Below are 57,671 nucleotides of genomic sequence, written 5' to 3' on the forward strand. Positions count from 1 at the left end.
AGGCTACGTCTGCCAGTCCGACATGGGCCGCGTGCTGTGCTCCATCACCGCCGACAGCCTGGGCTGGCACGACACCTGGTGCGGCGTGAGCGACGCGGCCATGGTGCAAGCCCGTTTTGGCGAGAAGCACTACCAGCAGCACCGCAACGCCATGCACCGCAACGGGCGCGACAACCTGCTCATCGAGCTGGCCAAGTGGGGCCTGGGCGTGCGCGATCTGGTGCCCTGCATCAACTTCTTCAGCAAAGTGGTGACCGATGACGCCGGTGCGCTGCGCCACGTGCCCGGCCACAGTGCGGCGGGCAGCACGGTGGACCTGCGTTTTGAGATGGACACCTTGGTCGTGCTGAGCAGCGCGCCGCACCCGCTGGACGCCAACCCGGTCTATGCCCCGGCCGACGTGCGCTTAAGCGCCTACCGCGCCCCCCCCGTGGCCGCAGACGACGCCTGCCGCACCCGCTGCGCGCAGAACGGCCGCGCCTTCACCAACACCGAACGTTATTGCGGAGTCGCAGCATGAGCGCCTTGCTGAAAAGCCCCCTCGACCCGGCACACGCCGTGCTGGACCAGACCTGCCTGGCCGGTGACCCGTGGATGGGCACCGTGCGTGCGGGCCAAACCTTCCGCATCCTCGACCTCGAAGGCAACCAGGCCGTAGACACTTTGTTTTACAGCGCCGCGGACGGCCAGGAGCGCTACAGCGCGGCCGACACCCTGGCCCGCAACGGCCAGCTCTACCTCGGGCTGGGCTCCAAGCTGTATTCCAACGCAGGTCGGGTCATGCTCACCATTACCGCCGACACCTGCGGCCGCCACGACACCCTGGGCGGCGCCTGCTCCAGCGAAAGCAACACCGTGCGCTACGCCTTGGACAAGCGGCCCATGCACAGCTGCCGCGACAGCTTCATGTTCGCCTTGTGTCACCACCGCGAGGCGGGCTTGCTGGGCCTGGGCAAACGCGACATTGCGCCCAACATCAACTTCTTCATGAACGTGCCAGTCACCCCCGAAGGCCACCTGAGCTTTGCCGATGGCATCTCGGGTGCGGGCAAGTATGTGGAGATGAAGGCCGAGATGGATGTGGTGGTGCTCATCTCCAACTGCCCGCAGCTCAACAACCCCTGCAACGGCTACAACCCCACGCCCATCCGCCTGCTGGTCTGGAACTGATTGCTATTGAATTCATAGCTGTTTGCGCATATTAAACGAGGGCTGGAAGGCGATTTCATGCCTAAGTCCCACCTGCCACGGGACGACTCGTGGTGTGTACACCAACCGGCGGGACGGCCCGCCACCGGGGAACTTCCTCATGTTTGATACCGTTTTGATTGCCAACCGCGGCGCCATCGCCTGCCGTGTGATCCGCAGCCTCCGGGCGCTGGGCTTGCGCTCGGTGGCGGTGTATTCCGAAGCCGATGCCGACTCCCTGCACGTGGCCCAGGCCGACGAGGCCGTGTGCATCGGTCCCGCACCGGCGGCCCAGAGCTACCTGAATATGCAGCGCATTTTGGAGGTCGCCCGCGCTACCGGGGCAGGGGCCATCCACCCCGGCTACGGCTTCTTGTCCGAAAACCCTGATTTTGCCCAGGCCTGCGAAGACGCAGGCATTGCCTTCATCGGCCCCACCCCGGCGCAGATGCGGGCCTTCGGCCTCAAGCACACCGCCCGTGCCTTGGCCGAGGCCCAGGGCGTGCCGCTTTTGCCCGGCAGCGGCTTGCTGGCCGATGTGGCACAAGCGCTGGCCGAGGCCGCACGCATCGGCTACCCCGTCATGCTCAAAAGCACGGCGGGCGGCGGCGGTATCGGCATGCGCCTGATCCGCAGCGAGGCCGAGATGGGCCCTGCGTTTGAAGCGGTACAACGCCTGGCGACGGCCAACTTCAAAGACGCAGGCTTGTTTTTAGAGAAGTTTGTCGAGCGCGCCCGCCATATCGAGGTGCAGCTCTTCGGCGACGGCCAAGGCACGGTGGTGGCGCTGGGGGAGCGCGATTGCTCGGCCCAGCGGCGCAACCAGAAAGTGGTGGAAGAAACCCCCGCCCCCGGCCTGAGCGACGCCACCCGCCAAGCCCTGCAAGCCACCGCCGTTCGCTTGGCCCGTGCGGTTAACTACCGCTCTGCCGGTACGGTGGAATACGTGCTGGACGCCGACACCGGCGCCTTCTACTTTCTGGAGGTCAACACCCGCCTGCAGGTGGAGCACGGGGTCACCGAGCAGGTGTTTGGTGTCGACCTCGTGGGCTGGATGTTGCGCCTGGCGCGGGGCGACCAGTTCGCGCTGGACGTGCCAGCGCCGCAAGGCGCGTCTATCCAGGTCCGCCTCTATGCCGAAGACCCGGCCCGTAACTTCCAGCCCTGCGCGGGCGGCTTGACGGAGGTCGTGTTTCCTGACGACGCTAGAGTTGAAACTTGGGTCGCCACCGGCAGCGACGTGCCGCCCAACTACGACCCCATGATCGCCAAGCTCATCGTCACCGGCACCGACCGGGCCGACGCGGTGGCCAAGCTGCAGGCCGCGCTGGCTGCCACCCGCCTCGGCGGTATTGAAACCAACCTGCGCTACCTGCGCGCAGTGGCTGCCGACCCGGTGTTTGTGGAAGGCCGTATGGTCACCCGCAGCCTGGGCGAGCTGCACTACCAGCCGCAAGCGCTGGAAGTGCTGGAGCCCGGCGTGCAAACCACCCTGCAAGACCACCCCGGACGCACCGGTTACTGGGCGGTAGGTGTGCCGCCCAGCGGCCCCATGGACGATTTGGCCATGGGCTTGGCCAACCGGCTGGTGGGCAACGCGCCCGGCACGGCCGCGCTGGAGTGCACGCTCAGCGGCCCGCGCCTGCGCTTTCATGCCGACACGGTGGTGGCAGTGTGTGGCGCGCCCATGGCCTTGGCGGTGGACGGCCTGCCTTTGCCGCTCTGGCAGACCCACACCATCCGCGCAGGCAGTGTGCTCAGCCTGGGCGCCGTGCAGGGCGCGGGCGCCCGCAGCTACTTGGCCGTGCGTGGTGGCTTTGATGTGCCGCTGTACCTGGGCAGCCGCTCCACCTTCACGCTGGGCCAATTCGGTGGTCATGCGGGGCGCACCCTGCGCGCGGGCGACATGCTGCACGTTGGCGCAGACGTTGTCGCAGACGCACTGACCAGTCTGCCGCCCGAGGTGGTGCCCGCCTATGGCGCGCAGTGGGACATTGCGGTGCTCTACGGCCCGCACGGCGCGCCCGACTTCTTCACCGATGGCGATGTAGACATGTTCTTCGCCACCGACTGGGAGGTGCACTACAACTCCAGCCGCACCGGCGTGCGCCTGATCGGCCCCAAGCCCCAATGGGCGCGCCGCGATGGCGGCGAGGCGGGTTTGCACCCCTCCAACATTCACGACAACGCCTATGCCATAGGCGCCATCGACTTCACCGGCGATATGCCCGTCATCCTCGGGCCCGACGGCCCCAGCCTCGGGGGCTTTGTGTGCCCTGCGGTGCTGCTGGCCAGCGAGCGCTGGAAGATGGGGCAGCTGCGCCCCGGCGACACGGTGCGCTTTCGCTGTGTGACGGCGGACGAGGCAGCCACCCTGCACGCGGCCCACGTCGCCCGGGTGCAGCAGCTCGCTTACGCCCCACCGGCGCTGCCCCTGCGCACTGCGGCGGTCGGCTCACCCGTGCTGGCCCAGCGCGCAGCCCAAGGCGACCGCCCGGCGCTTGTGCTGCGCCAGGCGGGCGACCGCTATGTGCTGGTGGAGCTGGGTGACGCGGTGCTGGACATTGCCCTGCGCATGCGGGTGCACGCGCTCATGCAAGCCCTGCAAAGCCAGAACCTGCCGGGCATCGTGGACCTGACGCCGGGCATCCGCTCGCTTCAAGTGCATTTTGAGCCTCTAGCCCTCGAATTACCTGCGCTGATAGCTGCAATTTTTATAGCAGACGACGCCTTGGGCGACACCGCCGACATCGCGGTGCCCTCGCGTACGGTGTACCTGCCGCTCTCCTGGGACGACAGCGCCACCCGCCTGGCCATCGAGAAGTACATGCAGTCGGTGCGGCCGGACGCACCCTGGTGCCCGAGCAACATCGAGTTCATCCGCCGCATCAACGGGCTGCAAAGCATTGAAGAGGTGCAGCGCATCGTGTTCGAGGCGCGCTATCTCGTCATGGGGCTGGGCGATGTGTATCTGGGCGCGCCGGTGGCCACGCCGCTGGACCCGCGGCACCGCTTGGTCACCACCAAATACAACCCCGCCCGCACCTGGACGCCGGAAAATGCCGTGGGCATAGGCGGCGCCTACATGTGTGTCTACGGTATGGAAGGCCCCGGAGGCTATCAGTTTGTGGGCCGCACCCTGCAAATGTGGAACCGCTGGCGCGACGCCACCAGCGGCGCCCCCGCCTTTGAGGCGGGCAAGCCCTGGCTGCTGCGCTTTTTCGACCAGATTCGCTTCTACCCCGTGGGCGAGGAGGAGCTGCTGCGCATCCGCCGCGACTTTCCCGCCGGGCGCTACCCGTTGCGGGTGGAGGAGGGCACCTTCCGCCTGCGCGACTACCAGCACTTTCTGGACACGCATGCCACCGACATTGCCAACTTCCGCCAGGTGCAAGGCCAGGCGTTTGAAGAAGAGCGCGAACGCTGGCGCGAAGCGGGCCAGGCCGAATACGTGGGCGAGCCCGAAGCCGCCGACACCACCGGCAGCGCCGAGGCCCTGCCTGCGGGCGCACGGGCGGCCACCACGGCGGTGCCCGGCAGCGTCTGGAAGCTGCTGGTGGCCGAGGGTGCCACGGTGAGCGAGGGCGAGCCCCTGCTGATCGTGGAGTCTATGAAGATGGAATTTGCCGTGTCGGCCCCCTGTGCCGGGCGGGTGCTCCAGCTGCTGTGCCGCGAAGGGCAGGCCGTGGGCGCCGGACAAAACGTTGTTGTGATTCAAGGAGAAACCGCATGAAAGCCACCCCCCTGTCCCTGAGCATTGCGAGCCTGCAGCAGGCCTACCGCGACGGCATGCTCACCCCCTTGCAAGTGGTGGAGCAGGTAGTGGCTGCCATTGCTGACGACAGCCACCACGCCTGGATCCACCGCATCGACATCGACACACTGCGCGCGCGCGCCAGCGCATTGATGGCGCGCGGCCCCGAGGGGCTGCCGCTCTGGGGCATTCCCTTTGCCATCAAGGACAACATCGACCTGGCCGGCGTGCCCACCACCGCCGGCTGCCCCGACTACGCCTACACCCCGGAGCAGAGTGCCACCGTGGTGCAGCGGCTGCTGGATGCGGGGGCCATTGCCATCGGCAAGACCAATCTGGACCAATTTGCCACCGGCCTGAACGGCACCCGCTCGCCCTATGGCGCGTGCCGGAACTCCTACAACCCCGATTTCGTGTCCGGCGGCTCCAGCGCAGGCTCGGCGGTGTCGGTCGCTCTGGGGCAGGTGAGCTTTTCGCTGGGCACGGATACCGCAGGCTCCGGCCGGGTGCCCGCGGGCTTTAACCATTTGGTGGGGCTCAAGCCCAGTCTGGGGCTGCTGTCCACCCATGGTGTAGTGCCGGCCTGCCGCACGCTGGATGTGGTGTCCATCTTCGCGCTCACGGCAGATGACGCGCAGCAAGTGTTCGCCGTGGCCCATGCCCCGGACCCGCAAGACGCCTACTCTCGCGCCACACCTGCTCATGGATTTGACTTCGGGCGTGCAGCCCGCTGGCGCGTGGGAGTGCCCCGCGCCGACCAATTGCAGTTCTTTGGCGACGCTGGCTACGCCCAGGTGTTTGAAGAGGCCCGTGCCCGCGCCCTGTCGCTAGGTGCCGAGCTCGTGGAAATCGACTTTGCCCCGTTTCAAGAAACCGCCCGTTTGCTCTACGAAGGCCCGTGGGTCGCCGAGCGTTACCAAGCCATTCGCGCGTTTATCGATGCGAAGCCGGAGGCGGTGTTTCCGGTCACCCGCGAAATCACTTTGGGCGGTGCCAAGCCGCTGGCGGCCGACGCGTTCGCGGCGCAGTACCGCTTGCGTGCGCTGGCCCAGCGCTGCCACGCGGTGTGGAGTGGCATCGACTGCATGCTGCTGCCCACGTCCCCGACCATCCACACCATCGAGACCATGCTGGCCGAGCCCATCGCCCGCAATAGCGACTTCGGTTATTACACCAACTTCGTCAATCTGTTGGACTACTCCGCTATTGCGGTGCCCATGGGCTTCCGGCCCGACGGCATGCCGTGTGGCGTGACCTTTGTGGCCCCGGCCTTTCAGGACCAGCCGCTGCTGCACCTCGCACAACGCTGGCAACACGCCTTGCAGGGCAAGGCGGCAACCCTGGGGGCTACCGGCCACACCGCCGTCCCCATGGCACCTGTGCAGGCTGTGCCCAGCGGGCAGGTGCAGGTGGCGGTGTGCGGCGCACATCTGGAAGGGCAGCCCCTGAACAGCCAGCTCACCAGCCGCGGCGCCCGCTTGGTGCAGCGCACCACCACCAGCCCGGACTACCGCCTGGTCGCGTTGCCGGACGGCAAACGCCCCGGTTTGGCCCGTGTGCCCCAAAGCGGCGTGGCGATTGAGGTCGAGGTATGGGAGATGCCAGTACGCGAATTCGGCAGTTTTGTGGCCGGCATTCCGGCGCCTTTAGGGATTGGCCGCACCGTGCTGGCCGATGGCAGCCAGGTGCCGGGCTTTATCTGCGAGCCAGCAGGGCTGGAGGGCGCGCAGGACATCAGCCACTTTGGGAGCTGGCGCGCCTACCTGCAATCCAAGGTACGTTAATCGCGCGGTGTGGCGTAGAGTGGCAGGACAAGGCAGGCAAGGGAATTCCTGTCTTGGTTCTGCCACGGCAGGCCGGTAGACTCGTCCGACCTCTCAAGTCCGACAACTTTACAGATGCTTTGCACAGCAGTCGGAATTGACATAGTCAATTTACGTTGGCGCGGCCTATCATCAAAAATGAGAGCCGAACGCATGCGTTTGTGATGCCCGTCCTGCCCCTTTTTGCCACCTGTCCTTGCCCCGCCCATGAACCTTTATCGTGCCAAAGTCGCGCTGGCTTGCTCAGCCTTGCCCTTATTCATCCTGGGTTGCTCCGGCAAGACGGACACCGCACCGGCGGCCGCCGCATCGGGCGCTGCCAGCCCGGCGGCCACACCGGCCAGCGGTGCAGCCAGCGCCCCGGCTGGCGGGCCCGCCTCGGTGAGCACGGTGAAGGCGCAAAAGAAAGACCTCAACGTCACCCTCAAGGCGAGCGGTACGGTGGTGCCGCTCAACGTGGTGGATGTCCGAACCCAAATGAACAGCACCATCAAAAGCGTGCATTTCAAAGAAGGCCAGTTCGTCAAAGCCGGGCAACTGCTCTTCACCCTGGATGCGCGCACCGATGAGGCCAATGTGGCCAAAGCAGCGGCGCAACTGGCCAAAGACAATGTGTCGCTGGTGGATGCCAAGCGCCAGTTTGAGCGTGCAAAGCAGCTGTTTGCGCAAAATTTCATCTCGCAGGGCTCCGTGGATACTGCGCAGGCCCTGGTCGACAGCGTGAATGCGACGGTCGTCGCTGACCAGGCGGCGCTCGATGCCGCCAAGGTGGCCTTGTCGTATTCCCGCATCGTCGCACCGGCGTCCGGTCGGGCGGGCGCGGTCAATGTGTTTGTCGGTAGCGCGGTGCAGGTCAATGTGACAAGCTTGGTCACCATCACCCAGCTGGACCCGGTGGGCATTCAGTTCAGCATTCCGCAGCGCAACCTTGGCGACGCTTTGTCGGCCTTGAAAGAAGGTGCATCGGTGAAAGCCACCCTGGCTGACGGCGGCGGCAGCTACAAGGGCAAATTGCAGTTTGTGGACAGTGCGGTCGATGCGAGTTCGGGCGCGGTGAGGGCTAAAGCTGTGTTTGCCAATCCGGACAACAAGCTCTGGCCGGGTGCCTTTGCTGAAGTGCAGCAGACCATTGCCAGCCTTCCCGATGCGGTGGTGATTCCTGTGGCCTCCATCGTGCAAGGTGCGCGCGGCACCATCGTGTATGTGGTCGAAGACGGCAAAGCGGTGCTCAAACCCGTCAAGCTGGTGTATTCCGAAGCGGGAGAGGCGGCTGTAACGGGCATCAAAGCCGGAGACTCTGTGGTGCTGGACGGCAAACAAAACCTGCGGCCTAACGTGCCGGTGGTGGAGCGTGCCAAAGAAAGCCCAGAGGGCAAAGGCAAGCAGAAAGACGGGGACGCTAAACCCTCAGAATCCAAGGCCTCGGATAACAAGCCCGCCGCCAGTGACGCAGCCAAGCCCGCCACACCATGAACATCTCTGAACATTTCATCCGCCGTCCGGTGATGACGGTGCTGCTCAACCTTGCCATCGTCATGGCGGGGGTGATTGGGTTTCGCAGCATTCCGGTGGCCGCATTGCCGAGTTATGACACGCCGGTGATCAACGTCTCCGCCTCGCTGGCTGGTGCCAGCCCGGAGACCATGGCCACCGCAGTGGCGCTGCCGCTCGAAAAGCAGTTCCAGACTGTGCCGGGACTGAAAACGATCAGCTCCACCAGCACACTCGGCAGCACCTCGCTGACCCTGGAGTTTGAGGAGTCCCGCAACATCGACGCCGCTGCGGTAGACGTGCAGGCCGCCTTGCTGCGCGCCCAGCGCGCATTGCCCAGCGACATGACCAACCCGCCGTCGTATCGCAAGGTGAACCCTGCGGACGCACCGGTGTTGCTGGTGGCGCTGCAATCCCCCTCTTTGTCGCCGGCGGAGCTGCAAGACTATGCAGAGCACCTGATCGTGCCCACGCTCTCGACCGTGAACGGGGTGGCGCAGGTCAACGTGTTCGGGTCCAAGCGCTACGCGGTGCGGGTGCGGGTGCAGCCACAGGCGCTGGTCGCCCGCAACATCGGGCTGGACGAAATCAGTGCCGCCCTGCGAGCCGCCAACGTGAACACGCCTGTGGGCACCTTGGAGGGACCCAAGCAAACCTTGGTGCTGCAGGCCAACAAGCAACTGCGCTCGGCAGAAGAGTTTGCAGCCTTGATTGTCAGCACAAAAGGCGGCAACCCGGTGCGTCTGCGCGATGTCGCTGTCGTGGAAGACAGTCTGGAAACGCTCAAAAGCTGGGCCACCCTGAACGGCGAACCTTCCATCACCTTGGCGGTGCAACGCCAGCCGGGTGCCAATACGGTGCAAGTGGTCGACTCTATCCGCGCTGCCCTGCCGGCCTTGCAGTCCCAGATGCCGGCCTCCGTCAAGCTCACGCCGGTGAACGACCGCTCCTTGTCCGTGCGCGAGGCTTTGCACGATGTGACCCTGACTCTGGCTGGGACTATTGTTCTGGTCGTGCTGGTCATCTTCTTGTTTTTGCGCCGCTTTGTGGCCACCGTGATTCCTGCACTTTCATTGCCGGTGTCCCTCATGGGGGCAGTGGCCTTGCTGTGGGGCCTGAACTACAGCCTCGACAACATCTCACTGCTCGGGCTGACCTTGGCGGTGGGGCTGGTAGTGGACGACGCCATCGTGGTGCTGGAGAACATCATCCGCCACGTGGAAAAAGGCGAGAACGCGTTTCAGGCCGCCTTGCGCGGTGCGCGTGAAGTCGGCTTCACCATCATCTCGATTTCGGTGTCGTTGATTGCGGTGTTCATTCCCATCTTCTTCATGCCCGGCGTGATCGGCCTGTTGTTCCACGAGTTTGCCGTGGTGGTGGGCTTATCGATTGTGGTGTCTGCATTTGTGTCGCTGACCCTGGTGCCCATGCTGGCCAGCCGCTTCTTGAAAGACGAAGCGCACATGAAGCGCCCCGGTGTGGTGGTGCGCAGTTTCGAGCGCGCCTTCAACGCCACCTTGGCCGGCTACACCCGCATGCTGGATCTGGCGCTCGCGCACCGCTGGGTGATTTTGGCGATTGCGCTCTCTACCTTTGTGGCTACCGCGTGGCTACTGCAAGTGATTCCCAAGGGCTTCTTCCCGGAAGAAGACATCGGCCAGATCCAGGTCACGACCGAGGCCGCAGAAGACACCTCATTCACCGCCATGGTGGCCTTGCAAGAGCGTGCCGCTGAAATCATCCGCAAAGACCCGAACGTGGCCATGGTGAGCTCGTTCAATGGCGGCAATGGCGCGCAGAACACCGGCCGCATGTTTGTGACACTCAAGCCCCAGTCCGAACGCGAGCCCATGAAAAAAGTGGTGGAAGGCCTGCGAAAGAAGTTGCGTGGCGTGGCCGGCATCAACGTGTTCATGCGCCCCACCCAGAACTTGCAGCTGGGCGGCCGCCAGAGCAAGGCGCAGTACCAGTACATCCTGCAAAGTATCCGGGCCGACGAGCTCAGCACCTGGGCCCAAAAGCTGCAGGAAAAGCTGCGCACGGACCCGGTGTTCCGCGACGTGACCAGCGACTCCCAGCTGCGTGGTTTGCAGGCGCAACTCAAGATCGACCGTGACCGTGCCAACTCTCTGGGCGTGTCGGTGGACAGCATCCGCACCGCCCTGTTCAGTGCCTTCGGCGAGCGCCAGGTCTCCACCATTTACCTGCCGACCGATAGCTACCAGGTCATCATGGAGGTGGCCCCCGAGGCCAAGCAGGACGAGTCTGCCATTAACGGCATTTATGTCCGCTCCAGCACTGGTGCTCTGGTGCCCCTGAGCAGCTTCACCACGGTGGAGCGTTCGGTAGGCCCGACCTCCATCAACCACGTGGGCCAATTGCAAGCGGTCACGGTGTCGTTCAACCTGGCGCCCGGGGCTGCCTTGGGAGACGCCACCGCGCGGATCGATGCTGCCCGCGAGGCCATCCAGATGCCAAGCTCCATCATCAGCAGCTACGGTGGCGATGCTGCCGTCTTCAAAAACTCGCAAGGCAGCCAGGCGATCCTGATCGTTGCGGCGCTGCTGGTGATTTATGTGTTGCTGGGGGTGCTGTACGAGAGCTATATCCACCCCATCACCATCCTGGCCGGTCTGCCATCGGCCGCCACCGGTGCACTGGCCACGCTCATGTTTTTCGGACAGGACCTGACGCTGATCGCCACCATCGGCCTGGTGCTGCTCATCGGTATCGTGAAGAAGAACGCGATCATGATGATTGACTTCGCCCTCGATGCGCAGCGCCATATGGGCATGACACCGGCCGAGGCGATCCGCGAGGCGTGTATCTTGCGTTTCCGCCCCATCATGATGACCACGCTGGCCGCACTCATGGGCGCCCTGCCGATTGCGCTGGGTATCGGCGCCGGTGCAGAGCTGCGTCAGCCCCTGGGATTGGCCGTGGTGGGCGGGCTGATCTTCTCGCAGGCCATCACCCTGTTCATCACGCCGGTGCTCTACCTGATGCTGGAGCGGTTTAGCGGCACGGGCCCTATCGTCACGCCCGAGGCTGCGCAGGTCGAGGTGTAAGCCACACCATGCCGCGCTTTGCTGCCAACCTCTCGCTGCTCTACAACGAGCACGCCTTTCTGGACCGCTTTGCCGCAGCGGCACAAGACGGGTTCACCGCAGTCGAGTTTCTGTTTCCGTATGACTACGCTGCGGCCGATATAGCGAGCCGGTTGCAGGCGCATGGCTTGCAGCAGGTCTTGATGAACGCACCCCCCGGTGACTGGGCTTGTGGCGAGCGCGGCATTGCCGCGCTGCCCGGGCGGGAGGCCGAGTTCCGCGAGGGCTTTGCCCGCGCGCTGGACTATGCCCACGCACTCGACTGCCCCCGCATTCATGTGCTGGCCGGTGTGTTGCCGCCCGGTGCAGACGCCGCAGCATGCCAAGCGGTCTACGAGTCCAACCTCGCTTGGGCTGCCCGGCAGGCGGCAGTGGTGGGGTGCACGGTGCTGATCGAGCCCATCAACACCCGCGACTTTCCGGGCTACCTGTTGCAAACCCAGGCGCAGGCCCATGCGCTTGTGCAGGCGGTGGGCGCGCCCAACCTGCAAGTGCAGTTTGACCTGTACCACTGTCAGGTCATGGAGGGCGATGTCGCCACCAAGCTCCGCGCGTATCTGCCCACCGGCCGGGTCGGCCATATTCAGATTGCGGGCGTCCCCGGCCGGCATGAGCCCGACGTGGGGGAGCTGAACTACGCCTACCTGTTTGGCGTGATTGACGAAGTCTCCGCGCAGTGCGGCTGGGATGGCTGGGTGGGCTGCGAGTACCGGCCGCAGCGTGGCACGGTTGCCGGCGCCACCCGCGAGGGCTTGGGCTGGCTGCCACGTCGATCAGGGTAAGTCCCTAAAATCGATGGATGACTGAAACCTCCTCCACCGTAATCGCCACCCACAGTGGCACCTTCCACGCCGACGATGTATTTGGCGTGGGCATTTTGATGGGCGTGTTCCCTGCCCACACCCTGGTGCGCACCCGCAAGCAAGAGTTGATTGAGGCCGCTGACTTTGCGGTCGATGTCGGTGGCGTGTGGGATGCCGCGCGCGGCCGGTTCGACCACCATCAGCGCGGCTTCGACGGTGCCCGCCCGGCTACCGAGGTGGATGGTGCCACCGTGCCCGGCGTGGGCTATGCCAGCGCCGGCCTGGTGTGGTCTGCCCACGGCACCGCGTATGTGCAGGCATGGGCCGCGGCCGGTGGCCACGCGCTCGACGCCGCTGCGGTGGAGCAAATCGTGCGCTCCATCGACCACTCGCTGGTGCAGTACCTCGACATTGTGGACACCGGGCAGGGCGATGTGTCGCCCGGCATCTTCGGGCTCTCCAGCCTGATCGCCCAGCTCAACACCCACTGGCTCGAAGAAAAAGGCTTGGACCACGCGGCCAAGGCCCAGTTGCTGGAAACCCGCTTCCGCGAGGCGATTGCCATTACCCGCAAGTTTCTGGACCACGCCATCGGCAAAAAAGTGGCGCAAATCCGCGCCATGAATACCGTGCGCCAGGCGCCGCGCCTGCTGGAGGGGCGTGTGCTTCATTTACAAGAGGGCGGCATGCCCTGGACGCATGTGGTCGTGAATGAAATGCCCGAGGTCATGTTTGTGATTTACCCCGACTCGGACGGCGACCAGTACCAAATCAAGACCGTGCCGGTCGAAGCCGGTTCGTTCACCGCCCGTCTGGACTTGCCGGCAACTTGGGCTGGCCTGCGCGATGGTGAGTTGGCCGCGGTGAACGGCGTGGTTGACAGCGTTTTTTGCCACCTGAACCTGTTTATCGGTGGAGCCCGCAGCTTTGACGGCGCGGTGAAGATGGCTGAGTTGGCGCTGGCGGACGCTGCTGCCGCATGACGGCTCTGCAGCCACCTTCCGCACTGCAACAAGTCCGCGCAGCTATCCGCGCCAATGCGCTGCCCGGCGTGTTGCTCTGGTGCGGGCTGGCCGTGCTGCTGCTGGCCTACGCCACCGCGCCGGCGTTCCAGCAGGGTCTGGCCCGTTGGGGCGATGTCAAAGAGGCGTGGGGCCTCGCGTTTGCGTTTGTGTCTTACGTGGTGTTTGCCGTGCTGGTGCCCGAGGGCTTGAGCGTGGCGCTGGGCCGCCAGACCTGGACCCGCAAGACCACCCGCGATGTGCTCTACGCCGGGCTGGTGTTCGGCAGCATTGGCCTCACGGTGGATGTGCTGTACGGCGTGCAGGTGCATCTGTTTGGCGAGCAGAGCGATGCACTCACCCTGGTCAAAAAGATGCTGTTTGACCAGTTTGTGTATTCGCCGGTGTCTAACTTTGTGATCGTTGCCCTGTTTGCCTGGCGCGAGGGCGGTTTCACCCGCAAGACACTGCGGCATTTGTTTTCTGCCGATTTTCTGGCGCACCAGTACCTGCCGGTGCTGATTGCCATGTGGTGCGTCTGGATACCCGGTGTGATGGTGATTTACTTCATGCCCACCGAGTTGCAGTTCCCGGTGGCTTCGCTCATTCTGGTGTTCTGGATTCTGATTTTCAAGTTCGTTCGCAAAGGCTGATTGCTATAAAAAATATAGCTGCTTGCTCATATTCCACGTGGGCTAGTTGCCGATTTGGCACTAAATGCAGATGCGCTAGGCCTTTAGCGCCACTTCGATCTGCTGCAGCATGGGGGCCGCGTCGAGGTAGTCCAGGGCAATCGGGTAAACGCCCCGGGCTGTTTGCAGCACCAGGCTGGGAAAGCCCTGGATCGGCAAGCGCCGCACGGCAGCAAGCTCCGCGTGCAGTGCCTCATCCAGCGCCGGGCTGGAGAGCGCGGCGTCGAACGCGGCAGCGTCCAAGCCCAGCGACTCGGCCAGCGCCACCAGCGTGCTGGTGTCCGACGGGTTGCGGGCCTGCAGGTAATACGCCTCCTGAATCGCCTGCACCATCGCCTCCTCCGTGTCGGGATTCATCTGCCGCGCTAGTAGCACGGCACGGCAGGCGGGGTAGGTGGAGCGGCGCGGTGTGCACCGGGTCCAGAAGTCGTGGTTGAACCGCGTGCCCGGTACCCGGAGTTCAATGCTCCGCCAGATCGCCTGCAATTTGGCCTGCATGGCCGGCTCCATGGGAAGGTCGCTGTCAGGCGCCAGCCCGCCCACCCTGCGCTGCACCGTTAGCGTTGCCGGGAGCTGAGCCCGCAACTGTGCCCAGACGAGGCGGAACGCCCAGCACCAACTGCACATAGGGTCGTGGACATGGATGAGCCGGGGCAGGGGGTCGGGGGAATGGGTCATGGTGCCCATTGGATCACGGCCACGGCCACGGCCAGAGCCACAGGTGCCGGGCTAGCGTCCGGACCACGCCTGTTGCTGCGCCACAAAGCCGTCAAACGCGGCTAGCAGGGGTTGCCAGCGCGCTGCGTTGCCTTCGAGCTGCGCCAAGGCGGCGCAGGTCGCCTCCAGGGTGGAGAGCTGCCCCGGCGCGTGGGCCTTGCGGATGGCGTAGCGGCCCTCGGGCACCGTGTTGAGCACCAGCCGGGGCAGCGCTTGCAGGGCCGGGCTTTGGTGCAGCATCTTGCGGCTTTTGCGCCAGGTAGCGTCCAGCACCACCAGCCGCACGCCGGCCGGGTTGCCCAAGCGGCCGGCATCCAGCGGGGCAGGTGCTGCGTGGTCGGGGTAATCGGTCGGGGGGTAGAGCAACACGGTGTAGGCTGGCCCGGGCCACAGGCTCTGCAAGGTGGCGTGGTCAAACACCTCGCCCACGACCAACTGGCTACCGGGCAGGCTCAAGTGCAGCAGGCGCGCACTGTTTTTGGCGTGGTGCTGTTCCAGCGGGTGCTGCAGTATCAGCACCTCGCACGCAGCCGGCGTGGGCGTGACCCAGCCGCAAATACAGGTGATTTGCGGGCGCAAACACACCGCGCACACCGGGCGCGAGCCGTGGGTGGAAGAAATACTATTGCGGCGCTGCGGGAGCAGCGCGGTCAAAGTCGCTGGCGTCGTGGCGCTCGCGCAGTTGTTCTGACGGCTCACCGGTAACCCGGTTAACCATGCGACCGCGCTTCACGGCGGGGCGGGCGTAGAGTTGGTCTGCCCAGCGTTGCACATGCTTGTACTCGTGCACGCTCAAGAACTCGGCAGCACCATAGTTCCAGCCTTTGACCAAGCCGCCGTACCAGGGGAACACCGCCATGTCGGCAATGGTGTACTCGCTGCCCGCCAGGTATTCGTGGTCGGCCAGGCGGCGGTCCAGCACGTCGAGCTCGCGTTTGACTTCCATGGCAAAGCGGTCAATGGCGTATTCGATCTTGGTAGGGGCATAGGCATAAAAATGCCCGAAGCCGCCGCCCAAATAGGGCGCGCTGCCCATTTGCCAGAACAACCAGTTCAGCGTCTCGGTGCGGCCTGCAAGGTCTTTGGGCAAAAACGCCCCGAACTTTTCAGCTAAGTACAGCAGGATGGAGCCCGACTCAAACACGCGCAAGGGCTCCGCTCCACTGCGGTCCAGCAAGGCGGGGATTTTGGAGTTGGGGTTGATGTCCACAAAGCCGGAGCCGAACTGATCGCCATCACGGATGTTGATCAGCCACGCGTCGTACTCGGCGCCCGTGTGGCCCAGCGCCAGCAGCTCTTCGAGCAGGATGGTCACTTTCACGCCATTGGGCGTGCCCAGCGAATAGAGCTGCAGTGGGTGCTTGCCTACGGGCAATTCTTTGTCGTGCGTGGGGCCGGCAATCGGGCGGTTGATGTTGGCGAACGCGCCGCCGTTGTCTTTGTCCCAAGTCCAGACTTGGGGGGGTACATATTGGGTGGTGTCGCTCATGGGGGGTGCTCCGGAATGATGGGCGGTTTGCTGATTCCATGATATTCGTGAAACAGAAAGCGGCTCGGGCTGCAGGCATTCGGGGGTATAAAGGTTTCCACCATGGCAACAACCAACAAAGTCAACGATCCCGCTATGAGCGCGCCGGCAATGCAAGACGAGCACGCTCGCCTGAAAGCGCTGCCCAAGGCGGAGGTGCACCTGCACCTGGAAGGCTGCTTTGAAGCCGCGCTGATTGCGCAGTGGGCCACAACAGAAGGCGTGGCCCTGCCCCGCCCGCAGGAAGACTTGTTCAAGTTCTCGGGCCTAGCGGACTTTTTGGGTTTTCTGGATCTGGCTTGCGGCCTGGCCCGCACGCAAGACCGGCTGGTGGAGCTGGCCTACGGCCTCAGCCAGCGGCTGGCCGCCAACGGTACCGGCTATGCGGATGTCATTTTCAATCCCACCCACTGGCACGCATGGCACGGCCGCCTGGGCCCCATGCTCGACGCCATCGACGCGGGCTTTACGGCAGCGGAGCAAGACGGCTTGCCCGGCGTGGGCCTGTGCGTCAGCCTGCTGCGCACCCAGTCGGCCAACGAGGCTATCGAATTGGTGAACACCCTCACCACCCTGCGCCACCCGCGCGTGGTGGCCCTGTCGGTAGACGGCAACGAGGCCACCGCCGGCCGCACCGGCCCCCGGTTTGCGGAGGCCTTCCGCCAAGCGGGCCGTGCCGGCCTGCGCCGCACCGTGCACGCGGGCGAATCCAGCGGGCCAGAAGGCGTGTGGGATGCCGTGGAGCTACTGGGCGCTGACCGCATCGACCACGGCGTGCGCGCCATCGAAGACCCGGCGCTGGTGCGCATGCTGGCGGACCGGCAGATTCCACTTGGCGTGTGTCCCACGTCCAACCTCGTGTTGGGGGTTTATCCGTCGATTGAAGAACACCCCATTGAGCGGTTGCGGCTAGCCGGTGTGCGTGTATCCCTCAACACGGATGACCCGGCATTGCTGGGTGCGAGTCTGGTGGGGGAGTACGCGCTGTGCCGGCAGGCGTTTGGGTGGACTGATGAAGTGACGCTGGAAGTGGCGCGGACTTCGATTGAGGCTAGTTTTGCGAGTGAGGAGGTGAAGGTGGGGTTACTTAAGAGGCTGGCGGCTCGGCAGCCCGGCGGACTGGCTGATGAAGAAGCTTTGTTCTAGACCGGCTTCTTGCGTGATTTCGTAGGTATTGGTGGCACCCAGCCTATTCCTGACCGAGTCAGCATTCTGAGGTTCAGGCGTCTGCTCGTAGAGCACGACCTGAGTCTGAAGCTTCTGAAGGTCATCGACGCCAAACACACAGCCCACGGCCTGTTGCTCAAGATCGGCGAACACGACCCCGAGATGCATAAGACCAAGAAGGTCAACCAGTGGCACTTTGGAATGAAGGCGCATATTGGCACGGATGCTGATTCCGGCTTGGTGCACACCGTCATTGGCACCGCAGCCAACGCCAATAATGTCACAACGGTCACGCACTGCTGCGGAGAGGAGCAGGTTGTCTTCGCTGATGCTGGTTATCAAGGCGCGTCCAAGCGAGATGAGGCCAGTGGCGTGGACTGGCAGATTGCCATTCGGCTAGGCAAGCGAAAACAGCAAAGGCTCACGCCCTGGGGTGCACTCACGGAACAGGCTGAAAAACTCAAGGCAGGTGTGCAAGTCAAACTGGAGCACCCATTTCGGGTGATCAAACGCCAGTGCGGTCATGGCAAGGCCCGCTGTCGCGGGCTGGCTTAGAACACGGCTCAACCCATTACCTTGTTTGCGTTGTCCAACATCTGGATAGCCAGGAAGGTGCTTTTGCAGAGGGCGCAGGCATGAGTGCGCTTGCAAGCGTCCACACGGCCACAATTTAGACACAGTCTTGGCTTGCATCACTAGTCTAATAACGCATGTAAGATTTTCTTGATTTCACATTCGGAGCACAACGTGGAACTACTTAATAGTATTCAGGGCGACAACGTATTGGTTATCCAGGTGCAGGGAGACAATCTCGACGCTAGCAACGTGCGCGACTTTCGCGACGGCATGCAAAAGCTAATCAAAGAACAGACGCGCGTGGTGTTGGATATGTCCCACCTCAAGTTCGTCGACAGCTCGGGCCTGGGTGCGCTGATCTCATGCCTGCGTGATACCAACAGCCGCAAGGGCGATTTCCGCCTGAGTAATATATCGCGCTCGGTAATGGCCCTGTTCGAGTTGATGCGCATGCACCGCGTCTTCAGCATCCACGAGAACGCCGAAGGCGCTGTGGGGTCCTTCAGCTAGAGTCCACGCGGGCCAGCCGATAGCCAAAGCCATAAACCGGCACCATCTTCCAGCCCATTGAACCGTCGAGCTTGAGCTTCTTGCGGATGCGGCTGATATGGGTGTCTACGGTTCGTGAATTCACCTCGCTGCTAATGCCCCAGATGCTGTCTAACAAATGGTCGCGTGACATGAGCTTGGCTGGGTTCTGAAATAGGTACACCGCCAAATCAAATTCCTTTTGCGTTAGGGTGACTGCCTTGCCATTCAAAAGTAGGCTGTGCCTGGGTACATCAATCTCATAGGTGCCCATGCGCATTACCGGCAGGCCACCGGGTCTAGCTCTGCGCGCAGCTGAATGCAGGCGAGCATTGAGCTCTTGCTGCTTGGCCGGCTTGACCACAAAGTCATCGGCACCGGCCTGCAGGGCTTCTACCACGGTTTGCTCGTCATCGCGAGAGGTTAGCACCACGATGGCAAGCTTCCAGCCTTGGCTTTGGCGTACCCACCGTATCACCTCTCCGCCATCGCCATCTGGCAGCATCCAATCCAGCAGCAGCGCATCGAAGCTGCCGCCCTTGAGGGCTGCTAGCATTTCGGTCACCGTACCAAATATTTTCACGCTGTGTTGCGCGCTGCGCAGCCACAGCTCTACCAGCGCTTGCTGATCCGTGTCGTCCTCCAGTACCCCGATGTGCATTGCTTTGTTTCCTTTTTGGAGGGAATCGCCAACGCCCGCCAAGTTCACACTTACATCACAATTCATTGTGGGGGCTTGATTATTCTCCATCTATTGCATCACAGTTTTGAATCGACGCGTACATCATGTCACCCTCGGCACTGCTCTCCCAGGTCACCAATCCCACTCAAATCCGTGCCTATTTTGACTGGCACCTGGAGCAGGGCGTTTACCTGATGCTCATGATTGCCTCCAGCGATGCTCACACAATGGCGCGCATGACAGGGTTTGAGGCCGCCGATGGCAGCCTGCAAGTGGTGTGCACCGGTGTGCGCGATGTGACGGTGCGATCGGACACACCCTATGCCATGATAGGCCGCACCCCCAGCGGGGCCAACTTCCTGGCCTCCGGCACCATGCGCGCGCGCGCTGGCACCAGCGACTGTTTCTCGCTGAGCTTTCCCGCCTGGATCGACGTTTCCCAGGCGCGTGATAGTTACCGCAGCCCAGCACCGGCGGGGCATTTTCTGCACTTCAGTTCGCCGGACCCACACCTCAATGATATCGTCTGCCGGGTGCAGAACGTCAGCCTCGGTGGTCTAGCAGTCGAGTGGGACCTGCGTTACAGAAACGACTTGCCGGCACTGAACAAAATTTCCGAAGACTCCATTCTGCAATCCGGCAATAACCGGATTTCTCTGGGCAAGTTGCGGGTGGCGCACATCACTAAAAGTGGGCACCAAATCCAGCTTGGACTGACTTTCGATCGCGATGCACCACGCGAGTTCGGATCTCTGGTGCTAGATGCGCAGCGCTCACACTACCTCGCCTGAATCGGCAACTAACCCAAATGACAATCGAGAAGATGACATCGCAAAAGGGATGATTTTGGCGGCGGGACAGGGCACCCGAGCGCCCCCTGACACGTGATTTGCCAAAGCCCATGGTGCCGATACTGGGCAAGCCGGTGAGGGAGTACCTGATTGATCACCTGGCGAGCCACGGCATAAACGAGATCATGATCAACGTGGCCTACCACCACCAGCGCATTGAAGAATACTTTGACGACGGCAGTAGCTGGGGGGTGGAGATAGGCTACTCCTATGAAGGAGTGCGAGACCACGGCGACATTCTGCCCATGCCAATGGGCTCGACAGGCGGCATGCGCAGGATCCAAGACTTCAGCGGCTTCTTTGACGAGACCACGCTGGTGTTGTGCGGCGATGCCCTGATCGATTTGGATATCACGGCTGCCATCAAGGAATACAAGGCCAATTGCGCGCTGGCCAGCATCGGCATCTACATCTTCGAGTCAGAGGTGCTGTCCCTTGTACCGCAGCGCAAGGTATGTGACATCGGTGCGGAACTGTTCCGCAGCTGGTGGTACAGGACTTGCCATTTTTTGTGCAAAACCGGTCCTTCCATTGGATTGACATCGGCAAAGTCAGCGACTATTGGTCGGTGCTGCAGCGTGTTATCAAGGGGGAGATTACCGACATGAGAATGCCGGGCAAGGAGGTGCGGCAAGGCGTCTGGGTCGGCCTCAACACCTCGATTCCCTAGGACCAGGTCAAGATCGAGAGGCTGGTGTATTTTGGCTCCAGCGTTCGTGTGGAGCCTGGCGCGACCATTGTCGGCCCAGCCTGGATGGGCCACAGTAGCGTCATCCGCTCAGGCGCCAAGGTCACGCGCAGCGTGATTTTTGAATACACCTGCATTCCGGCCGATACCTATTTCAACGAGATGATTATGTCGCGGCAGTACTGCGTGGGCCGCTATGGCGAAACCCTTTACAGCGACGACGACCCCACCCAATTGCGCTGGGGTGATGCCCGCGCTTGAAAACACTCTTCCTCCACTCCCATCCAAACACCATACAAATCCAACCTCTCGTGCTCTGCGGCGGCTCCGGTTCTAGGCTCTGGCCCCTCTCCCGCGAAAAATACCCCAGCAGTTGCTGCAACTGACTGGCTCCGATTCTCTGTTCCAGGCCACTCTGCAGCGTGTCAGCGGCTTGGCGGAACACACCCTGGTGCCACTGATTGTGTGCAATGAAGAGTACCGCTTTGCTATCGCCGAGCAAGTGCGTTGCATCGGACAGAGCGGCACGCTGATTCTGGAACCCAGTGGAAAAAATACAGTACCTGCGCTCTCCGTAGGAGCACTCGAAGCTATGCGCAACGGGGCAGATCCGGTGCTGCTGGTCATGCCAGCCGACCATGTCATCGTGGACGGCGCGGCCTTCCAGGCCAGTGTGCCCAGCAGGGCGCCGTGGTGTCCTTTGGCATCACCCCGACCCGACCGGAGACCGGATACGGCTACATTCAGTGCAGCTCAGCCGCAGCCCAGGGCGAAGCGCGCACCATCCAGCGTTGTGTTGAAAAGCCCCAACGCGAAACGGCACAGGGCGATATCGCAGACGTTAATTTTCTGTGGAATGCTGGCATCTTCATGCTGCGCGCCTCGGTCTGGCTGGCTACCATGCGGATCTGCTGCCCCGATACTTTGGCGGCTTACGAAAACGCTTGGCGCTCCGGAAAAAATGATGGTGAATTCGCTCGTGTGGATGGAGCGGCATTTAATCTCTGCCCGTCCGACTCGATCGACTACGCCGTGATGGAGCGCATCACACAGCAACCTGTGGTGCCGCAATTTCCGCAGGCGCTGGTGCTGCCTCTGTCGGTCGGCTGGTCGGATGTGGGCGCCTGGGACGCTCTCTGGGACGTGCTGGCGAAGGACGCTCACGGCAATGTCGCACGCGGGGACGTGATACTAGAAGACGGCCACAACACTTTGGCATTTTCGCAAGGCCGCCTGTTGGCCTGCGTTGGTGTGGACAACATAGTGGTAGTCGAAACGCCGGACGCCATCCTCGTGGCGCACAAGGACCGCACGCAGGATGTCAAAAAGATCGTCACCCACCTGCAGCGCGAAGGTCGTGCCGAGGAACAGAACCACCGCAAGCTCTACCGTCACTGGGGTTGGTATGACAGCGTAGACATGGGCGCGCGCTTTTAGGTCAAGCGTATAGTGGTCTCACCCGGTGCCAGCCTTTCGCCGCGAATGCACCACCACCGCGCCGAGCACTGGATTGTGGTCAGCGGAACGGCCTGTGTCACCAAAGGCGATGAAACGCTGCTCCTCTCGGAGAACCAGTCCACCTATATCCCCCTGGGTACCGTGCATCGCTTGAAAAGCCCGGGTCGTGTGGAACTGGAAATGATTGAAGTGCAGTCTGGCAGCTGCTTAGGCAAAGAAGATATCGTGCGCTTTGACGACGTGTACGGTCGCGTGCCGGCATGACAGCGACACCCGGCGTGCTGCGCCTACACCACTCCGCCATCATTCGCTCGGACTATGCCGTGACGCGCCGTTTCTATACCGAGGTGCTTGGCCTGGCGGTGCTGGCCGAGAACTACCGCGTCGCACTCGACTCCTAGAGACTTGACCTGCAACTGCCCGACGGCGGCCAGGTCGAGCTATTTTCCATGCCCCAAGTCCGAGTACGCCCGTCTTACACGGAAGCCTGCGGCCTGCGCCACCTAGCCTTTACCGTGGGTGACCTCAAGGCTTGGGTGACTCACCCGGGATCACTGAGAATTGCACTGGAGTCGGTGCGCCTGGATGAGCACACGGGCAAACGCTTTATGTTCCTCCAGGACCCGGACCAATTGCCGCTTGAAATCTACGGGATCAAGGTCTTGCCGGTGGAACGGCCTGTGAGTGTTAGTCGGGCTGGACCAGCTCCGCCACCGCAGCGGCTAGGCGCTGAAGCACCGCCTGCAGGCGTTCAGGCGCAGCGCATTCGACCTCCATGGCCTCGCGCGCCAGCAGGCTGAGTTCGCCGAAGCCATAACTGCCGGCCGCACCGGCCAAGCGGTGTAGTGCCATATGGCGCGCTTGGGCATCGAGGGCGTGTTGAATGTCGTGCAGGCGCTGCGCCAGACCGGCCACAAAGGTTTGCTGGATTTTGCGAAACTGCGCGGCAAACGCCGGGTCCACGCTCTCAACCTTGGGTGTCACGCCCATGGTCCCAGTAGATACGGATGATCCCTGGCAGGGCCACCGGGTCAAAGGGCTTGACGATCACGCCCGTGGCCCCGTGCTCCAGCAGCGCCTCCACCTCGTCCTGCATGGCCTTGGCGGTCAGAAATACAATCGGTACACCCTGCATCTGCGGCAGCGCACGCAGCTGCACCAGGGTCTCGGGCCCGCTCATATCCGGCATCATCACATCCAGCAGCAACAATTGGGGCCGGAAGTCCTGCACCCGCTGAAGCGCCTGCTCCCCGCCTTCGCATAGGCACAGTGTCAATCCACCCAGGCGGGCCAGGCTGAAATCCAGAATCAGGCGGATGTCGGGGTCGTCTTCCACGCACATCACGCGTTCAAATGCTTCCCCTTGTTCCATCAGCCCACTCCTTTGCCGGTTTGCGCCAGAATCGCGGCCACGCTGGCCTGCATGTCCTGGCGCTTCACGCCGCTTGCTGCTAGCCAGCCCATACCATAGCGCGCGGCAAAGCCAGCGTTCAGAGCATCGCTGACCAGCAGCACGCGCGCCGGCGTCAGTTGTCGCTGCAGACACGCGCAAAAATCATCCGCTGGGCCCTGGGCCTGCGGGTTGGCTAGCAGCACCGCAGGCAGTCCTCGCTGGCGGATAAGGGTCTCGGCACCGGCTAGGTTGGCAGCCACATCCACTGGAGCCAGATCGCCTAGCCAGTCGGCCAGGCGCTCCTGCTGCTGGTGGTCGTGGGCCAGGCACAAAATCCAAGGCCCGTCGGGCGTGCGCTGCAGGCAGGGCAGGCTGACACGGAAGGTGGAGCCGCCAATGTCGCCCGCATCCGCGCTCACCGTTCCTCCCATTTTCTCCACCAGAATGCGACTGATATACAGGCCCAGGCCGGTGCCGCCCACCGGGCGCCGGTCCGAGGCGTCGGCCTGCGAAAACTTCTCGAACAGCCTTTTGCGAAAGGCCGGGTCAATGCCCGGGCCCTCGTCTACCACCGCAACCTGCACCGTTTGCCAGTCCCGCGTCAGCAGCACGCGCACCGTCTTGCCCGCAGGCGAGTGCTTGATGGCGTTTGATAACAGGTTGGCCATGACCTGTAGAAAGCGGTCCGGATCCATCTGTACGAGGCAATCGGGCGCTGCATCGTCAAACACTAGGCTGACATCTGTGCGTTGCGCATAGCTGGTGTTAGCGCTCAGGGACTCGCGGATCAGCGGCGCCAATTCCACCGGACGCAGATTGAGCGGCATGTGGTTACCCTCTAGCTTGGTCAGGTCCAGCACATCGTCAATAAGCTGGTTCAGGCGGTCGCCATTGCGCTTAGCCACCTGCAGCAGCACGAGCGCCGCTTCCGGCAGGCTGCCGCCCGAGCCCACCGCCAGCAGGCCCAAAGCGCCCAGGATGGAGGTCAGCGGCGTGCGCAATTCGTGGCTCACCATGGCCAGAAACTCGTCCTTCATGCGCTCAATACGACGTGTTTCGCGCAAGTCGTGCAGAGCGATGGTGCGGAATGTCTGCGACCCAATGCTCCAGCGCTCGTGCGACACCGAAAACGGCGTGCGCACCTGCTCATTAGCTCCCAGCGCTACCTCGGGTCGGTCCAGCAGCTCGGCCACATCCAGTCCGGTCAGAGTTTGCAGCGCCATGCCGGCTGGGTCCTGATCCGAGGCAATCGCAAATAGTGCGCGCGCCGCGCGGTTGAGCTCGCAGACCAAGCCATGCTCATCAATCGTGATGATGGCGTCGGTAATATGTTCATTGATGGCCTGCTGACGCTTCGCCATCATGGCCACGCGGCTCTGCAAGTTCAGCACCCGCTGATACTGGCGCAGCTTGGCCCGCATAATGACTGGGCTTACCGGCTTGACCAGAAAATCCGCTGCGCCACTGGCCAGCGCCCGGGCAAAGTGCTCGTCCCCCTTTAGCGCAGACAACACAATTACTGGCAGCCATTTGCCGGTGATCTGCTGGCGCACCGCGCGCGCCACCGCAAAGCCGTCCATGTCGGGCATCAACAGGTCCAGCAGCAGCACATCCGGCGGATTGCGTTCGATCAGATACAAGGCCTCCGCGCCGCTGGCGGCCTCTAGGGCCACATGGCCCAGCTCGCGCACCACCTGAATCAGCTGCTGGCGGCTGGGCCCGATGTCGTCGGCCACCATTACCGTGAGCGAATCTTCAGTGGGGGTGGGAGGGTACATGGGCTGTCGGCGGGCGCGTTCCGGAATTCACAATCCGGTCACAAGTTGGCAGCGGTGCTGGTCTGTAATGCACATATAGTGTTTACTGTAACCGTAACGCGAGCCGCCCACACCATGAAAAAAGCCAAACTCCCACATATGCCGAGCCAGCGCACCAACCAGTTTCGGGCAGCCTGGAAACGCGTCGTATGGCGCATCAAGGTCAACACCCTTAATGCAGTCAAGCGCACGGTGGATATTTGGGTGGTGCTGCCTGCCCTGCTGCTGCTTGCCCCCCTGTTCTTGGTGGTGGCCCTGTGCATACGCCTATACGACGGAGGGCCGGTGCTATATTGGCAAAAGCGCGTGGGTCGGCGTGGCCAGGAATTCGCCTTTCCGAAGTTCCGCTCCATGTGCGTGGATTCTGACGCCATGCGTGCCAAGATTGCCGCTCAGAACCAGCACGGAGCCGCCGGTGTCACCTTTAAGATGAAGCGAGACCCTCGCATCACCCCTATCGGCCGCTTCATCCGCCGCTTCAGCATCGACGAGCTGCCCCAACTCTGGTGCGTTCTGACCGGCAAGATGACCCTGGTCGGTCCGCGCCCGCCTATGCCAGCCGAGGTGGCCAAGTACACCCTGCGCGACCGCGAACGCCTGAGCGTAGTGCCCGGCCTGACTTGTTTCTGGCAGGTCAATGGCCGCTCGGAAATCCCGTTTGACCAGCAGGTGGAAATGGACCTCGACTACATTCACCAGCGCTCGCTGTGGATCGACATCAAGGTGCTGTTCAAGACCATTCCCGCAGTCCTGTTCGGCCGCGGCGCCTATTGATCCCTACCCCTCGCTCTCTCCATCCCATACACGATGCAAGACATCCGCCCTTCCAGCCCGCGCCCCATCAGGGTGGTGCTGTTCATGACCCAAGAGTGTGCAGCCGATGTGCCTGGCGACGAGCACATGCTCGCGTGCCTGCTACCGCTGGGCAGCGCCAGCTTTGCCGAGCGTGTGATGGACAGTTGCGCGCTGGCCGGCGTGCGCCAGATCGATGTGGTGGTCAGCGAACACCCTGAAGCCCTGCGCGCCACCCTTCAGGACGGCGCGCCCTGGGGCATCCAACTTAATTGGCAACATGCCAAAGAATCGGCTACCCCTTACACCGTGCTGCGCGGTATGGGCCTGGCGCCGCATGAGCAGGTGCTAATAGGCCACGCCCACCAGTGGGTGGCCAGCCGCATCATCGGTGAACTGTTGCAGGGCAGTGGTGTGGCCCTTCAGGTGGCCGCAGATGTGCTGTGGACCGGCTGGTTCAGCGCCAGCGCCGAAGAGCTGGCCGCACTCGGCCCGCATGCCGACTACAGCGAGCTTTCCGCGCGCGCGCGCGGTATGCTGGGGTCCCGCTGCATGTTTGCCACCGGCCCCGAATTTGCCCAAAACCTGAACGCCGCCGACTTGCTGGCGGCGCAACAGCACGCACTCGACGGCATGCAAGAAGCGGCCATTCCGGCCTCCTGGCTGCGCATGCCCTGGGGCGCAATCAGTCCGGACGCAGTGATCCATGCCGAAGCCCAGATCCACGGTCCGGTGTTGGTGGGAGCTGGCTGCGTGGTCGAAGCCGGAGCCGAACTGGGCCCGTACAGCGTGCTGGCGCACGACGTCTTCGTGGCCGGCGGCGCTCGAGTGCGCCACTCGCTAGTCATGGGCAACACCTACGTGGGCGGCCAGATAGCGCTGGAAAACGCCGTGGCCCAGGGCAACTCCATTCAAAGCCTTAAGTGGGACGTGCGCACTGTGCTAAGCGCGCAGGACGCCATGATGACGCCGCTGCGCAGCCGTGTAACGGCCGCCACGCCCTGGAGCTCGCGCCTGCTGGCCGCGCTGGTGGCGCTGGCCCTGCTGCCACTGCTTCCCTTGGCGCTGCTGCTGCAACGCCTGCTCAGCGGCCGCAGCTTGTGGCGCCGGGTGCAAGTGGTGCAGTCGCGCCTGGCCGGGCAGGACGCCCTGCTGCACCAAACAGTGCGCCTTGCGCACAGCGCGCAGGCGCCGGACAGCCTGGTGGCGCACTACGGCGCGCTGCTTGACATCGTGCAGGGCCGGCGCAGTTGGTTCGGGCTGCGCCCGCGCCGGGAGGCCGAGTGGTATGCCCTAGGGCGTGACTGGCAGGAACTCTTCAGCTGCACCGCCATCGGCATGTTCCACGCACCGGCATGGAGCGAAGACAGCGCCGACCTAGACAGTGAGGCCTATGCGGCCGCTGATGCCTTCATGGCCGTGCAATCCGGCATGTCTGGGCGTTTCAAAATTCTCTACGCCCAGTTGCGGCGCAGCCGCTGAGTCAGGCCGTAACCCGATCACATCACCCAGGAAGCCAAGCCTGCATGTCGGAACTCTCGCTATTGCTCCGGCGCAACCGGTTTGCGCTAGAGATTATGGTTATCTTGTTCCTGTGCGAATTCAGCCTCATGCTGGCGTTGAACTATATGATGCTCAACATCAGTGCTCTGCATACCGATCTGCTGGATGCATTCATCCTTTTATTGATCAGTGCACCCCTGATACTCTGGCGCAGCCGCGCCGTGCACGGGCGCGAGTCACAAAACCTTTCCCGTGCGGTTCAATCTTCCAGCCACGCCGTGGTACTGCTTGATACGCGGGGCCGCATCTACTGGGTCAACGAGGGCTTTACTCGGATTTCGGGCTACACCATGGAGGAAGTGCTAGGCGCCGATGCCTCGGCCCTGCTTAGTAGCGGCATGAGTGAGCCTTCTGCCTTGGCCCAAATGCACGCCGCAAAGAGCGGATCGCAGGCATGCCGAGTAGAGGTGTGCAATCGGCGCAAGGACGGCAGCCTGTACTGGGGTGACCTCGACGTCCGGCCCGATTTCGATGCGCGTGGCAAGCTGGTCGGCTTTATTGAAATCTGCACAGACATCACCGAGCTCAAGGAATCCAGGAGTCGCCTCAAGGCCAGTCTCCTTGAGGCCGAGGCCCTGCGCCAGACGGTGGACACCCATGCCATCGTATCGGTGGCCGACCGCGACGGCCGGATAACTGACGCAAATGTCGCCTTTTGCAACATCAGCGGCTACAGCCGCGAGCAGTTGATTGGCAGCAACCACCGGCTGCTTAACTCGGGCAACCACGACGCCGCCTTCTGGAGCGCCATGTGGGACGACATCGCCAGCGGCCGCCCCTGGCGTGGCGAAATCTGTAACCGCAACTGTCGGGGCCAGCTCTACTGGGTGGACAGCATGATTGCGCCCTTCAAGGGGGTAGACGGGCTGGTGGATAAATATGTCTCGGTTCGCGTGGACATCACCGCGCGCAAGCGCCTTGAGCAGGAGCGCGAACAGCAAACCTTGCTGCTACAGGACGCGCAGGAGCGAGTGCGTATGGCCACCGAAAGTGCTGGCATCGGCATCTGGTCGTTCAATCTGATTACCGGCGCACAAAAATGGGACGCGCAGCAATACCGCTTGTTCGGGCTGTCGTACGACCCGAACTGTCGTGTGCCTATTTACGATCTGTGGCATTCGCATCTGCATCCCGAGGATGCTGAGCAGGCTGTAGCTGCATTCAGTCAAACCATTGCGAGCGGAGTTCCATTTGTTAACCAGTTCCGCATTATCCGGCCGGATGGCGCGGTACGCCTCATCAAGGCCCTAGGCAGCCCGCGCTTGGACACCCAGGGACGGGTGGAATACATAGTGGGCACCAATATGGATGTCACCGATGCCGCGCTGCTGTCCCGGTCCATGGACGAGGCACGCCAGCGTGCCGAGGAGGCCAGTCGCGTCAAGACCCAGTTCATGGCCAATATGAGCCACGAAATCCGCACCCCTTTGAACGGCGTGTTGGGCCTGCTGCGGCTCCTAGAATACACCCCATTGGACACGCGCCAGCGCGATTACGTTCAACAGGCCGAACGGGTCTCGGGCCTGATGCTGCGCATGGTTGACAGTATTCTGGACTACACCAGCCTTGAAGTGCAGCGGATGGTGCTGCACTGCTACCCTTTCGCCGTGGACAACTGGCTGGAAGAGGTGGCTGTGGTGATCGCAGCGAGCGTGGGCGAGAGTGAGATCAATGTGCTGTTTGATGTGCCGCAGTCCCTGCCCCTCAGCCTAGTGGGCGACGGCAAGCGGCTGCAACAGGTGCTGTTCTGCCTGCTGGACAATGCCATAAAGTTTACCGCCGCCGGCGTTGTGGTGTGCCAGATCGAGTTACAGCAGCAGACCCCGAGCCACTGCCGCCTGGCTTTTTGTGTGCGCGACACTGGTATCGGCATCGCTGCGCAATCGCTGGAAGCGATATTTGGCGAATTTGTGCAACTGGAGTCCGGAGACACCCGAGCCTATGGCGGGGTCGGGCTGGGTCTCCCGGTGGCACAGCGCTTAGTGCACCTGATGGGGGGCAGCCTTGCTGTGCAGAGCCAGCTTGGGCAGGGCAGCAGCTTTTCTTTCACCCTGGAGCTGGCCCTGCCCGAGTTAGACGCACAGGTCCCGGCAGCGTCTCAACGTGCGTTATTGCTGCCCAAAGCGGAGGCGGCTGCACTGGTGGTGGACGCCTGCCCTAGCGCTCGCCAACTGCTAGCAAGGCTGGCCGAATCGCAGGTCGGGCCCGCATCCACGGCAGATAGTTGCACGCAGGCGCTGGCGCTGGTCCGCAGCCGACTGGAGGGTGACGGTCTGCCTTTCACCCTGATCCTGCTGGACTGGCATATGCCTGATGCTGACAGCTGGCAGACCCTCCAGGAACTGCGAGCGCTTTACGCCCAGCACAGCGACGTACAGCCGCAGATCGTCATGCTCAGCAACAACGCCAACGTGGCGCGGCACCAGCTGATGGTGGCGCGCGACAAACTGGCCGACGGATTTCTGGCCAAGCCCTTTACCGCCGGCATGTTACGCCGCCTGCTGCAGCGCTCGCCTGACGCGCCACGCGAGCCGGTGGCCGCAGTGTCACGCACCCCCCGCTTGCCAAATATGCGCGTGCTGTTGGTGGAAGACAACCCGATCAACCAGCGGGTCATGCAACAGATGTTGTTGGCGGAGGGCGCACGCGTCACCCTTGCGGAAAACGGCCAGCAGGGAGTGGACGTCGTGCGCGCCTCCCTGGACGTCGAAGCCTTCGACGTGGTGCTGATGGACCTGCAGATGCCGGTGTTGGACGGCTACCAGGCCGCCCGTGCCATTCGCACTGATCTGGCGCAAAACCGACTGCCCATTATTGCCGTGAGCGCCAATCTGGCGGCCGTAGACCGCGCGCAAAGCCAGTCCGCCGGCATGAACGCGCACATCGGCAAGCCCTTTGTTCTGGAAGAACTGGTGGCCGAGATGCGGCGCTTGACGGGCCTGGAGCTGCCGGATGAGCAGGCTCCGCCCGAGGGCGCCTTGCTGCACGCCTACTGGATAGGCGGCCAGGCCGCAGCCCCCGATGCCGCAGCCCTGCTGCAACAGGGCGTGCTGCTGCATCTGCTGGACGCGGAGGAGCTGGCGGCCGTGCAGGCCCCCGAGGGCCATGCCGCGTTGCTGCTGGCCGACCTGGCGACAGCCACTGGCGCGCGCCTGCGCGATTGGGCCGGCCACCACTCGGCCGGCACCCGGGCCCTGGTGGTGCTGGCCGAGAGCGTCACAGAAGAGCAGATGCAGGCCTGCATAGACGCCGGCGCGGTGGACCTGGTGCCCACCGCATACGCCAGTGCGCAGCTGGGCGTGATTGCCAGAAAGCACCTAGATGCACAGGGCGCCCTGCGCACCGACCCGCACAACAAAGTGCCGGGGATTGACGCGCACGGAGCCATGGCGCGCACCCAGACCGACCTGAGCTTTTTCGGCAGCCTAATGCACGCCTTTTACGAGGAACTTCCGCAGCGCCGCGCCCAGATGCAGCAGGCCTGGAGCCATGAGCAGGACCAGATCAAACTCCGCTGTCACTCCCTAAAGGGCCTGGCCGCTACCTTCGGGCTGCAAAGCCTAGCGCAGGTGGCACTCCAAGCCGAGAACCAGAGCCAGCAGGCGCCGCCCGATGCCGCGCTGCTGCTACAACTCGACGCTGAGATGCAGTCCGCCGGCTTCCAAATCCTGCGCTGGCTCACCCTGCACCCGAACTGCATACTGGACATTCCATGAACCAATCCCCTAGCGCTGCCCTGCGCATCTTGGTGGTGGACGACGAACCCATTGCCCGCTTGATCCTGTCGCGCCCGCTCAAGGAGTTGGGCCACAAGGTCTTCACCGCTGCCAGCGGCAACGAAGCTCTGAAACTGCTAGATGCGCAGGACTTCGACCTGCTGTTGCTGGACATCGGCATGCAGGACGGCGATGGCTTTGCCGTGCTGGAGTCCTTGCGCAAACTGCAGGAGGTGCGCTGGATGCCAGTGATCGTCACCTCCGGCGACCAAACCGAGGCACAGATCATGCGGGCGCTGGAACTCGGCGCCGACGACTACATGACCAAGCCGCTCAACTTCGGCTTTCTGCGCTACAAGATCCGCAACTTCCAGCGCGTGATCTCGCTGCAGAACGTGAACCGGACCCTGCTCGACACCGTGCTGCAAAAGCAGCAGTCGCTGGAAGAGCGCATTGCCCTTGAGTTTGAATACAGCGCGCGCATCCAGAAAACCTTGCTGTTCGGCAGCGTGCCGCTGGCGCCGGGCGGGCTGTTCACCGCGGCAAGGGCGCAGGCGGCGCAGGGCATCAATGGCGACTTCATCGAAGTCATCTCAATCTATCCGGACACCGTGGACCTGATCATTGGCGACGTCATGGGCAAGGGCCCGCTGGCGGCGATTTTGGGGGCAGACGTCAAGCTGCAGGTGCAGCGCCAGATCACCCAGCATCTGAGCACCGGCGACGGGCAGCGCTTTGGCGTGGAGCAGATCGTCAACTCCATCCACCGCACGCTCACGCCCAAGCTAATACAGCTGGAGAGCTTTGTCACTTTTTTGTACGCCCGCCTGGACAAGGCCGCCGGCACGCTCACCGTGGTCTGCTGCGGCCACCCGCCGTTGATCGTGCTGGACGGCGGGCAGACCCGCCAGTTCGGCGCGCCGAACATGCCGCTGGGAGTGTTGGTCGACGAAGTCTACGAGGCTCAGCAATGCCAGGTGCATGCCGGCGCCTCGGTGATTTCCTTCTCCGACGGCCTGTCAGAGGCCAAGAACACCGCCGGCGAGGTCTACGGCGAAGAGCGCTTGATGCTGGAGCTGGCCGCCTACCACGGCGCCGGCTGGGGTGTCAATGCGCTGGTTGAAATGGTCTATGCCTCGGTACTGCGCTTTGCCGGCGAACAGCCGCTGGGCGACGACCTGACGCTGGTGGTGGCCAAGCTGCCGCAATCCGGCCCCATGCCCCACATGCTGCGCCTGCCGCGCGCGCTGCAGCATATTACCGAGCTGCGCGGCTTTATCGAAGACTTTGCCCGCGACCTGCAACTGGCGCCCGAGCTGGTCGACAAGCTAGCGCTGGTGGCAGTGGAAGCCTTTTCCAACACCGTTCGTCACTCTAACAGCGAGATTAGCCACTCCGTGCTAGAGGTACAGCTGCGCAAGGTGGGCCAGGAGATTTGCCTGCTACTTGAGGCGCTGGGCCCTTATTTCGATCCGGTGCGCGAGACCGAAGACTTCAGTGGCCCGGTGGACCTGAACCGCGAGGGCGGCTTTGGCCTGCACATCATCAATGCGCTTACCGACCGCTTCCGCTACCACCATGCCGCTGGCGTTAACCAGATGGAATTCGGCTTCAATTGTCCTGCATAGGAGCTCCGCTGCAGCGCGAACTGCCGGCCGAGGTTCCTTCTCCGTCGAAGGTGTCGCCGTTGCACCCGCGCGATTTCGTGTCTTACATGGCCTCGTAGGGCAGTTTCATTATGGCGTTCAAGTTTCGGGTAGCTGCTAATGCCCATTAAGCCGGAGACACGGCCTTCCCGCTCCTTCATGTTGAAGGGTTGCCTCAGGCAGTCGGCCATCCTTTACTCGGTGATGTCGTGGGCAATATTTTCGGTGCCTGTGACCAGGCCTTCGGCCTCGAGCAAGTGCATTTTCATGGGGCGTTCCGGGTCTCGCTGCAATCGGTTCAGTATTCGTGGTGTACCTGATTGAGCACAGCTACGCGGGTGGCCATGATCTGCAGTTCCTCGTCGCGCTTGGCGTGGGCGCCGGCATATAGGTCGGCATCAGACTTGCCCACCGCTTCGGTCGGGTCTTTCAGCCGTAGGCGTGCGCCAGGTCGTGCTGCTGTTGATGCGAATGAAGCGGCTGTCGTGCTCGTGGTGGGTAGTGGATAGTTCAGCGTAGCTACTGATGACGCTGCCAGCGGGCTGGCCCTGACCTAGCGCATATAAATTAGGCGCTCGGATGAGCGTCCTCCCCTGAGTTTTAAGTGCACCTTGTCGTGTGCGTCGGCTTGAAACGCCAGGCTCCGCAACAAATGGGCTTCCATCTTCGAGTTGGCCAGTTGGGCGAGTTTGAGGCAGTAAAGCTCGCTTGCGCGACATCTGCTGCAGGCGCTGGGCGCTTTGACCCAACAGCGCTTAGCGCTGCGGGTCCTCGAAGATCTTATGTATCTGGGAAACAGAGATGTCGATGCCTTCAGGTGTGGACTAGACCAAGCCGAGCAGAAAGGATTGCTGGTTCACGGGATGGCTCAGCCCTCAGCTGTCGGCGTGCAGACTGTGAAGCCGATCAGATGGCCATGCTGCACCCGGCTGACATGGGCCACTCGCAGGCGAGCAAAGTGCAGGACCTCTCCACCGCAGTGCAGCGTTGCGGTACAGATGATCTGGCCTGGGTTGAACGCGGGGGTGCCAAGGTCCTCGGTACACTCGATGTAAATGCTGTCCAGGCTGATGCTGAGCACCCGGTACAGTGCGCCCTAGGGCTGCGAGGCGGTACCCCCGAGGTGCAGCGTGATGCTGGGCGGCGCACTGCACCTCGGGTATTCCCGCTGCTCGCAGACTCCTGCCGTTTCGGGAAAGTCCAGGCGCAGTACAGCCGAATCATCGCTGTGCCGGAGTGTGCCCGCGACCACAAATTCCCCCCCTCCCGGAAGACTGCCAAAGGCCAAATAGTTCAGCGCTGCAGACAATTGCTTTGCTGAAGGGCCAAAGCGCCTGACCACCATATGGCCTGACTTTACTTCCACAGCGTTGATGTTGGCGGGAATTAGGTGAGGACCGTCATCGAACAGCAGCAGGGGCGAGCGCAATTGCTGCAAACGCTTCAGATTGCGCCTAATTTGCAGGCCGCCGATGGCGGTAGCTGTTGGGTTGGGCTGTTGGAGCAAAGGCTGTAATGGGCAGCAGGCATGGCGCGGACTTTTCGCTGCTAGTACACGCTCAGCATAGGTTGGCCGCCGGCGATAAATGTGATGCAACTGTAAAGTCAACGCTTTGATGCCGCAGCCGGAGCATCCGGTCATCTGCCGAATCAGGTCTCAGCTTGTGCGCTGGGCGATGTCGATGATGCGGTCCAGGCGAGTGTTTTTTAGCACGGCAAGGAGGTCGGGTGAGGCGTTGATGAGATGAAAGCCGCAGCCCCGCGCGCCGAAATGGCTGCGCATCTTGAGCACTGCCAAAGTGGCGCGGGAGTCCAGAAAGTTGAAGTTACGCAAGTCCAGGAAGATGTCGACCCGCTTTGCGTCGCTCTGGCAGGCCGCCTCGCAGTAGGCGACGAAACTTTCACCGTCTGTTCCCGGCGTGTACACCACCGGAGCGCCGTTGGCCGTAAGCGAAGGTTCTGAAATGAGATCCATGGTGTCATGTCTCTGTTTTATTTTGGTTTCTCTTTTGGAACTGAAGACGCTCTTACAAAGATTATGAATTCACATGATTTAAAATCGAGCCGCTTTTTGTTCGATGGCAGACGGAACTTAGCACCCGACCCGACAAACGCCAGCAACAGCAAGGTATGGTTCCGAGCGCTGAGATTGTCACCTATCGCGCTCGGCACGCTGGTTTTTTGTAAATTTCCTCGGCTTTCTATCGGCTTCAAATTAATCTCGGCCTTGAAGGTATGGGTTCAGAAAACTCAAAGCGCCTCCGAGTCGGGCATGGTTTTGAGGGGGCTCCATTTCGCTATGTCAACGGGCTGCCGCAGGCGCGCTGGGGCGACACAAACCTGCCACAGTGTGCATCAGGATACAGTGTCAAATCCTTACTAGGAATATTGTGTTTTGTCTTGAGGCCCAACTATGAAGTCGAATAGCTGCCCCCCGTTACCAACGCACGTGGGCGAGCAGGTGGCCGGTATGGCTGATTTAATCCACGCTGAATTTCTGTTTAGCCGCATTCCGGTACATATCCGGGACTTGCTCTCAATAGAACAACGTCAAGATACTATGAATGCCTTTCTGAGAATGGCTTTGGAGCGTAACTCTCCAGTCAAGTTTGAAGCGGTGTTTCCCTTTTTTTTCCGACGTTATTACATGGTCCTCTGGCTGGGACGGGACCGCAGAAAGTCGACAGTCGCCACCGAGCGCGCCCGCCGCGAGCGGGTGCCCCTGTCCATCAGGACTTTTTTTTACCTAGCCCTGCTCTGGCTTGTGTTGACCAGTTTTGGTTTGCTGGCTTTCATGGGTCTTTATTGGACCAAGAGTTTTTTGGGGATAGATTTATTCCCGAACTATCACTTGAAAGACTTTGTTGAATTGTTTGTGGAATGGATTTCCTAATGCGCTTAGCCAAGTTAGTTGTTTCTTGTTCGGTATTAATGTTTTTGCTGGCATGTTCTTCGACTGAAAAGTTACTTCGCACCCCAAAAGTTGACAGCGACAGCGTTTTACTTCCCTATGACGTGCAGACTTACAAAAACAGTGTCCACACCTTTGATGCCATCGACTTGATGCCAACGATTGAACGTGAACGGTGGCTCAGACGGGTGGATTACATTTTTGTACTTTGGGATGAGGCCGGTATAGCTGGACCTGAGACAGACGCCATGTCTCCCAAGGTGCTAGGACGAGAGATCTTGCGTCGACTGAATGAGACACTGCCGTCGAGCGGTCTGTCGGGCGCGCTGTTGACCACCGGCAGTGGCCAGCCCTTTTCAAGCGCAGCTTCTGCGGACACCTATGACCCCAAAGCCATTGAGTCTCAATTGAACAAACGGCAGGGCCCTCTGTCGTTGGGCGGAGGCAACCTGGCGCCGCGGATCGATGCACTCACAGAATGGGCGCGCCTGCATCCAGGACGTACGGCCATCTATCTCATTACTCAGTGGGATCGGCTGGATGCAAATGCAATAGAAGCCATTGCAAGATTCCACCAACGGACCGTCCATGGAAGTGGGTTGACGTTAGCTGCACAAGGCACGAGATGGAGTGGTAAAGATGGACTGGGAGGCTGCTTTTATGCCATTGGCGTGGGAAATACCTATTCTCGTGAAAAATTCTTAGATGTAAGCGATTGCGGTCTTGGGGCGACCTTTGACGCCATTGCCCAGCCGCGAGACATGGCCAATTTTGTTTCACGAACACTATTTAGCGGGCCCTCTGACACAGACGGCGACGGAATTCCAGATTACTTGGATGAATGTCCGAATACGCCCCCAGGACGTTTGGTGAACAGCAAAGGCTGCTTACGTTTTCCCGATTCAAAGGTTGACTAAAAAGCCATGAACAAATCAAAAATTCTGCACATTTGCTTGATCGGCATCTCGCCGCTAGTTTCGATCTTAGTTCAGGCTAAGGAACCGGCGCTAGGGCTTGTGCCACTTAACATCGAACAGCGCTATCAGGCAGCCAAAGCCGCTCCCACGGGAAATGACACACCTTTACCTATCGAAATTCCAAAGCTTCCCATTGCAGCTTTAGCAGAGGTTAAATCCTCAGGCACTGAAGTACGAGCAGAACCGTCTAAATTAGAAGAAAAGGCAAATGAGTCCCTCGGCACGGTCTCTTTGGACGAGCGTATCCAACAGCAGGGCCTTCGTACCGAGTTGGTTCAATTTGGCTATGAATTGTTTAACAAGCCGGCCGTGACATTTTCCCCGGCTGAGACCTTGCCGGTTCCCGGCGACTACGTGGTGGCGCCCGGTGACACATTTGCAGTCCAGGTGTTTGGCGCCACTGATGTCCAGTACAAACTGGTCGTTACGCGGGATGGACGAGTGCTGCTGCCGGAGGTGGGTGCCGTAAATGTTGCCGGATTGACCTTCGATGAATCCAAGTTGGCCATTCAGTCCCTAATTGGCAAGGTCCGCATTGGTGTGCAAACCGTAGTCACTTTGGTGGACCTGCAGGCGATTCAAGTTGTTGTAATGGGTGAAATACACAAACCTGGCACCTTTACTGTGCCTGGCATGACCAACCTATTTAATGCGTTGGTGAATACAGGCGGCATAAAAACAACGGGCTCTTTACGAAACGTAGAGTTGCGGCGTCAAAACCAATTGGTTGCCAAATTAGATTTGTACGAGATGCTGTTGAGCGGTAAAAGCCGCAACAACCCATACTTGCGTCAAGGTGACGTGATCTTCGTGCCGCCCTTAGGTCCCACCGTCAGTGTTGCCGGAGAGGTGAATCGGCCGGCCATATACGAACTATTGCGTCCAATCTCCGTACAGTCAGCAATAGGCATGGCTGGGGGGCTTTTACCCACTGCGGATCCTTCCAAAACGCAGATCCGCCGCCTTCAAGGTGGCAAGACATATACCTTGATTCAAGCTGATCTGACAAAGCCAGGTACCAGCCCGCTCATTAGCAACGGCGATCAAATCCGCGTCTTCCCTGCACTTAACCGCATGGACGACATTGTTTTACTCTCCGGAAATGTCATCACACCTGGTGCCTATCAATGGAAGCAGGGCATGCGTATTTCGGACCTTGTAAAAGACGTGCAGCTGTTACAGCAAAGAACTGATTTCAATGCCGCTTTGTTGGTGCGAGAGCGGCGCATTTCACGCCGCATCCATGTCCAATATGTAGCGCTTGGGCAGGCGCTGGAACAAAACGATTCAGCGGCCAACATTAAACTTCAGCCACGTGATGAACTCATCATTTTTGATACGAATTCCGCACGTGACAAAGCGTTGGCCAATACCGTGCAGGCATTAAAGCAGCAGGCCTCTGTGGAAGAGCCAGCTGAAGTCATTGAACTCAAGGGGTACGTTAAACATCCTGGGGCCTATCCGCTGGAGCAGGGCAAACGGTTACTAGACTTAATACGCGCAGCCGGCGGCGTGCAGGATGGCACCGACATGAACTATGCCCTGTTGATACGCAAGACGGATCTCTCACAACGCATTGAGCCGATTGCCATCTCACTGGGAAAAGCACTTGCTAAGCCGCTTGGTGACCACAATCCCAGCTTGGTGGCAGGGGACAAGGTTTACCTATTCGATCCAAAGGTAGATAGGCCAAAATTGTTGGCCGAAGAGATTGAAACCCTTGTGCGCCAAGCAGGCTACGGTGAGCCGGCACCTATTGTGCAGGTAACCGGAAAAGCGCGCCAAACTGGACAGTTTCCCTTGACGCCCGGCATGACGGTTAAGGACCTGATTGACGCAGCGGGCGGCTTGAAAGAAGATGCCTACGGTCAGACGGCTGTTCTTACTCGTGAGGACCAAATGGCTAACGAATACATGCGTGCACAGCATACCGAGGTCAATCTGTTAGGGAAAAACCAGGTACTGCCCGATGCTAGCATGCAGTTGAAGGCACGAGACCGCCTTGTCATTCGCGAAAAACCTGAAGGAGATAACATTGCCAAGTGGGTGACAGTAAAAGGCGAAGTTCGGTTTCCGGGTAGGTACTCCATTTCTAAACGCGAGACACTTTGCGAATTTATTAGGCGTGCTGGCGGGTTCACCCAAGATGCATACTTGTTCGGAACAGTGTTTAGCCGCGAATCAGTGAGAAAGCGCGAGCAGGAAAATATTGACAAGATATTCCGCGAATTTGACACTCTGCTGGCAGAACTGCACACATCTCCTTCTTACGACAATGACAAGAAACTGACCACACAGAAAAGTGCCAACGATACCTTTCAGGTCATTCGCCAGCTGAAGGCGCCAACGGCCGTAGGACGCATGGTGATTGATATGGAGAAAGCCGGCCGCCAATGTACTGAGGTTGCCGACTTCGTGCTCGAAGATGGTGACCAGATTGAGGTGCCCAAGCTACAGGAAGAGGTCACGGTAGTCGGACAGGTCTACCATCCAATGTCCCACAAGTACAAAAAAGAGCGCGGAGCACTAGATTATGTCAATCTCAGCGGAGGTCCAAAAGAGTTGGCACAGCGTGAGCATGCCTTTGTGATTCAAGCCAATGGTGAAGTGGTCTCCCTACGCAGCAGCATGAGCACTTGGACATGGTTAAGCCGACCTGAGAACATCAGTGTGACACCAGGGTCCACCATCGTGGTACCACTGACAGTCGACCGCATCAATGGGCGCGAGTACACACAAAGTCTGATAGATACATTATTCAAAGCAGCGGTGGGGACTATTGGCATCAAGTCCTTACTTGGCCTGTGAAGCCACTATTGGTCCCCGCATCAGGTGAAGCTTATGGCTGCGCGCTGGAACCTCGGATCTGAAATTACCCATGCGGATGATGTCACTGCCGTAATGGATTTTTGAGACGGAATTAATGCCAAAATGACCTACTCGAAAAGCAACATCGATGGCGAAGTAGACCTTTTTGAATATGTTGCCTTGCTTCTTCGCTATCGCTACCGCATGGTTATCGCCGCAGTATTGGCCGCCATAATTGTTTATGGGTTTACCTTTCTGATGCCAGTCAAATACTCGGCTTATGCATTGGTCGCGTATAACAATTACGACAAACCCGGTGGCGTTGCATTAAAAGAGTACCGAGGCGGCGACACAGTGAGCTTGCTTGAGCGCGACATAATTATCGACTCTTCATCGGAGAACGAAAAGGAACGTTTGTTGGCTAGGTTTCGTTCGTATGCATTTGCAACCTATTTCATTGAGAAGAATGGTGATCTCTTGAAATTAATCTATCCCAAGGGCTGGGATGCAGAAAAAAATAAGTGGAAAGACGGCTTTGAAGTGGACACCAGAAAGGCGGTGGACATTTTCAACAAGGAGCTGGCTTGGGTCAGTGCTGATGAAAAAACGGGCTTGCTTACTGTGGGATTCAATGCCAGCGATCCTATCATCGCCGCGAATATGGCCAATACTGTAGTGGAAGATTTCAAAAAATATCAGAGAAATTTGGTGTTGAAACAACTCGACAGCCGGCGCAAATACCTTGAGTCCAGACTGACAATTACCTCAAACCTCGAATTTCAACGATCCATATACAGAATGTTGGAAGCCCAAATGTCGGCCGAGACATTGATCAATGTTCGTGACAACTATCCATTTGAAGTCATTCAACCTGCCATCACACCGCTGACCAAGAGTTCGCCGCAGCGGATGATGTTTGCCTTCCTTACTTTGATTGCTGTCCTATTCCTCGGAGTCGCTTATGTAATCGGCAGGGAATTGATCACAAAAATGTCTAGTCAATTGAAGACGTACAACGTTGAAAAAAAGATTGAGTCAAAGATGGGCTCGGATAACGATGAAAGCGGTGGCTGGGCGGAATAATTTTTTGTATGTTTAAAATGAATATAAATAATATTTATCAAACGGCACGCAAGAAAATTTCCAATATAAATACGCTGGGAGCGTTAGTCAGCCGTTTCTTGGGGATGGGGTTGCAGTTCCTCTCGGTGTTAGTAATGGCGAGAGCGCTGGGAGCTGCAGATATAGGACTGTTCTCTTTGTATTCTTCGTTTTTGGTCTTAATTTCTGCCATGATCGGATTCGGGTCGCCGGTAAATTCATTTACCCTGGTGTCGCGGCTGCACATCAATGAAGATTGGAATGGGATCTGGCATTACTTTTGCGATATCGTGAAGGTAATGCTGGTGGTGACGTTGGTTTTATTCGCGGCGTACTTTGTAATCACCCTGGTGAGTAATGGGTGGGGTGTCGATTATTTGACTGTACTGCCATACAGCCTGGTAGGCGCAGTCATTTTCGTATTTTTGAGAAACGCATTCGAATTCATGCAAGCGATGTCTAAAACTACAGTTGCAATGACGCTCGAAAACGTGCTCGCCCCCCTGGTTATGATTGCCTTCATTGTAGTGACAGGCCTGCTGGGAGTAGATATAGAAGCGCAATGGGTAATGCTCGTCAATATATCCATTTTTGCAGCACTGGCTGTCGCAATGTTCAAGTTGACAGTCCGCAAACCGGCTCACAAGCAGGTCTCATCGCCAGAAATTTCACTGAAATTATTCAATAAGTCCACATTTGCACTGTGGATGAGTTCTATTTTAGATATGGCATTTGTGAACGTGCCGACGATCCTTGCTGCCCAAGTTGCGTCAATGGCTGATGTTGGCCGTTTTTCCATTGCATTCAGGTTCATAGCAATGATTGCCAGCTTATTAATGGTGGTTCGAGGAACCCTAGGCCGTGATTTAATCAAGCACTATCATGCAAAGGACTACGACGGTTGCCAGCAGGTCATGCGCTCAATGCAGAAATTTGGCTTGGTTATTTATGCACCCATCATGCTGGTCTTTGCGGTTGGTGGTGAATATCTCTTCAATCTCTTTGGCAAGTCATTTGATGGCGCATATGTTTACCTATTGATTTTAGGAGTTGGTCAGCTGGTATATGCAGCATTCGGGTTTTCCGGTTTCGTACTGATTGCTATGGACGAGGGTAAGTTTGAAGCTTTTTTCAGTATGTTGTGTATGCTTCTATTGGTGTGCATCGCATGGTCACTGCATCATTACTCAGCAAAGGGGGTTGCCATAGCCTTTAGCGTGAGTATCTGTGTGCGCTCATTTATTCCGTATTTATATGCCAGACGTAAGTTGGCGTTATTGAAAAAAGGAACTTGATATGCGCCACGGTTTTATCTTTCCTGGTGAGGTAGTTGGCGGACATGAAATGATGGCCGCCAAGATTCTTCGCGCTTTGAAGCAGTGGGAAAAACAAATTGTCATTATTTCTTCGCGCACTATGCACGCAAAATTGGTGCAATTTATCGGAGAAGATTTTGAGTGGGTAGAAGCCCAATTCACAACCTTTCGTTTTGAGTCAATTCTGGGCTATTTTAACCCGGCCTATTTTAAAAATAAAGTTGAAGCCAGACGGGTCGTTAACGGGCTCCAAACTGCCACCGTCGTATTAGGCGGGGTAAATGCAAACCACAGCGCCGTCTTGGCCGTAGGCAGTGCATGTGCCGCAACGGGTGTGGACTCACGCATTTATATTCCCATGTTTCACTTTCCCCATGAGATGGAGGTAAAGCCACTCACTGGCTTATCAAACCGGCTGTCCGCAATACGCGTGTTCAGGAGGATCGACACCGTTTTAACTATCGATGAATTTTGGGCGCAGCGGGTCAGCCAGTTTGCCAAGCGAACGAATCTGAAGGTGCAAGTGATTCATAATTTTTTGGCGAACAAAGCACCACTGGCACCAACGCATAGCGGGGGGTCTGACGAGAAGCGACTCTGCGTGGTAGGGCGGATGGACAAAGAACAAAAGGGCATGGATTATCTGTTGCGGATTCTTCAGGAAATGAGCGCTTCACCAGGCTTGCCCAAACACACTTGGGTTTTCATAGGTGACGGACCGCACCTGCCTGCCATCAAGTGCTTTGCTGAGCAATGCCAAAACCCCAATATGGTGTTTGAGATCCTTGGCTGGCGCGACGACAGCCAGGCCCTGATAAAAACATGTGATGCATTAGTGCTTACTTCCCGATGGGAGGGCATACCCACCGTGGTGGCTGAAGCACTCATGCTCAAGCTGCAGGTCTTTGCCTTTGATATTGCGGCTATTGATCGCTTGGTAACGCGCGATGAACGGGTGCCTTGTTTTGATACGTCGGCCTACGCCCGCAAAATAAAGGAGTATCTGCAGAGGAGTAATACCCAAGAGTTTGCACCAAGACCTTATTTAGAAATGATGTGCGAAGAAGCGCGATTCCAAAAAGAAGCCTGCGATGTGTACTGAACGCATGCAGTAACCGTACTGCGGCCGTCACTGGTGGCTGTTGGCAGCTATAGACTTTTGGCTGTTGAGGTGGCGCTTATGGATCGCGTTCAACGAAATGACGAGGCTCGCAAACATGACTCCATCCGGATTGATGAAATCCAGATTCAGGATCATGTTCAGCACGGCATTGATCATGGTGCAAAGAAGCGCGATTTGCAGCGAACTGTTCCGTAAGTTCAAAGCCGTATATCTCCAATGCAAACTAATTTGATTGGAAATCAGCTTAAATGCGAAGATCAGGTAAAGCGACGCTCCTACCAAGCCATATCGATAAGCAACACCTACAATACCAATATCATCGGCGAAAAAATACTTCCAAATCAGTTTGGAGTCGGTAATTGTCGCTGCACTTGCCATTCCCATGCCTAGTAGCGGATATTTCTCAATGATTCCTAAAGCTTTTTTGTAAGAGTCATAGCGAACGTCTTTGCCAGCAGCATTTTCAATGGCCAGGTGGTCAAAGAAACTAACGATTCCGTAGGCTTGGCCCAGGATAATGATGGGCAGCAGCATCATGAATAATGGGGCCCGCCTCTTGTTTTTCAGCAAGAAGAAAAAAGCCACAGCACTGATCACAATCCCAGCATTCAAGGAGCGGCTGGTATAGAGATTCAATGACAGTACAACAAATGCAGAAAACATGAGCCACGTACCCCGGTTTTCTTTGTCTGTGCCCAGTTTATGCAAGAACAGCGTGGCGCTTATAACCATGACCTTGAATGGAATTTTCAGCCGGTAGCCTCGGTAATCAAATGTCACAAGGCCGGCTTTCCAAGGGTCATCAGAAACGAAATAAATGGGCAAAGGCAGTGTGAAATAAGAGAACAAATAGACGATGACACTCCACTTGAAAACCGAAATGATAGTGTTTTCAATTTCGGAAATGGAAGTACCACTAACGTAGAGAAAAACAATACAGGGACTGAGGAGATAGTTCAGGATTGCCCGGTTCGCCAATACGCTGGGCAGCATTGCCACGTTGTTGTGATTGGAAAACAAATAGGCAGGAATCGTAGTTACAAGCGCTATGCCAAAAATTGGCCCGAAAAACCAAAAGCTCCAACTGATCGAGCTATTTTTGACCTGCGCTGCAAAATAAGCCGCGTAAAAAAAAAGCAATACGGTTACGCCCAAGCTCAACTCTTGCATTCGGTTGTATAAAAAATACTTACCCGATTGAAATCCGCCAAACAAGGCGATCCACAGCATCACCTTTAGTATGGCTCTGTGACTTATTAGCGCCGAACCGCCCTGCAACTTGTCAGCACTAGGTGGCGTCTGTTCCAAGCCGGCAATCATACCTTCATCCTTTTAAATCTTACCCAGCCCGCAGCGTAATAAGTGGAGTTTTTGTTTGAACCAAACCTTCACGTACGATTTTGCTAATGCGGCCAAATAAGCAAGTGCATAGCCCAAGATGAAAATTGCACATATCTTCAAGAACCCGTCTGTCAACTCGGTGGTAATGAAGACGGCAGTTAACAGCGTTAACTGGTGAATGACGTAGATTTCCATTAATTTGTTATGCAAGGCGGTCGTTAAGGCCAGCTTGATATTGACATACCGATAAAACAAGCCGTTAAGCCCGAAAATAACTGTCCAGGCAACAAAAGTCTTGGTGATAGGCAGTGGCAGTGGAGAAAATTCAAAATGAATGGACATCGCGATGAGTGCCAGTACTGACAGCGGCCAGGCGAGTGCCGCATTTCGCGTCAAGAAATCGCGTCGCTGCATAACAATGATGCCGACCGTGTAATAACAAGCAAAAGATACCAGTGACGCTATATCGCTGAAAAAGTTACGCTTCACCGGAAAATAAGGGCGCAGAAAGGTTTCATTGACAAATGAGATGATGATTAGAAATACAAATACATATGCCACGTATTTTGGCTTTATCACCAAGCCGAACTTCTTTGTGAGGTCATTTACGAGTTGGTGGACGGTTACAAAGAAAAGGATATAACCGAGATACCACAGGTGGTACCACGAAAGTTGCCCTTTGAGGATATTACCGAAATAGGTGGTGAAATACGTCCATAACACAGCATCCGGGTTGGTGTAGCGTTGGTGCAGGTAGTTGGCAGTAGCCACCAGAATGGGTGTGCCAATAATCAGCATCGGCAGCAGTTTTTTCGCAGTTCGAGTGGAAATGTTTTGGCGCTTGATGCTTATGCTAAAAGCTGCGCCGGAAATGAAAAACAGCAGCGGCAAGCGCCAGCTGCTGATAACTTCTGCGCCCAGCTGTGCGCCAGGCAGGGGTGTGAGGTGGATTCCCCAGCCCTCCGGCGCGAATAGCTTTAGCGTATGAAATAGCAACATCATGCTGAACGCCATGGCGCGCATGTTGTCGAGGTAATGGAGGCGACCTCCTGCGTATATTGCAGTCACGAGAGTTCTTTTCTCATCGAACCCAAGACCTTTTCCCAGGTGTATTTCTCGCGCACTTTTTTGCGCGAACCTTGCTCCAGTACTTGCCAGGCTTCGCGATCAGTCAACAAGGTGTCAATGGCCTGTGCCATTTCTACTGGCGTGTCGGTGATAGCCAGTTCTTGCATATGCCGGGCATCAATGCCTTCTGCGCCGATGCTGGTGGTGACGATAGGCAGGCCGCGACACATGGAATTGAGTACTTTGACCTTAATGCCTGATCCAAAGCGCAGAGGTGCCAAAGAAACCCGCGCTTCATTGAACATGGGCTCCAAATCTTTCACAAAGCCACTAAAGACCACTTGGGGCAGGTGCCGGGCGTTGTCCAACAAACGCTGATCAGGTTTGCTGCCCACTATTTTGACAACTACCTCTGGATGCTTGGCCAGCACCAGCGGCAGCACCTCATCAAAGAACCACAGCAGGCCATCTACATTGGCTTCCCAATTCAGAGTGCCCACATACAACAATACAGGAAGTGAATCCTCAAAGCGCAGTGAGGGCAGTGTCAATTGGCTGTCATCACCCAAATGGTATGTCTCGCGAAACTTGGTCCGATCCACCCCAATGCCAACCAGCGTGTCAATATCGTTCGGCGACGCAAATACCTTATCCGCTCGTTCGCAAATTTTCTTTTCACTGGATTTGACCCGCTTGCCCTCAGCCCAAGTGACGAGTCGGTAAGGCCAGGAAGCATCCGAGCTTGCGTAGCGCTCCCACATCAAAAAGGTTGCGTTATGGGCGTGGAAAAAGATCTTGCCTTGGAAGTCATCAGGGACATACTGGGCGGACTCATAGTGGTCAACCAAAATCATGTCGTATTGATTAGCTACTGCCGCAACTTCGGACTTGAGTTTGCTTGATCGGTCGCGATACACATTCAACGGCATGCCTAATGCATAGCTGATAAGGAGGTTCTTGGCGGATCGCGGAATCTCCACCGTATCGTGCAAGAAGTGCCGAAGCTCGACTTGCTTTTTCATCTCGTCTTGGTTATCTGTACCGTAACGAATAGGACAAGCCAGTCCTACATCAAATGTACTGGCCAAGTACTTCAGCATATTCCAGCTCTTCATTCGACCGCCACTGGTAGGTGGGTACGGTAACTCAATGGTGAGCATTAGCAACCGTGGGCGCATATTCTGCATGGTCAGAGCCCCAACTTTTGCATTACACGGCGGGTCACGGCGCCAACAAACTCCTTCAATTTGTCCGCCCTGTTAGTCTCAATGCTGTACTTTTGTAATTGAACAGGCAACCATGGTGATATGCGTTTCAGAATGTCTTGTGGCGTAACGCCGGTATTGCTCTGAATAGTGCAAAAGATACCGTGGTTTTGATCCGAGAAAAGCAGCTTGAATTCCAATGGCGCAAATTGGTCGTAAAGCCAGACATTCTGCGAGGCGTGCAAATACAAACCATCAGGACGGGGCGTAAGCGTATGAAATGCATCGACGCGTGCTTCTGACTCTAGATGCGTCCAGTACAAGGTGTATTCAGTCCAGTTAATGGTGTAGCTGGAAAGCAGGACCTCATACCAAGATTTTTTGAACTTATCAGAAATGCGTCTAGTTAATGTGATGCAAACTTCTTTTGACAATATCTCGGGCGTTACACAAAGCCCGGTAGTTGACATTTGGGGCTCAACTCCTAGTATCGTTCCCGAACTTTCCCACCAATCGGAGTGCTCCTGCTTCGGCTCGGTTTGGACTAAAGACTTGCCATCAATAATCAAGTCGTCGTAGCCGAACGCTTGTGTAGCAAACATGTCGGGATCGAATACGATGAAAAAATCATTCTCGACTAATTCTGCGCAAAACAGTTTGATGATCTGCTGGCGGTGCCAAGGACGCACCTCATACCATTTATTGAATTCTCTAAATTTTTCGAGGTATTTATCTTCAGACACCAGCCGAATCGGAAAGTCACTCCATGCGCGTGCGTGGATGGCAATTTCTTCTGCTTCTTCGGGGGGGACAATGATGATGAACTCTGAAATTAGGCCTTTATCCATGAAGCGGCGCAACGATTCAAACAATATGTCGCAGCGACCGACGTTATGAGGGTAGTGGCGTCCTTTGATTTTGAGCGCCATGATGGCGCTGATTTGCTTCATGGTGGTCAATCCAGTATGCTCTAAAGTAATGTTTAAGCGATCTTATTTCCGCCCCATTCGACATTGTGGACAAACTGTAAATTCTCCAGTGACCTGAATGATTGGCAGGTGGAATTCAATTACGATGCACGCACAGCCTGCCACTACCAGTCGTCACCCATTGGAGTCATTGTGAGTCCTTCCTTGCGCATTATCGGATATGCCACATTAATTGGCCCTCCGCAGGCCGTTTACTTGCATCGTTCTGCCCAAGGGACGCGTTCAGAATTGGATGGCTTGCCACTTTGGCTGGTTCTGTTCACTGAGTTTTTGCTGCGGGCCACCGTCTTTACCTTGGGCATTTTCCTAATTGGCGAATGGATGGGGGCAGAAATTTTCCTACTTTATCGAGTGACTTATTTCGCTATAGCCATGGCGGTCTCAGGTGCAGTTCACACGGTGATTTACTACCTCACCCTGGGTGTAGGAGCCAAACATTGGCAGTTTTCGACGATGCAGCGCTTGTATCGTTTGGGGCGCAATTTAACCTATTCTGTGGCGCCGGCATTGGTGGCTGCATTGGCTACACTGGTCTGGCAAGACTTGCGCTACATACCACTTTTTGAAGGCGATACAGTCTGGAGTATTTCCGCGGCGGTTTGGGGGTTGTTTATGCTGCTGGGAATTTGTGAGGCCATGTTTGTCAATCGCATTCCGACCGGCCTGGAGCGTGACGCTGCCTTGCTGCAATCCGGCCGCTAGTAGCCTTGCAGCCCGCATCTGGCTGCGCGTGCCTCGGCTAATTGCCCTTTAGTCGACGATGCTCAAAGTTACTCTGCGGTTCTTGGCTCGACCCATTTCGCTTTCATTGCTTGTGGCGGGCTCTTGCAGTCCACGTGCTTGGGTTGTGATGTTGCGCTGGTCCACGCCATAGCCGAGGAGTAGCCTAAATACCGTTGCCGCTCTGCGCTCGGATAAGGATTGGTTGTAATTGCTGGTGTGGCGACTGTCCGTATGGCCGACCAACAGAAACCTGCGTCCAGGAAACGGGTTGGCCTGGCTCATAAATGCGGACAAGCGGTCCAATTCTGAAGACATTAACTGATCGGCATTGGTGTCAAAGTAAAGGACCATTTCTTGCCGGCTAGCAGCCACCTGCGGGGGCTGATTTGGTTCTTTGAGGGCGGCAACTTGATTCCACTGCGAGGGTGACCACGTATTGCGATGCACTGGAGCAGCCACATGAGCGGGATCGCTGTGTGAAAAAAGAACTGCATCAGGTGCCGACAGGTTGGGCAGCCCAGAGCAGGCGCTCAGTGCAAAAAGGCTGGGCAAAAGGACAAAGGGTTGAAGGGCATACATGCAGGCTGCTTCCGAAGGGTTGAGGTAAAGAATCACTGTCTAGGGAGTACAGTCAATGGTCACGGTCAGATGCGGCGGGCTGTATAGGGCTCTGGTTGCTCAGCAGTCCCAAGCCTGTGGCAGTAGCCACCAGACCCAGCGAGGCCAGCTCCATCCAACTGCCCAGGCTGTGGTCCAGCCAGACGGCGTTGAACGCAATGTCTGTGTAATGAAAGGATACGTAGCGCATCAGGTGCACACCCAGGGTTCCACTGGCGCCCGCTAGCAGCAGGGTTTGAGGGAGACTATGTCCATTGACTTGCTGCAGCCACCTCCAGCCTGCCGCAAGCAGCAACAGCAGCGCCAGCAGCACGGCGAACTGCAGGAGGCGGCGTTCGCCATAGGCCCCATGCGCGCGGGCGAATGCACGGGCCCAGCGCAGCCACAACACATCACCTTGAAGCAAGGCGCTGGCCGCTGCCAGGAGATACAAGCCACCGACTTGCAGCCAGATCATTTGCAGGGTGCGCTGTGCCATTCTGGCCGAACGGCCTATATAAGCACAAACTAGGGCCGCCAGCAGGTAGGCCCACAACCGGCGGAAGTCGCAGGCGAGGTCTGCACCAGAATGTGTCAACAGGGCTTGCAAGGCGTCGTTCACGCTGCGCTCCCCCCCGTTCCCGATTCGCCCATGTGACAAAGGCTGTCTGACCGCTTGCAAGTCAATGGTCGTTGCACACGTGCTGGCTCCGCAACTCCCGCGTGTACACCGACCATAGGCTGTCGCGGCGACTGCTGATTGGAGACTTTCATTCCACTACCAGATGCTGCACGCAAGACAGTCGCAGATAGCGGCGTATCGACTGGGGTGTTTTTGTGAGACGCAGGTGCAACTGGCGTGCGGACAGTGCTTGTTCGAGCAGCAGCAGCAGGCCCAGAAAGCCGCTGTCAATGCTGTGCACCTCGGCCATATTCAGTAAGACGTTGCCATGGCCCTGTTCTACGCGGGTGAAAATCTCGCGTACGGGGGCAAGGTTGCTGCTATTCCAAGCGCCGCGCAGATGGACCAACTGAATTCCGTCCTGCTGCTGCAAATCGGCACAAGCTGCGCGCACATCGTCAGGTGTGGGTTTATGGGTTACTTGGTGCCAGGCCAACGGCAGCACGCGTGTGGCCAGCAGGCGCAGAAATGACAGGCCATCATTTAGGTAACGCCGTACCAGTGCGCTCTCTTCCTTGGCGCGCCAAACCCACTCAAGGCCGGCGTGCTGCATCCACTGCGGTGCGCGCTGAATATTGCCGGCGACAAAGTTGATGACGGCGCCCAAATGCCCAATGACCGGCGCCTCGATGTGCTGGTGATTGCGGCAAATCCAGTCCTGTCCCTTGGCCGCACCGAGCGACACTACCACCATGTCAGGTTCACTCTGGTTAATGCATTGCACCAGATCCTCGCGGGACATTTCGTCAGTGTTGACGAAGCCCGGATAAATATAACCAGTGGGCAGCACGCCGACCGACTGGTCGCCAATCGCAAGGCAGGCTGCCTGGCCAACGCCCATGGGTCCGCCAAAAAAGAAGACCCGCCACAGGCTTTCCGTCTGATGGCGCAGGCTATCGAACAGGTCGGAGCCGCTGACGCGCTCGCGTATGGGGATATGAAGCAATTTCGCAACCCATACCAAGGGCATGCCGTCCGCTAGGCTGAGGTTGCTCATGCATACCGATTCTCGGAATTCGGCCTGCTTCTGGCTTGCGATCACGAAATTCAGGTTGGGTGTTGAGAAGAAGCACTTAGACCGGTTGACGCGGGCCTTCTGCAAAAGACGAACGGCCTCTTCCATGGACATCGCGTCAATTGGGAGTCCCATGACACAGTGGACATTTCTGAAAAAGTCAGTCATAACGATTCGCTCGTAGGTTGCCACGCGAAGATTTCCGTAAACAGCATAGATTAAAACGGACTTTGATTCAGAGTGTGTTGCAGGATTGTGACTTCCCAGCACATCGGGAAAGTTTATGCTGCAGCCCGTGCGGTGATGCCCTTCGGTGCCCTTGCGCGCCTGCTAATCCGCTATTAAAGATTCAAACCTCTAGCCAATGCGTGTCACGGGCGGATGCTGCTGCAGCGTAAAGATATCGTTGATAGCTGGGCCGAGTCGCATCCCAGGCGCCGTGTTTGGAGTTTGAGCTTACGACATGAAACCACTTTGCACCCATTCAAGTAAACCGCCCCCCAAATGAATATCCTCGTTACCGGCGGAGTCGGATAAAGGGGCAGCCATACCTGCGTTGAGCTGTTGGGCGCGGGCCATAGCGTGACCGAGCTGGACAACTTCTGCAACAGCAAGCCCGAGTCCCTTCACCGCTAGGAGCGCCTAACTGGCAAGCCGGTTGCACGTGTTGTCGCCGATGTTCGTGATGGCGCAGCTCTCACAAGCGCCCTGCGCGAGAGTGGTGCCGAGGTGGTGATCCACTTTGCCGGGCTCAAGGCAGTGGACGAGTCGGTGGAGCACAGCTCTCCTACTACGATAACAATGCGATTGGCACCCTGCGCCTGCTCGAGTTCATGAACGCTTGCGGTGTAAATACGCTGATGTTCAGCAGTTCGGCCACCGTATAAAGAGACCCGCAGGGTGTGCCCAACAACCTGCCGCCCATTACGGCACAGGTGGCGGTGGGTCGGCGCGCGTTTTTGAATGTGTGGGGCAATGACTAAACCACGCCTGACGGTACCAGTGTGCGCGATTACATCCACGTGGGTGATTTGGCCCTGGGCCATTTGCGTGCCCTGTAAATACTGGGCCGATCGGTATTGGGCCAGTGCGCGGCCATCAACCTAGGCAAGGGCGTGGGCTTCAGCGGGCTGGACATGGTAAAGGACTTTAAGGCCGCTAGCGATAAGCCCATCACCTGCCAAGTGAAGCTGCGCCGCCTCGGCGATAAAGCCGCTTGCTACGCCGAGCCCACACAGGCCTAGGAGTTGCTCTGGGTTGGCAGGGCACGCGGGACCTGCATAGAATGTTTGCAGCTTCCTTGCGCTGGAAAAGTGGTAATCCGCGGGGATATGGCGGTTAGTTTTTTAAGGTAACCATGTACTTAAACACTCTAAATAACTTTGTGCAGCAATCGGGCGTGGCGTTTGGCACCAGCGGTGCCCGTGGTTTGGTAGCTGACATGAGCGACGGCTTGTGTTGGGCCTATACGGAGGCTTTTTTGCAAAGCGTCGCCTCAGATGGCACCCAAGTGGTACTTGGCCACGACCTGCGCCCCAGCAGCCCGCGCATTGCAGCCGCTTGCGCAGCCGCCATTGCGGCCAGCGGACGCAAGTGCATCTATGTGGGGGCACTGCCCACGCCAGCGGTGGCGTTTTATGCGGCGCAGTTGGGCGCACCGGCCATCGTGGTGACAGGCAGCCACATTCCGTTTGACCGCAACGGAATCAAGTTTTACCGCGCCAATGGCGAGATCTCCAAGAGTGATGAGAAGGCCATGCTGGCCGCGCAGGTGGAGGTGCCCGACCTATTAGTGAACGCCGTGCTGCCAGCGCCGGATACCCTTGCCAGCACAGTTTACGTACAGCGTTACCTGGATTATTTTGGTGCTGGCGCCCTTGACGGTGCGCGTGTGGCGGTATACGAGCATTCCAGCGTCGGGCGCGACGTATTGCGCACCATTTTGCAGGCCTTAGGTGCCCAGGTGGTCAGTCTGGGTCGCACCGAAAACTTTGTGCCCATAGATACCGAGGCAGTGCGCCCCGAAGACGTGGCCCAAGCCCGCCAGTGGGCGGGGGAGCACCGTTTTGACGCACTGCTTTCCACCGATGGCGATGCCGACCGACCGCTGATTGGCGACGAGTACGGCGAATGGCTGCGTGGTGACATGGTGGGGATCCTGTGTGCCCAGGCCTTACAAGCACGGGTGGTTGTGACGCCGGTTAGTAGCAATACCGCGGCGGAGCTGTGCGGCGTTTTTGCACAGGTTCTGCGAACACGCATCGGCTCGCCTTTTGTGATTGCTGGCATGGAGGAAGCGCTGGCGCAGCGCTTAAAGCAGACCGGCCCAGTGGTAGGTTATGAAGCTAATGGCGGCTTCTTGCTGGGCAGCGATGTGATACAGGGCGATCGCAGCTTGCAGGCTCTGCCCACCCGCGATGCTGTCTTGCCCATGCTGGCGCTGCTAGTGCTAGCTCGCCAGCGCGGCTGCAAGCTCTCTGCCCTGAGCGCCAATTTGCCCAAACGCTTTACTGCTAGTGACCGATTGCAGGGCTATGCGACTGAAAAGAGCCGTGCACTATTGCTGCAGCTGCAGGGTAATGCGGTTTTATTGGCGCAAACTTTGGCACCCGATTCCGGTGCGGTGATCGGCACAAACCAGACCGACGGTCTGCGCGTAAACTTTGCCAATGGCGACATCGTGCATCTGCGTCCCAGCGGCAATGCGCCCGAGCTGCGCTGCTATGCCGAAGCCGAGTCAGCCGAGCGGGCCAAGCGCTTGTGCGACGCGTGTTTGGTGCGAGTGGCTGCAGAAGTCTGAGGTGTAGGCGTACTTCGACCTGATTGGAACTGAGCCGACTTTGCGCGGTGTCGTAAGACTGTAGGTAGTTTAGAAGACATTGCGGCCTATCAAATTCGCTTACGGCAAGCTGGTTCAACAGATTTCGCAAGTTACTGCCGCGCTACGAGAAGCTCAGCCGCAGTTTCCTCGCACTCAACTACTTGGCAGCAGCCATCATGATGTTTAGCAAGATTAAGTCAGGGCAAAATATTGTTTACAGATAAGTTCTTAGAAACTGGGGGGCACCAATCGTGCTCGCGGTTTAGTGTTCCGCGTTTGCCTGAAAGTAAGCCTTGGATGTTGACGACTTCAGCGGCCACGATGCTGGGAGCGGTTTCATCAACCGCGGTCTGCGGGTTATAGCTGTAGTCAAAGCCATCACCGGCGCGCCTCATGATTCGCGCTTCGGGGTCCGTAAAGCTGTCCTGTCCCTTGGGTGCGGGGACACCGAAGTCACGTTGGTAGGGCTTGCCACCCTTGGGGTAGCCATCTTTGTCCTTGGGTTCGCGCTGGTCCTCAGGTTTACAGCCGCGCTGCGCGTCGCTTTGGCGCTGGCGCTCCTCCAGTCGTGCCTTGGTAGCCGCAATGGCCGCTAGGCACGCTTGCCTGCGCTCAATCTCTACAGGAATGTCAAGATCGGGCTCGTTCTTCTCTGATTCATCGGAGTTGCTGGCCTTCTTCACCAACGCCGCGATTTGTGCTTTGAGTTCAACCTCGGCGGTTTGCATGCGTGCATAGCTCATGGCCTTGTGGCGGCTGGCGTTGGCTTTGATCTTGGTGCCATCCACAGCAATGGTGCCCCGCTTGACCAGACCCATCTTGCGCGCCGATCGGACCACTTGGAAAAACAGATCCGTGAACTTCTTAAGGTGCAACGCCCGAGAGTCCCGGATCGTGTGGTGCGCTGGAAAGTTGTCCGCCGCAAGAACCCGAAAGGCCACATCTTCACGCAGCTTCAATCTTGCGTGAGCTGCATACACCTGTACCTCGTCCATCATGACCGGGTGAAACGACTGGTTGCGTGATAAGCAACCTGCATAACGCGTATGAAGGGCGCTCAGGCCTAGACTGTCCACCGTGTCACTCATAAAGTACGTCAAGTGCCCTTGCGCCAACCATTCCTGCAAAGCGCAGGGCAAAAGATACTCTTGGTACGGCTCATGAAGAACGTAACTGCTGTTCATTCCCAGTTAAGGTTCCAGCTCACATTGCGTTGCTAGGGACAACCCTAGTTTCTGCCCCCCGGACTCCTAGAGTCCGGTAAGCATCATATTTTTAACCCGTAGTCCAATCAAACAACCCGAGCCCTCTCCAACATCGCATGCAACAACACATTGCACCCTGCGGTGATGTGCTCCGGTTTCGCGTCTTCTATCTCGTTGTGGCTGATGCCGTCTTTGCAGGGAATGAAGATCATGCCGCTAGGCGCCAGCTTGGCCATGTAGACCGCGTCGTGGCCGGCGCCTGACACGGCGGGCATGTGGCTGTAGCCCAGGTTTTTTGCGGCGCGGCCTACGGCTTCTACGCAGTCGTCGTGAAAGGCAATCGCGTTGTAGCTGGACACCATTTCAATCTTCACGTCCACGCCGTGCTCTTTGGCGACGCTGGCGGCAAAGGCTTTCACCTCGTCGGCCATCTGGTCCACCAGGGCGTCGGTGCTGTTGCGCAAATCAATGCTGAACTTCACGCGGCCGGGAATCACGTTGCGGCTGTTGGGGAACACCTGCACCATGCCCACCGTGCCTCGGCCATGCGGCGGGTGGCGGTGGGCGGCGGCCACCACGTCTTGCATGATGCGGGTGGCGGCCAACATGGCGTCTTTGCGCAGGGCCATGGGGGTGGGGCCGGCGTGGGCTTCCATGCCGGTCACGGTGCAGTCAAACCAGCGGATGCCCAGCACGCCGCTGACCACGCCAATGGTCACGTCGTTGTCTTCCAGCACAGGGCCTTGTTCGATGTGCGTCTCGAAATACGCGCCAATCGGGTGGTCGCCGGGCTCCTGGTCGCCGATGTAGCCGATGCGCTCCAGTTCCCCCTTGACGGTTTTGCCCTCAAGGTCGGTGGCGGCATAGGCGTGCTCCAGCGTGAAGGCCTTGGCGAACACGCCCGAGCCCATCATCACCGGCACAAAGCGCGAGCCTTCTTCGTTGGTCCAGAAGGCCACTTCAATCGGCGCTTCGGTCTCAATGCCCAAGTCATTCAGGGTGCGCACCACCTCGATGCCCGCCAGCACGCCGTAGTTGCCATCGAACTTGCCGCCCGTGGGTTGGGTGTCGATGTGGCTGCCGGTCATGATGGGTGGCAGGCTGTTGTTGCGACCCGCGCGGCGCATGAAGCCGTTGCCGATCTTGTCGATGGTGACGGTCATACCTGCCTCTTTGGCCCAGCCAATGACCAAGTCGCGGCCCTGTTTATCGAGGTCGGTCAGCGTTAGGCGGCACACACCGCCTTTGGGCGTGGCGCCGATCTGTGCCAGCTCCATCAGCGAGGCCCAGAGGCGCTTGCCGTTGATGCGGATGCGCGATAAGTCGAGCACGGTGTCGATGTGGGTGTCGGTGGTCATGGTGCTTCCTTTAGCGTTTGACGGCGGTGGGGGCCAGGGTATCGGCGCGCAGTTTGCTGGCCGCAAAGTTGGAGCTGAACGGCGCGCGCTTGATATAGCGGCCCTTGCCCTGCACGGCGCGCAAGTCGCCCTGCACATAGACCAGTTCACCCCGGCTCACGGTGTGGCTGGGGATCCCCTTGACCTGGCGGCCTTCAAAGATATTGAAGTCGCCCTTGCTGAACTGGGTCTTGACCGACAAGGTCTTGGTGCCCGCCGGGTCCCACACCACCAAGTCGGCGTCTGCGCCCACGCTCACGCTGCCCTTTTGTGGGTAGATGTTGAACAGCTTGGCCGTGTTGGCGGAAGTGACCGCCACAAACTCGCTGGGCGTCAGGCGCCCGGTGTTCACGCCTTCGTCCCAGATGACAGCAAGGCGCTCTTCCACGCCGCCGCAGCCGTTGGGGATCTTGGTGAAGTCGTCTTTGCCGGCTGCCTTTTGCGCCGCGCAGAAGGTGCAGTGGTCGGTGGCGGTGGTGTGCAGGTTGCCGCTTTGCAGGCCGCGCCAGAGGAATTCGCTATTGCCCTTGGGTCGGAAGGGCGGACTCATGACGTGGGCTGCGGCAGTGGCAAAGTCGGGGTGGCGGTAAACGCTGTCGTCCAGCACCAGGTGGCCGGCCAACACCTCGCCATACACGCGCTGGCCGCGGGCACGGGCACGGGCAATGGCCTCGGCCGCTTCCACACAGCTCACGTGCACCACGTAGATGGGCACGTTCAGCACGTCGGCAATCGCAATCGCGCGGTTGGCGGCTTCGGCCTCCACCATGGGTGGGCGGGAGAGCGGGTGGCCTTCCGGGCCTTTGATGCCCATCTCGGACACAGTTTTCTGCAGCAGGTAAACCAGCTCGCCGTTCTCGGCGTGCACGGTGGGCATGGCGCCCAGCTCCAGGGAGCGCTTGAAGCTGTTCACCAGCGTTTCGTCGTCGCACATGATGGCGTTTTTGTAGGCCATGAAGTGCTTGAAGCTGTTCACGCCTTCCTCGTTGACCAGCGTGCCCATGTCTTTGCGCACCTGCTCGCTCCACCATGTGATGGCTACGTGGAAAGAGTAGTCCGACGCCGACTTCTCAGCCCAGCCGCGCCACTTCTTGTAGGCGTCCAGAATGTTTTCTTGCGGGTCGGGAATCACAAAGTCGATGATGGTGGTGTTGCCGCCCGCCAGACCGGCTGCCGTGCCGGTGAAGAAGTCGTCCATGGTGACCGTGCCCATGAATGGCAGCTGCATGTGGGTGTGCGGGTCAATGCCGCCGGGCATCACATACTGGCCACCCGCGTCCACCACCGTGGCGCCTGCGGGGGCGGTCAGATTCTCGCCCACGGCCACAATCTTGCCGTCTTGGGTGATGACGTCGGCCTTAAATTCACGGTCTGCGTTGACGACAGTGCCGCCGCGGATGAATAGGGTGTT

General features: G+C 59.0%; 42 protein-coding genes and 7 pseudogenes (2 of these 49 running past the window's edge). 31 read left to right on the plus strand and 18 right to left on the minus strand.

Annotation, left to right across the window (positions count from 1 at the left end):
- The 9 genes from QZW03_RS10275 to QZW03_RS10315 form a co-directional block, all read left to right on the plus strand.
- Positions 1 to 520 carry the 3' portion of an urea amidolyase associated protein UAAP1 gene (locus QZW03_RS10275; protein WP_296509911.1) on the plus strand. The gene continues 215 nt to the left of window position 1, outside the view, so 520 of the gene's 735 nt are visible here — the last part of the coding sequence; its start codon lies off the left edge, out of view; it ends in the stop codon at positions 518 to 520.
- On the plus strand, positions 517 to 1,170 hold the full coding sequence (locus QZW03_RS10280) for an urea amidolyase associated protein UAAP2 (protein WP_296509912.1): 654 nt from the start codon (positions 517 to 519) through the stop codon (positions 1,168 to 1,170). Before QZW03_RS10275 ends, QZW03_RS10280 begins: the two co-directional genes overlap by 4 nt.
- A gap of 139 nt (positions 1,171 to 1,309) precedes the next feature.
- Positions 1,310 to 4,921, plus strand: coding sequence for an urea carboxylase (uca, locus tag QZW03_RS10285; protein ID WP_296509913.1), 3,612 nt, complete (start codon positions 1,310 to 1,312; stop codon positions 4,919 to 4,921).
- Positions 4,918 to 6,726, plus strand: coding sequence for an allophanate hydrolase (atzF, locus tag QZW03_RS10290; RefSeq protein ID WP_296509914.1), 1,809 nt, complete (start codon positions 4,918 to 4,920; stop codon positions 6,724 to 6,726). Before uca ends, atzF begins: the two co-directional genes overlap by 4 nt.
- 246 nt (positions 6,727 to 6,972) lie before the next feature.
- Entirely contained in the window at positions 6,973 to 8,238 is a 1,266-nt protein-coding gene (locus QZW03_RS10295) for an efflux RND transporter periplasmic adaptor subunit (RefSeq protein ID WP_296509915.1), read from the plus strand.
- A complete protein-coding gene (locus tag QZW03_RS10300; RefSeq protein WP_296509916.1) occupies positions 8,235 to 11,324 on the plus strand; it encodes an efflux RND transporter permease subunit in 3,090 nt (1,029 codons plus the stop codon). The genes QZW03_RS10295 and QZW03_RS10300 overlap by 4 nt, the downstream gene beginning before the upstream one ends.
- An 8-nt stretch (positions 11,325 to 11,332) precedes the next feature.
- Complete coding sequence (gene otnI / locus QZW03_RS10305; RefSeq protein ID WP_296509917.1) at positions 11,333 to 12,145, plus strand: 2-oxo-tetronate isomerase; 813 nt, start codon at positions 11,333 to 11,335, stop codon at positions 12,143 to 12,145.
- A 17-nt stretch (positions 12,146 to 12,162) separates the two neighbouring features.
- A complete protein-coding gene (locus QZW03_RS10310; protein WP_296509918.1) occupies positions 12,163 to 13,149 on the plus strand; it encodes an MYG1 family protein in 987 nt (328 codons plus the stop codon).
- Positions 13,146 to 13,820, plus strand: coding sequence for an Mpv17/PMP22 family protein (locus QZW03_RS10315; protein WP_296509919.1), 675 nt, complete (start codon positions 13,146 to 13,148; stop codon positions 13,818 to 13,820). Before QZW03_RS10310 ends, QZW03_RS10315 begins: the two co-directional genes overlap by 4 nt.
- Positions 13,821 to 13,895: 75 nt before the next feature.
- On the opposite strand, the gene QZW03_RS10320 is transcribed toward QZW03_RS10315, so the two are convergent.
- From QZW03_RS10320 to yghU, 3 genes are read right to left on the minus strand one after another with little or no spacing between them, the layout of a single operon-like run.
- The gene (locus QZW03_RS10320; protein WP_296509920.1) at positions 13,896 to 14,537 is read right to left on the minus strand and encodes a DsbA family protein; all 642 of its coding nucleotides are present in this window, start codon (positions 14,535 to 14,537) and stop codon (positions 13,896 to 13,898) included.
- 51 nt (positions 14,538 to 14,588) lie between these two features.
- Complete coding sequence (locus QZW03_RS10325) at positions 14,589 to 15,221, minus strand: tRNA-uridine aminocarboxypropyltransferase (RefSeq protein ID WP_296510080.1); 633 nt, start codon at positions 15,219 to 15,221, stop codon at positions 14,589 to 14,591.
- The gene (gene yghU / locus QZW03_RS10330) at positions 15,199 to 16,065 is read right to left on the minus strand and encodes a glutathione-dependent disulfide-bond oxidoreductase (protein ID WP_296509921.1); all 867 of its coding nucleotides are present in this window, start codon (positions 16,063 to 16,065) and stop codon (positions 15,199 to 15,201) included. Before yghU ends, QZW03_RS10325 begins: the two co-directional genes overlap by 23 nt.
- A gap of 150 nt (positions 16,066 to 16,215) precedes the next feature.
- Here yghU and add point away from each other — a divergent pair.
- The 3 genes and pseudogenes from add to QZW03_RS10345 all read left to right on the plus strand — a co-directional run.
- Positions 16,216 to 17,193, plus strand: a pseudogene (gene add / locus QZW03_RS10335) (adenosine deaminase); the annotation flags it as partial.
- Between the two features lie 15 nt (positions 17,194 to 17,208).
- Positions 17,209 to 17,910 (plus strand): annotated as a pseudogene (locus QZW03_RS10340) (transposase); the annotation flags it as partial.
- 108 nt (positions 17,911 to 18,018) lie between these two features.
- Complete coding sequence (locus QZW03_RS10345) at positions 18,019 to 18,357, plus strand: STAS domain-containing protein (protein WP_296509922.1); 339 nt, start codon at positions 18,019 to 18,021, stop codon at positions 18,355 to 18,357.
- Here QZW03_RS10345 and QZW03_RS10350 read toward each other — a convergent pair.
- Positions 18,350 to 19,036 (minus strand): response regulator transcription factor, encoded by a 687-nt coding sequence (locus QZW03_RS10350; RefSeq protein WP_296509923.1) that lies wholly within the window; start codon positions 19,034 to 19,036, stop codon positions 18,350 to 18,352. The two genes, QZW03_RS10345 and QZW03_RS10350, sit on opposite strands and share 8 nt — an antisense overlap.
- Before the next feature lie 125 nt (positions 19,037 to 19,161).
- Between QZW03_RS10350 and QZW03_RS10355 the strand changes: the two genes are divergently transcribed.
- From QZW03_RS10355 to QZW03_RS10375, 5 genes and pseudogenes are all read left to right on the plus strand, one after another.
- Entirely contained in the window at positions 19,162 to 19,848 is a 687-nt protein-coding gene (locus QZW03_RS10355) for a hypothetical protein (protein ID WP_296509924.1), read from the plus strand.
- A gap of 110 nt (positions 19,849 to 19,958) precedes the next feature.
- Complete coding sequence (locus QZW03_RS10360) at positions 19,959 to 20,516, plus strand: sugar phosphate nucleotidyltransferase (protein ID WP_296509925.1); 558 nt, start codon at positions 19,959 to 19,961, stop codon at positions 20,514 to 20,516.
- An 86-nt stretch (positions 20,517 to 20,602) separates the two neighbouring features.
- Complete coding sequence (locus QZW03_RS10365; RefSeq protein ID WP_296509926.1) at positions 20,603 to 20,857, plus strand: hypothetical protein; 255 nt, start codon at positions 20,603 to 20,605, stop codon at positions 20,855 to 20,857.
- 32 nt (positions 20,858 to 20,889) lie between these two features.
- Positions 20,890 to 22,318, plus strand: a pseudogene (locus tag QZW03_RS10370) (mannose-1-phosphate guanylyltransferase/mannose-6-phosphate isomerase).
- Positions 22,315 to 22,854: pseudogene (locus QZW03_RS10375) on the plus strand (VOC family protein). The pseudogenes QZW03_RS10370 and QZW03_RS10375 overlap by 4 nt, the downstream one beginning before the upstream one ends.
- Here the strand turns inward: QZW03_RS10375 and QZW03_RS10380 are convergent.
- The 3 genes from QZW03_RS10380 to QZW03_RS10390 are packed head-to-tail and all read right to left on the minus strand — an operon-like array spanning position 22,742 to position 25,225.
- A complete protein-coding gene (locus QZW03_RS10380) occupies positions 22,742 to 23,038 on the minus strand; it encodes an Hpt domain-containing protein (protein WP_296509927.1) in 297 nt (98 codons plus the stop codon). The pseudogene QZW03_RS10375 and the gene QZW03_RS10380 overlap by 113 nt on opposite strands.
- Positions 23,022 to 23,426 (minus strand): response regulator, encoded by a 405-nt coding sequence (locus QZW03_RS10385; protein WP_296509928.1) that lies wholly within the window; start codon positions 23,424 to 23,426, stop codon positions 23,022 to 23,024. Before QZW03_RS10385 ends, QZW03_RS10380 begins: the two co-directional genes overlap by 17 nt.
- Positions 23,426 to 25,225 (minus strand): hybrid sensor histidine kinase/response regulator, encoded by a 1,800-nt coding sequence (locus tag QZW03_RS10390; protein WP_296509929.1) that lies wholly within the window; start codon positions 25,223 to 25,225, stop codon positions 23,426 to 23,428. Before QZW03_RS10390 ends, QZW03_RS10385 begins: the two co-directional genes overlap by 1 nt.
- Before the next feature lie 114 nt (positions 25,226 to 25,339).
- Here QZW03_RS10390 and QZW03_RS10395 point away from each other — a divergent pair, with 114 nt between their 5' ends.
- From QZW03_RS10395 to QZW03_RS10410, 4 genes are read left to right on the plus strand one after another with little or no spacing between them, the layout of a single operon-like run.
- A complete protein-coding gene (locus QZW03_RS10395; protein ID WP_296509930.1) occupies positions 25,340 to 26,038 on the plus strand; it encodes a sugar transferase in 699 nt (232 codons plus the stop codon).
- A gap of 33 nt (positions 26,039 to 26,071) precedes the next feature.
- On the plus strand, positions 26,072 to 27,538 hold the full coding sequence (locus QZW03_RS10400; protein WP_296509931.1) for a hypothetical protein: 1,467 nt from the start codon (positions 26,072 to 26,074) through the stop codon (positions 27,536 to 27,538).
- Positions 27,539 to 27,582: 44 nt separating this feature from the next.
- Positions 27,583 to 31,335: a PAS domain S-box protein gene (locus tag QZW03_RS10405; RefSeq protein WP_296509932.1), complete on the plus strand. Its 3,753-nt coding sequence runs from the start codon at positions 27,583 to 27,585 to the stop codon at positions 31,333 to 31,335.
- Positions 31,332 to 32,963 carry a SpoIIE family protein phosphatase gene (locus QZW03_RS10410; protein WP_296509933.1) on the plus strand — a complete coding sequence of 544 codons (1,632 nt, stop codon included), beginning with the start codon at positions 31,332 to 31,334 and terminating at the stop codon, positions 32,961 to 32,963. The genes QZW03_RS10405 and QZW03_RS10410 overlap by 4 nt, the downstream gene beginning before the upstream one ends.
- A gap of 1,675 nt (positions 32,964 to 34,638) precedes the next feature.
- On the opposite strand, the gene QZW03_RS10415 is transcribed toward QZW03_RS10410, so the two are convergent.
- Complete coding sequence (locus QZW03_RS10415; RefSeq protein ID WP_296509934.1) at positions 34,639 to 34,956, minus strand: STAS domain-containing protein; 318 nt, start codon at positions 34,954 to 34,956, stop codon at positions 34,639 to 34,641.
- 495 nt (positions 34,957 to 35,451) lie between these two features.
- On the opposite strand from QZW03_RS10415, the gene QZW03_RS10420 reads away from it, so the two are divergent.
- From QZW03_RS10420 to QZW03_RS10445, 6 genes are all read left to right on the plus strand, one after another.
- Positions 35,452 to 35,874 carry a hypothetical protein gene (locus QZW03_RS10420; protein ID WP_296509935.1) on the plus strand — a complete coding sequence of 141 codons (423 nt, stop codon included), beginning with the start codon at positions 35,452 to 35,454 and terminating at the stop codon, positions 35,872 to 35,874.
- Positions 35,874 to 36,809: a thrombospondin type 3 repeat-containing protein gene (locus QZW03_RS10425; RefSeq protein ID WP_296509936.1), complete on the plus strand. Its 936-nt coding sequence runs from the start codon at positions 35,874 to 35,876 to the stop codon at positions 36,807 to 36,809. Before QZW03_RS10420 ends, QZW03_RS10425 begins: the two co-directional genes overlap by 1 nt.
- A 6-nt stretch (positions 36,810 to 36,815) precedes the next feature.
- The gene (locus QZW03_RS10430) at positions 36,816 to 39,677 is read left to right on the plus strand and encodes an SLBB domain-containing protein (protein WP_296509937.1); all 2,862 of its coding nucleotides are present in this window, start codon (positions 36,816 to 36,818) and stop codon (positions 39,675 to 39,677) included.
- Positions 39,678 to 39,800: 123 nt separating this feature from the next.
- Positions 39,801 to 40,760, plus strand: coding sequence for a Wzz/FepE/Etk N-terminal domain-containing protein (locus QZW03_RS10435; RefSeq protein WP_296509938.1), 960 nt, complete (start codon positions 39,801 to 39,803; stop codon positions 40,758 to 40,760).
- Between the two features lie 8 nt (positions 40,761 to 40,768).
- Entirely contained in the window at positions 40,769 to 42,073 is a 1,305-nt protein-coding gene (locus tag QZW03_RS10440; protein WP_296509939.1) for an oligosaccharide flippase family protein, read from the plus strand.
- A gap of 1 nt (position 42,074) precedes the next feature.
- Positions 42,075 to 43,196, plus strand: coding sequence for a glycosyltransferase (locus QZW03_RS10445; RefSeq protein WP_296509940.1), 1,122 nt, complete (start codon positions 42,075 to 42,077; stop codon positions 43,194 to 43,196).
- Positions 43,197 to 43,223: 27 nt separating this feature from the next.
- Here QZW03_RS10445 and QZW03_RS10450 read toward each other — a convergent pair whose 3' ends face one another.
- The 4 genes from QZW03_RS10450 to QZW03_RS10465 all read right to left on the minus strand — a co-directional run bounded on the left by QZW03_RS10450 (position 43,224) and on the right by QZW03_RS10465 (position 47,781).
- Positions 43,224 to 44,537 (minus strand): O-antigen ligase family protein, encoded by a 1,314-nt coding sequence (locus tag QZW03_RS10450; protein ID WP_296509941.1) that lies wholly within the window; start codon positions 44,535 to 44,537, stop codon positions 43,224 to 43,226.
- 12 nt (positions 44,538 to 44,549) lie between these two features.
- The gene (locus QZW03_RS10455; RefSeq protein ID WP_296509942.1) at positions 44,550 to 45,626 is read right to left on the minus strand and encodes an acyltransferase family protein; all 1,077 of its coding nucleotides are present in this window, start codon (positions 45,624 to 45,626) and stop codon (positions 44,550 to 44,552) included.
- Entirely contained in the window at positions 45,623 to 46,726 is a 1,104-nt protein-coding gene (locus tag QZW03_RS10460; protein ID WP_296509943.1) for a glycosyltransferase, read from the minus strand. The genes QZW03_RS10455 and QZW03_RS10460 overlap by 4 nt, the downstream gene beginning before the upstream one ends.
- Before the next feature lie 89 nt (positions 46,727 to 46,815).
- Positions 46,816 to 47,781 (minus strand): DUF6492 family protein, encoded by a 966-nt coding sequence (locus QZW03_RS10465; protein WP_296509944.1) that lies wholly within the window; start codon positions 47,779 to 47,781, stop codon positions 46,816 to 46,818.
- A 171-nt stretch (positions 47,782 to 47,952) separates the two neighbouring features.
- On the opposite strand from QZW03_RS10465, the gene QZW03_RS10470 reads away from it, so the two are divergent.
- Positions 47,953 to 48,522, plus strand: a complete 570-nt coding sequence (locus QZW03_RS10470; protein ID WP_296509945.1) for a hypothetical protein — start codon at positions 47,953 to 47,955, stop codon at positions 48,520 to 48,522.
- Positions 48,523 to 48,570: 48 nt separating this feature from the next.
- Here the strand turns inward: QZW03_RS10470 and QZW03_RS10475 are convergent, their stop codons facing one another.
- From QZW03_RS10475 to QZW03_RS10485, 3 genes are all read right to left on the minus strand, one after another.
- On the minus strand, positions 48,571 to 49,122 hold the full coding sequence (locus tag QZW03_RS10475; RefSeq protein ID WP_296509946.1) for an OmpA family protein: 552 nt from the start codon (positions 49,120 to 49,122) through the stop codon (positions 48,571 to 48,573).
- A gap of 52 nt (positions 49,123 to 49,174) precedes the next feature.
- Positions 49,175 to 49,762, minus strand: a complete 588-nt coding sequence (locus QZW03_RS10480; RefSeq protein ID WP_296509947.1) for a hypothetical protein — start codon at positions 49,760 to 49,762, stop codon at positions 49,175 to 49,177.
- A gap of 148 nt (positions 49,763 to 49,910) precedes the next feature.
- Positions 49,911 to 51,005, minus strand: coding sequence for a WecB/TagA/CpsF family glycosyltransferase (locus QZW03_RS10485; RefSeq protein WP_296509948.1), 1,095 nt, complete (start codon positions 51,003 to 51,005; stop codon positions 49,911 to 49,913).
- A 393-nt stretch (positions 51,006 to 51,398) separates the two neighbouring features.
- On the opposite strand from QZW03_RS10485, the pseudogene QZW03_RS10490 reads away from it, so the two are divergent.
- From QZW03_RS10490 to QZW03_RS10500, 3 genes and pseudogenes are all read left to right on the plus strand, one after another.
- Positions 51,399 to 52,179 (plus strand): annotated as a pseudogene (locus QZW03_RS10490) (GDP-mannose 4,6-dehydratase).
- 15 nt (positions 52,180 to 52,194) lie between these two features.
- Positions 52,195 to 53,637: a phosphomannomutase gene (locus QZW03_RS10495; protein ID WP_296509949.1), complete on the plus strand. Its 1,443-nt coding sequence runs from the start codon at positions 52,195 to 52,197 to the stop codon at positions 53,635 to 53,637.
- 107 nt (positions 53,638 to 53,744) lie between these two features.
- Positions 53,745 to 53,882, plus strand: a pseudogene (locus QZW03_RS10500) (IS5/IS1182 family transposase); the annotation flags it as partial.
- Positions 53,883 to 53,957: 75 nt separating this feature from the next.
- On the opposite strand, the pseudogene QZW03_RS10505 reads toward QZW03_RS10500, so the two are convergent.
- The 3 genes and pseudogenes from QZW03_RS10505 to hydA all read right to left on the minus strand — a co-directional run.
- Positions 53,958 to 54,842, minus strand: a pseudogene (locus QZW03_RS10505) (IS5/IS1182 family transposase); the annotation flags it as partial.
- Between the two features lie 107 nt (positions 54,843 to 54,949).
- Positions 54,950 to 56,221, minus strand: a complete 1,272-nt coding sequence (locus tag QZW03_RS10510; protein ID WP_296509950.1) for a Zn-dependent hydrolase — start codon at positions 56,219 to 56,221, stop codon at positions 54,950 to 54,952.
- A 10-nt stretch (positions 56,222 to 56,231) separates the two neighbouring features.
- Positions 56,232 to 57,671 carry the 3' portion of a dihydropyrimidinase gene (hydA, locus tag QZW03_RS10515; protein WP_296509951.1) on the minus strand. 3 nt of this gene lie beyond the right edge of the window, so the window shows 1,440 of its 1,443 coding nt (coding positions 4-1,443); its start codon lies beyond the right edge, outside the window; it ends in the stop codon at positions 56,232 to 56,234.

Source organism: Rhodoferax sp. (assembly GCF_013297935.1).
GTDB lineage: Bacteria > Pseudomonadota > Gammaproteobacteria > Burkholderiales > Burkholderiaceae_C > Allorhodoferax.

Excerpts from the sequence above, each read along its gene's own strand:
- otnI (WP_296509917.1), top strand. The coding sequence starts at position 11,333 with ATGCCGCGCTTTGCTGCCAACCTCTCGCTGCTCTACAACGAGCACGCC.
- QZW03_RS10280 (WP_296509912.1), top strand. The coding sequence starts at position 517 with ATGAGCGCCTTGCTGAAAAGCCCCCTCGACCCGGCACACGCCGTGCTG.
- QZW03_RS10510 (WP_296509950.1), bottom strand. The coding sequence starts at position 56,221 with ATGACCACCGACACCCACATCGACACCGTGCTCGACTTATCGCGCATC.
- QZW03_RS10405 (WP_296509932.1), top strand. The coding sequence starts at position 27,583 with ATGTCGGAACTCTCGCTATTGCTCCGGCGCAACCGGTTTGCGCTAGAG.
- QZW03_RS10385 (WP_296509928.1), bottom strand. The coding sequence starts at position 23,426 with ATGGAACAAGGGGAAGCATTTGAACGCGTGATGTGCGTGGAAGACGAC.
- QZW03_RS10310 (WP_296509918.1), top strand. The coding sequence starts at position 12,163 with ATGACTGAAACCTCCTCCACCGTAATCGCCACCCACAGTGGCACCTTC.
- QZW03_RS10495 (WP_296509949.1), top strand. The coding sequence starts at position 52,195 with ATGTACTTAAACACTCTAAATAACTTTGTGCAGCAATCGGGCGTGGCG.
- QZW03_RS10440 (WP_296509939.1), top strand. The coding sequence starts at position 40,769 with ATGTTTAAAATGAATATAAATAATATTTATCAAACGGCACGCAAGAAA.
- QZW03_RS10360 (WP_296509925.1), top strand. The coding sequence starts at position 19,959 with ATGGTGCCGATACTGGGCAAGCCGGTGAGGGAGTACCTGATTGATCAC.
- yghU (WP_296509921.1), bottom strand. The coding sequence starts at position 16,065 with ATGAGCGACACCACCCAATATGTACCCCCCCAAGTCTGGACTTGGGAC.
- QZW03_RS10435 (WP_296509938.1), top strand. The coding sequence starts at position 39,801 with ATGACCTACTCGAAAAGCAACATCGATGGCGAAGTAGACCTTTTTGAA.
- QZW03_RS10425 (WP_296509936.1), top strand. The coding sequence starts at position 35,874 with ATGCGCTTAGCCAAGTTAGTTGTTTCTTGTTCGGTATTAATGTTTTTG.
- QZW03_RS10300 (WP_296509916.1), top strand. The coding sequence starts at position 8,235 with ATGAACATCTCTGAACATTTCATCCGCCGTCCGGTGATGACGGTGCTG.
- QZW03_RS10430 (WP_296509937.1), top strand. The coding sequence starts at position 36,816 with ATGAACAAATCAAAAATTCTGCACATTTGCTTGATCGGCATCTCGCCG.
- QZW03_RS10475 (WP_296509946.1), bottom strand. The coding sequence starts at position 49,122 with ATGTATGCCCTTCAACCCTTTGTCCTTTTGCCCAGCCTTTTTGCACTG.
- QZW03_RS10355 (WP_296509924.1), top strand. The coding sequence starts at position 19,162 with ATGTCACCCTCGGCACTGCTCTCCCAGGTCACCAATCCCACTCAAATC.
- QZW03_RS10320 (WP_296509920.1), bottom strand. The coding sequence starts at position 14,537 with ATGACCCATTCCCCCGACCCCCTGCCCCGGCTCATCCATGTCCACGAC.
- QZW03_RS10400 (WP_296509931.1), top strand. The coding sequence starts at position 26,072 with ATGCAAGACATCCGCCCTTCCAGCCCGCGCCCCATCAGGGTGGTGCTG.
- atzF (WP_296509914.1), top strand. The coding sequence starts at position 4,918 with ATGAAAGCCACCCCCCTGTCCCTGAGCATTGCGAGCCTGCAGCAGGCC.
- QZW03_RS10485 (WP_296509948.1), bottom strand. The coding sequence starts at position 51,005 with ATGACTGACTTTTTCAGAAATGTCCACTGTGTCATGGGACTCCCAATT.
- QZW03_RS10410 (WP_296509933.1), top strand. The coding sequence starts at position 31,332 with ATGAACCAATCCCCTAGCGCTGCCCTGCGCATCTTGGTGGTGGACGAC.
- QZW03_RS10415 (WP_296509934.1), bottom strand. The coding sequence starts at position 34,956 with ATGGATCTCATTTCAGAACCTTCGCTTACGGCCAACGGCGCTCCGGTG.
- QZW03_RS10445 (WP_296509940.1), top strand. The coding sequence starts at position 42,075 with ATGCGCCACGGTTTTATCTTTCCTGGTGAGGTAGTTGGCGGACATGAA.
- QZW03_RS10460 (WP_296509943.1), bottom strand. The coding sequence starts at position 46,726 with ATGCTGAAGTACTTGGCCAGTACATTTGATGTAGGACTGGCTTGTCCT.
- QZW03_RS10295 (WP_296509915.1), top strand. The coding sequence starts at position 6,973 with ATGAACCTTTATCGTGCCAAAGTCGCGCTGGCTTGCTCAGCCTTGCCC.
- QZW03_RS10395 (WP_296509930.1), top strand. The coding sequence starts at position 25,340 with ATGAAAAAAGCCAAACTCCCACATATGCCGAGCCAGCGCACCAACCAG.
- QZW03_RS10350 (WP_296509923.1), bottom strand. The coding sequence starts at position 19,036 with ATGCACATCGGGGTACTGGAGGACGACACGGATCAGCAAGCGCTGGTA.
- QZW03_RS10420 (WP_296509935.1), top strand. The coding sequence starts at position 35,452 with ATGGCTGATTTAATCCACGCTGAATTTCTGTTTAGCCGCATTCCGGTA.
- QZW03_RS10390 (WP_296509929.1), bottom strand. The coding sequence starts at position 25,225 with ATGTACCCTCCCACCCCCACTGAAGATTCGCTCACGGTAATGGTGGCC.
- QZW03_RS10450 (WP_296509941.1), bottom strand. The coding sequence starts at position 44,537 with ATGATTGCCGGCTTGGAACAGACGCCACCTAGTGCTGACAAGTTGCAG.
- uca (WP_296509913.1), top strand. The coding sequence starts at position 1,310 with ATGTTTGATACCGTTTTGATTGCCAACCGCGGCGCCATCGCCTGCCGT.
- QZW03_RS10465 (WP_296509944.1), bottom strand. The coding sequence starts at position 47,781 with ATGAAGCAAATCAGCGCCATCATGGCGCTCAAAATCAAAGGACGCCAC.
- QZW03_RS10315 (WP_296509919.1), top strand. The coding sequence starts at position 13,146 with ATGACGGCTCTGCAGCCACCTTCCGCACTGCAACAAGTCCGCGCAGCT.